The following is a 41,478-nucleotide window of genomic DNA, read 5'->3' on the forward strand; positions in this document are numbered from 1 at the left end:
CGGCTCCACCGGCGGAGGCACCCGTACCGCCGACGACGTCCACCGCCAGATCAAGGGTTTCGCCTCGACCGGCGCCGCGGCCCCCGGTGAGGCGACTCACCTCAGCGGCGCGCCACACCCTCCGCGCGTGCCGCCGCGGCAACCGCGGCCGTCACCGCGGGAGCAACCCGCTCGTCGAACGGCGAGGGAATCACGTAGTCCGCCGCCAGTTCGTCCCCCACCACATCCGCCAGCGCGGTCGCCGCGGCGATCTTCATGCCCTCGGTGATGCGGGACGCCCGCACCTGCAGCGCACCGGCGAAGATGCCGGGGAAGGCCAGCACGTTGTTGATCTGGTTCGGGTAGTCCGACCGGCCCGTCGCCACGACCGCCGCGTACTTGTGCGCGATGTCGGGGTGGACCTCCGGGTCCGGGTTGGCCATGGCGAAGACGAACGCACCGGGCGCCATCGACGCGACCGCCGCCTCCGGCACCGTACCGCCGGAGACGCCGATGAAGACGTCCGCGCCGACCAGTGCCGTCTCCAGCGAACCGGAGATGCCTGCCTTGTTGGTGATCTCCGCGAGCTCACGCTTGACGTCGGTCAGGTCCTCGCGGTCCCGGCTGACGATCCCCTTGCGGTCGGCGACGGCGACGTCACCGAGCCCCGCCTCCAGCAGGAACTTGGCGATGGCCACCCCTGCCGCCCCCGCGCCGGAAATGACGCCGCGCAGGTCACCGAGGGTCCGCCCGGACAGCTTCGCGGCGTTGCGCAGCGCTGCCAGGGTCACCACGGCCGTACCGTGCTGGTCGTCGTGGAAGACCGGAATATCAAGCCGCTCCTGCAGCCTGCGCTCGATCTCGAAGCAGCGGGGCGCCGAGATGTCCTCCAGATTCACCCCTCCGAACGACGGTGCGAGCCGGACGACCGTCTCCACGATCTCGTCCACATCGGTCGTCGCGAGCGCGATCGGCACCGCGTCGACCCCGCCGAACTGCTTGAAGAGGATCGCCTTGCCTTCCATCACGGGCAAGGACGCCTCCGGTCCGATGTCTCCCAGCCCGAGCACCGCGGTGCCGTCCGTCACGACGGCGACGACCTGCGACTTCCAGGTGTAGTCGTGAACCAGCTCGGGATTCTCCGCGATGGCGCTGCACACCTTGGCAACGCCTGGCGTGTACGCGAGGGACAAATCATCCTTGTCACGCAGCGGGACGGTGGCCTGCACGGCCATCTTCCCGCCGCGGTGGAGCGCGAAGGCCGCGTCGAACGGCTCATCGGTGGCGCTCCCGGTATTGCTGTCAGTCGTGCTGTCGCTGCGAGGATTGACGATCTCCGCTGCCATGGTGATGACCCCTTAAGTCTTCTTTGTCTGAGGGTGGCCACTCCTGGTTGAGGAGGGGTGGGCGGGCACCACGTCCGTTCCCTGCGCAGAGCGGTTGGCCCGCTCCGGCAGGGGGAGGTACGTACGCGCGGGCGCGCCGCACACGCGCCCTGAGCCCCGGATGAGGGGTGTAGGTCTTTCATACCGGACAGACCGCATCCTGGACGAGTTCACATCGACGCGGTGACGTGCCTCATAGTCGAATACCTGGACAAGTCGACTAATCAACCAGATATCTGTCCACCAGTCGAGACGCGCCGAAAATTCTCCGGCCGGAAGAAGAAAACCCCATAGAAGGTCCGGCCTTGATGTACCGGCCTGCTGAGGTTCGGGGATCGCCCGTTACCCGATTTTGACATGACTGGCCCCCTGTTTGGGCTAGTCCGAATGGCAAGATGCCGTAACCATACGAGGCAGCGACATCCGACGATGTGCGCCATACCGCCTGGCAACTGCACCCTCACCTGCCGGAGGAACCCGATCATGACCGCTCGCACCACCCGTCGTACGACCGCAAAGTCCCGGATTGCTGCGGTCTGCGCCATCGCGGTCGCCGGCACCATGCTGCTGACCGCCTGTGGCGACCAGACCAAGCCGTCCGCGTCGCCGAAGAGCTCCTCCGGGGCGTCCTCCCCCGCCGACCTCCTGCCGCAGGACATCAAGGCCCAGGGTGTCATCAAGGTCGGCTCGGACATCGCGTACCCGCCGGTCGAGTTCAAGGACAAGTCCGGCAACGTCGTCGGCATCGACCCCGACCTCGGTGCCGCGCTGGGCAAGGAGCTCGGTGTGCGCTTCGAGTTCGAGAACGGCACGTTCGACACGCTGATCTCCGGCCTGCGCGCCAAGCGCTACCAGCTGGCGATGTCGGCCATGACCGACACCAAGGACCGCCAGGAAGGCATCGACTCCGAGACGAAGAAGAAGGTCGGCGAGGGCGTCGACTTCGTCGACTACTTCTCCGCCGGTGTCTCGATCTACACCAAGAAGGGTGACGACAAGGGCATCAAGACCTGGTCCGACCTCTGCGGCAAGAAGATCGCCGTGCAGCGCGGCACCGTCTCGCACGACCTCGCCAAGGCCGAGTCCAAGAAGTGCACGGGCGGCAAGACGATCGCGATCGAGTCGTTCGACACGGACCTGGAGGCCCAGACCCGGCTGCGCAGCGGTGGCGTCGACGCCGTCTCCTCCGACTTCCCGGTGGCCGCGTACGCGGTGAAGACCTCGGGTGGCGGCAAGGACTTCCAGATCGTCGGTGAGCAGGTCGAAGCCGCTCCGTACGGCATCGCCATCGCCAAGGGCAACGACCAGCTCACCAAGGCCGTCCAGGCGGCCCTGGACGCGCTGATCAAGAACGGCGAGTACGGAAAGATCATCGCGAAGTGGGGCGTGGAGGCCGGAGCGGTCACCGAGGCCAAGATCAACGGCGGATCCTGACCGGGCCCCGTACTGAAAGGCTTCACCTGTGACTGACATCGAGAAGACGGGCCCGGCCGGTGAGCCGCCCGTCTCCCCCACTCCGCCGGCCGGACCGGAGGCGATCAAGGCCATCCCGGTCCGGCACTACGGCCGGTACGTCTCGGCGGCCATCGCCATCGCCGCGCTTGTCGCGATCATCTACGCCTTCTCGCAGGGCAAGATCAACTGGGGCGCCGTCCCCGACTACTTCTTCGACGACCGGATCATCAGGGGCGTCGGCCAGACCCTGCTGCTGACCGCGCTGTCGATGGTCATCGGCATCGTCGGGGGCATCCTGCTCGCGGTGATGCGGCTGTCCAAGAACCCGGTGACCTCGTCCATCGCGTGGTTCTACATCTGGTTCTTCCGCGGCACCCCGGTCCTGGTCCAGTTGTTCGTCTGGTTCAACCTGGGTCTGGTCTTCGAGTACATCAACCTCGGGCCGATCTACAAGGACTACTGGTCGAGCTTCATGACGCCGCTGCTGACGGCGCTGCTCGGCCTGGGCCTCAACGAGGCCGCCTACATGGCGGAGATCTGCCGTGCCGGTCTGCTCTCGGTCGACGAGGGCCAGACGGAGGCGTCGCACGCGCTGGGCATGAGCCACGGCAAGACGCTGCGGCGCGTCGTGATCCCGCAGGCGATGCGGGTGATCGTGCCGCCGACGGGCAACGAAGTCATCAACATGCTGAAGACGACGTCGCTCGTGTCCGCGGTGCAGTTCACCGAACTGTTCCGGTACGCCCAGGACATCGGATCGTCGTCCGGAGCCCCGGTGGAGATGTACTTCCTCGCCGCGGCCTGGTACCTGATCATGACGTCGGTGCTGACCGTGGGCCAGTTCTACCTGGAGCGGTACTACGCGCGGGGTTCGAGCCGCAGCCTGCCGCCGACCCCCACACAGAAGATCCGGGCCAACCTGCTGTCCCTGGGCCGTCCGTCGGGAGGTATGGCATGACCGCCATGGTGAAGGCCGAGGGCGTCCACAAGTCCTTCGGCGCCGCACACATCCTCAAGGGCATCGACCTGGAGGTCGCCCCGCGGGAGGTCTTCTGCCTGATCGGCCCGTCCGGTTCCGGCAAGTCGACGTTCCTGCGGTGCATCAACCACCTGGAGCAGATCAACGCCGGCCGGCTCTACGTCGACGGCGATCTGGTGGGCTACCGCCAGAAGGGCGACAAGCTCTACGAGCTCAAGGACACCGAGGTCGCCCTGAAGCGCCGGGACATCGGCATGGTCTTCCAGCGGTTCAACCTCTTCCCGCACATGACGGCCATCGAGAACGTCATGGAGGCCCCGGTACAGGTCAAGGGCGAGGCGAAGGCCGTCGCCCGAGCCCGCGCGGAGCGGTTGCTGGACCGGGTCGGCCTGGCCGACAAGGCGAAGAACTACCCGTCGCAGCTCTCCGGCGGCCAGCAGCAGCGGGTGGCGATCGCCCGCGCACTGGCCATGGAGCCGAAGCTGATGCTCTTCGACGAGCCGACGTCTGCGCTCGACCCGGAGCTGGTGGGCGACGTCCTGGACGTCATGCGCGGGCTCGCGGAGGACGGCATGACGATGGTCGTCGTGACCCATGAGATGGGCTTCGCCCGGGAGGTCGGCGATGCGCTGGTCTTCATGGACGACGGGGTGGTGGTCGAGTCGGGCCACCCCCGCGACGTACTGACGAACCCGCAGCACGACCGGACGAAGTCGTTCCTGTCGAAGGTGCTGTAGCGGCACGGGGATGCCGCGAGGGCGGTACGGACTCCGGTCCGTACCGCCCTCTCCCGTATCCGGACCCGGACTACTTCTTCGGCAGCAGCTCCGGGCTCAGCATCAGCGTGCGCAGTTGGGCACGCGTGAGCGGGGTGTTCTTGAGCAGCGGCCCCTGCGAGGTGTCGGCCCGGAAGCCGGTGCTGTCCCGGACGGCCAGCAGCCCACCGTCCTTCAGCGTGAGCCGGCCGACGAGCTCGAAGCCCCACTTCGGCGTACCGCCGTAGTTCATCGAGTCGCTCCAGATGGTCAGCACCCGGCCGTCCGGCAGTTCCTCGCGAACGCAGTCGGTCGGACGCCGCTCCCCGTTGGTCGGCTTGCAGAGGTCGTCGGCGGGAGCGGATCCGTCGAACTTCTTGCGGACCTGCTCGCCGCTCATGGCACCGATGACGAGGTAGCCGACGCCCCCATTCCTGCGGACGGCGTACTGCCCGTCCAGCGGCCCCACCGGATGCTCCTTGGCCTGCTGCGGAGTCGCGTGCTTCATGATCACGGCGAGTGAGACCTGCTCGACCGAGCCCACCCCCTTGGGCAACAGCTCGACGAGCTTCTTCGCCCGGCCGCTGTCGCCGGCCGGTTCGGCGGGCGCAGCCACCGAGGCCTGCTCCTCCTGCGGCTGCTCGGCCAGCCCCGGGACCGCGACCGCTCCGGCCGTGCCCACGGCGAACGCGGCCGCCGCGACCGTCGCCCGGCGCCGCCACCGCACCCGGGCGGCCTTCGCGTACACCCCTTCGGTGCTGATGACCGGCTGCCCCGCGTGCTCGGCGGCCCGCCCCAGCAGCTCCCTGACGTCGCTCATACGTATTCCTCCGCCATCTCGGCGCGCAGCGCCACCAACCCCCGAGCCGCGTGGCTCTTGACCGTGTTCTCCCGCATCCCGAGCATGTCGGCCGTGGCCTCGACGCTCAGGTCCTCCCAGTACCGCAGCACCAGAACGGCCCGCTGTTTGGCCGTGAGCCGGGCGAGGGCCGCCCGCACCGCAAGGCCGGTGTCCGGGTCGGGCGACCGGCCCGCGCGGTCGGGCAGTTCGCCGTACGCCTCCTCGCGCCGCCAGAACCGGCGGCGGGCGGCGATGAAGGTGTTGACCAGCGTCTTGCGCGCGTACGCCTCGATGTTGTCCAGCCGCCCGTGCCGCCGCCCGCCGAGCACGACCTTCACGAGGGTCGACTGGACCAGGTCCTCGGCCTCGTGCCGGTCACCGCAGAGCAGATAGGCGCTGCGGAACAGTGCCGTACGTCTGCCCTCGACGAAGGCGTGCAGCGCGGCTTCGTCATCGATCCGCATCGTCGGCGCCCCTTCCCGGGTCCGCGGGTGCGGACCGTCTCACCCTTCCAGTGCGCCGGGGTGCGCGGCGGGTTGCAGCAGGGGCGGAAAAGTTCGGGGCGGTACGGACCGGAGTCCGTACCGCCCCATGTGACGCATGGTGCAGCCCTTAGAGGGCGCGCGGATGGGTGGGGTGGAGGAAGGAGCGGGGCGAGGGGCAAGCCTGGCAAGGCGGAGAAGGGAGGCGACGCGGAGGGGGCCCCTCCCATGCCTTTCGGGCCATGGGGGAGTCGTCGACCGACGACAACGCCGCCAGGCGCCGCCCATCGGCACGCGACGCCGCCCCACCTATGTGCGCGCCCTCTTACTTCACGGCGAGCACCAGGGCGTCCGACGGGGAGGCCCAGACGGCCCGTGCCTCGCCGAAGCCCGCTGCGCGCAGGGTGTCCGCGTGCCACCGCACGGACGGCATGTCGCCGTCGGCGTGCTCGCCGTAGATCTCGTACCGCTCGGCGGTCGGTCCGGCGAGGACCGGGTCCTTGGCCGCGAGGGCCCACCAGTCCGCCCAGTCGAGGGCTCCTGCGGCCTTGGCCCGGTCCATCCCGGCGTGACGGTGGGCGCGTTCGGCCGCGTTGATACGGGGGGTGTCGGTGTCGATCATGTGATCGGCGTTCATGAACACCCCGCCGTCCCTGACGACTCCGCTGAGCTGCCCGTAGAGCGTGGCGAGCGGTTCGCTGTGCAGCCAGTGCAGGGCGGTGGCGGTGAGGACGGCGTCGTAGGTGTCGTACGGCAGCCGGTCGGCCCAGGCGCGGTCCTTGAGATCGGCCGTGACGAAGGTGACGCGCTCGTCGCCGGCGAAGGAGCCGCGGGCGATGGCGAGCAGCGCCGGGTCGAGGTCGACGCCGGTACTGGTGGCCTCGGGGAACCGCTTGAGGAGCCGGTCCGTAATACTTCCCGTACCGCACGCGAGGTCGAGCACCCTCGGCCGGGGCCCGACGAAGGCCTCGACCATGTCCAGCATCACCCGGAACCGTTCCTCGCGGTCGGGCATGTACCACTCCTGCTGGCGGTCCCAGCTCTGCTGCCAGGCCTGCCAGTCAGTGCCCGTCGATGTCTCCGTCACCCGAACCCCTCCACTGCGTAATACCCTCGAAGCAGAATCGACCGTTACATCGGTCACCGCGTCCAGACCTTAGACCGACCCCGTAAGGACTACAAGTGGAACTGGCCTATTACTCGGACTATGCGGTGCGCCTGGTCAACACCGAGGAGCCGGCCCGCAACAAGGACGTCCTCACCTCCGTCGAGGCGGTCCGCGATCTGTTCGGCGCCAACGGACAGGCGGCGAGGCGAGCCACCGACGCGGACGTGACCCGCTTCCGGTCGGTACGGGCACGGCTGCGCGCCGTTTTCGAGGCGGCCGACATCGGCGACGAGACGCTCGCCGTCGACCTGTTGAACTCGCTGCTGCTGGAGTTCCCGGTCAGCCCGCAGATCTCCGGCCACAACACCCGCGACGCGGACGGAAAACCGGACTGGCACATGCACCTGGCCGACCACCCCTCGAACGCGACGGCCGGCTACGCCGCCATCGCGGCGATGGGTCTCGCCTTCCACCTCACGTCGTACGGGGTGGACCGGCTCGGGCTCTGCGAGGCCGCGCCCTGCCGTAACGCGTACCTCGACACCTCGACCAACCGGTCCCGGCGCTACTGCTCGGACCGCTGCGCGACCCGCGCCAATGTGGCCGCCTACCGGGCCCGCAAGCGCCTGGAGACGGAGCGCGCCGCCGACACCGGCCGCAGCGCGGAGACCGCCCAGGCCAGCACCGCACGGGCCGAACGCTGATCCTTCCTCAGCGGCCGGTAGCGGGCCCGGACCCGGGCCAGCACCAGATCTTCGGGCACCGTCCCGTAGTCCGTGCTGTCCCCGCCCGCGAACGTGTTGTCGGCCAGCACCCACCAGCCGCCCGCGCGGCGCTCGGTGGCCCGCTTGACGACCAACAAGTCCTGTTGGAACGGGTGGCGCAGGACGACCACGTCACCGGGGCGCACCGGCGCCCCGTACTGCACGAGCAGCCAGTCCCCTTGATAGAGCGTGGGCACCATCGACGGCCCCGTCACCTCCACCACCTGGAACGGCAGCCGCCCCGCCATGCCCCGCACGGGCTCCTGCGCCAACTCCGGCACCTCCGGCATCTCCGGCACCTCCCCGGTCCGTTCCGTGCATTCGACTACTGGTCCCATACTCGCCCTGGACTTTTGGCCTAAGCCCATGGGGGCACCCACGAAAACACGTCCCTCACGGAGTAATGTCCCACCTGAGAAGACGATCACGAGGAAGGACAGCTCAATGCTTTCCCGCCTGTTTGCCCCCAAGGTGAAGGTCAGCGCCCACTGCGACCTGCCCTGCGGCGTGTACGACCCGGCCCAGGCCCGCATCGAGGCGGAGTCCGTCAAGGCCGTCCAGGAGAAGTACCAGGCCAACGAGGACCCGCACTTCCGGGCCCGCGCGGTGGTCATCAAGGAGCAGCGCGCCGAGCTTGCGAAGCACCACATCTCGGTGCTGTGGAGCGACTACTTCAAGCCCCCGCACTTCGAGAAGTACCCGGAGCTGCACCAGCTGGTCAACGACGCCCTCAAGGCGCTGTCGGCCGCGAAGGCCTCCACGGACCCGGCGACAGGCCAGAAGGCGCTGGACTACATCGCCGAGATCGACAAGATCTTCTGGGAGACCAAGAAGGCTTGATCTTCGATCATGCCGCTTGACCTGCGATTTCCTTGGTCGCCTGGTCATCCTGTCCGCACCCGGTCCGCAGGCCGCCAAGAACGGCGTCCATCACGGACCGGGTGCGGTCTTCTTCGCCCGGCCACAGATGCGCGTAGATCCGCAGCGTGATGACAGCGGACGCATGGCCGAGGACCAGCTGCACCTGTTTGACGCTCGCCCCGCCGCCGACGAGTGCGGAGGCGTAGAAGTGCCGCAGGTCGTGGGTCACCATGTGCGGCAGCGTGAAGGGCTTACGGCCCTCGCTCCCCGCCGCCTCGTCCTCCAGCGCCTGGAGTGCCTTCCGGGCGCAGTTCCATTCGGTCTTCCAGCGACGGTAGTTGAGCGGCTCGCCCTCCCCCATCGTGAACAACCACTCCCTCGACGGCCGCGCGGCGAGATGCCCAAGGAGCGCGTCGGTGGCGATCTCGCCGACGGGGACCGTGCGCCGCGACTTCGCAGTCTTCCGCGGACCGATCTTCCCAGACCGGAGACGCTGCCGGTCGACGCGGATGGTGTCGGCCTTGAAGTCGACGTCCGACACCATCAGGCCGAGCAACTCGCCTATTCGCAAGCCTGATCCGGCGAGTGTGACGATGGCCGCGCGGATGTACGGCGGCATCACCCGCGCCATCGCCTCGACCTGCTCAGCGAGACCCTGTGCAGAGCGAGGGACGCGATGACCGCCCGCCCCGTGGGGCCGACCTCGGCCAGCTCCGCGGACGTTACTTCAACTTCGGACATCTCCCCTGTCCTTACCAAGCGAACGACCGGGCGCCGGTGAGGCACCCCCTCGGATTCTTACGGAACCTGTTGAGGATCACAGTCCTCCAGCGAGTCCCCACAAGGCGGGCAGCGGCCACGGTGTCGCTGAACGGGCGAACGGCCCGGCAGCTCCCCCGATTCGGTGGGTCGGCACGGCTGGTCACCGGCCGGCGGCTCCCGCGCGCCGCCGGGTTCCCAGGAACGCGCCGGCCAGCAGCGAACCCGTCAGCGCCAGTGCGGAGTTGACCAGGATCGCGACCGTGACTCCGGAGAGGACACCGGTGGGGCCGGCGTCGCCGAGCGAGGTCATCCGGGCTGCGGCGACGGCACTCATGACCGGGATGCCCATGGTGATGCCGACCTGCTGGGTCATCGTGGCGAGGCCGGTGGCCAGGCCCTGTTCGGTGTCGGGAAGGCCGGAGGTGGCGGTGACCATGAAGCCGACGATCATCAGCATGTTGCCGATGCCGCCGATGAAGGTAGCGGCGAGGAGGAGCCAGATCCAGGCACCGGAGGTGCCGAGGGTGACCAGGGTGAGCGTGGCGGCGGCCTGGACGATGCCGCCGCCGACGATGGTGGCCCGGGCCCCGTGGCGGCCGACGGCGCGGCCGCCGAGGGTGCCGCCGATGACGGTGCCCAGGCCCAGGACCCCGAAGGCGAATCCGGTGGCGAGGGGCGAGTAGCCGAGGACTTCCTGCAGGTAGAGGGTGAGGAGGAAGACGAGGGAGGTCTCGGTGGCGAAGGCGATCAGTCCCGCCGCGTTGCCCCAGATGACGCTGCGTCGCCTCAGGATCCGTACCGGTACGAGGGGCGTCGCGGCCCGCTTCTCGACGAACCAGAAGGTGACGAGAAAGGCGACGCCTGCGAGGAGTGCGGCCAGGGTGGCGGGGGTGGTCCAGCCGGTCTCACCGGCCTGGGTGAGTCCGTAGACGAGGGCGAGGAGTCCGCCGGTGACGGTCACGGCGCCGGGGATGTCGAGCCTGGGCCGCTCGGTGGGGCGCGAGTCGGTGATGACGGACGGAGCGAGAACGAGGACGACCAGGGCGACGAGGGCGTTGATGAAGAACGCCCAGCGCCAGGAGAGCAGGTCGGTGAGGAGTCCGCCGAGAATGGCTCCCGCGGTGAACCCGGCCGACATCAGGGCGCCGTTGAGACCGAGGGCGCGCTCGCGCAGCGGGCCCTCCTTGAAGGCCGTCGTCAGCAGGGCGAGCCCGGCCGGAGTGACGGCCGCGGTGGCCAGACCCTGCAGCACGCGCGCGGAGAGCAGAACTTCGGGCGAGGCGGCGAGTCCGCCGAGGAGGGAGGAGGCGCCGAGGACGGCCATCCCGCCGAGGAACAGCTGCTTGCGCCCCACGATGTCCGCGACGCGCCCGAAGAGGAGCGTGAAGCCGGCGGCGGCGAGTGCGAAGGCGGTCGCGATCCACTGGAGGCCGGCGAGGGAGAAGCCGAGCCCCTTGCCGACGACCGGCAGTGCGACGTTCAGGATCGAGAAGTCCACGGCGATCATGAACTGGGCGCCGAGAAGAAGGGTGAGGACGAGCTTCTGCCGCCCGGTCATGCGGATCCCGGGCTGTGCGGAGGCGGCGGCTTCGACCGTCGGTGACGGGGTTGTGCTGGGTGCGGGCATGAGTGCCTTCCTCAGGCAGGAGTTTTAACGGTTCCACGGTTCCGTTAAGGTGGGGTCACCGTAGCAGGAGAAGCCCGTCTAATGGAACTGGAGACCCGTTATGACTTCTGAGGGTGTGGAGCCAGGCACCGTCCGGCCCGGTGGACGTACCGCCCGGGTCCGGGAATCCGTCCTGCGGGCGGCGGGCGACGCCCTGGTCGAGCACGGCTTCGACGGCCTCGACCTCGCCGATGTCGCCCGCCGTGCGGGGGTCGGCAAGACCACCGTCTACCGGCGCTGGTCCACCCCCACCGGTCTCATCGCCGATCTGCTCGACGACATGGCCGAGCAGTCCTCTCCCCGGACGGACACGGGTTCACTGATCGAGGACCTCAGGGCCAATGCGCTGCTCGTGGTGAAGACCCTGACCGACCCGCGCCAGGGCCCGCTCTTCACGTCGGTGATCGCCGCGGCGACGTGCGACCCGCGCACCGCCGAGTCCCTGCACCGCTTCTACGCGATCCGCGTCGAGGAGTGGGCGGGCTGCGTCACCGCGGCCCTGGAACGCGGCGAGCTGCCCGCGGGCACGGACCCCGACGAGGTGATCCGCGCGGTCTCGGCCCCGCTCTACTACCGGCTGCTGGCCAGCGGCGCTCCCCTCGACGCGGCGGCCGCCGATCTCGCCGCCGAGGCCGCGGCAGCCGCGGCACGGGCGGGCGTGTACGTGAGGTGACGCGGTGCGCGCCGGGCGGGCGCTGCGCCGCGCTTCCTCACCACTGACTGCGCAGCCTCACCGCGCACGAGTGGCCGGCGCCGTGCGCCAGGGTGATGGTCTCGGTCGCCAGGCGCGTTGGCCGGCGCTCGGGATCGGCAGAGCGGTCGCGAAGTCCTGGTCGTCCTTGGGACGCCGGGACTTCACCTTGTGCAGCAGCTGCACCTGCAGGACACCGGTCCGGTCCGGCCGGCGTCCCGGCCGGACCGCCCGGAGTTCAGTCGGTCCTGAGCAGGTGCCGGTAGCTGTCCGGATGCTCCCGGAGGTACGTGGCCAGGTTCTGCGCCGGACGGCCGGTCAGACGCGGTACGGCGTCCGAGACGGTGGCCATCTCGCCGGCCGCGATCGCCTCGTACGACGTCACCCAGCCGGCGACCTCCCAGTCCGCCGCGCCGTACTGCGCCCGTGACGCGTATGCCTCCTCCCGGGTCTCCGGGTGGTAGGTGATGGTCCGTCCGGTGGCCCGGCTCAGTTCCACGGCGGCTTCGGCGAGGGTGAATGCCTCCGGTCCGGTGAGGTCGTACGTCACCCCGTCGTGGCGGGTGTCCGCGCTCTCGGTGCCGGCCAGCAGGACGGCCGTCGCCGCGTCCGCGATGTCCTCGTGCGCCACCGCCGCGACCCGGCCGTCGCCGCCCGGGCCGCGCAGCACTCCGTCCGACCCGGTCATCGCCGGGATCCCGGCGAGGTACCAGCTGTCACGGAGGAAGGTGTAGCGCACCTCGGAGACACGGATGTGCGCCTCGGTGTGCCAGTGATCGCGACCGAAGGTGAACGTGGCGTCGGGTGCGGCACCGAGGAAGGACAGGTACACGATGCGTTCGACACCGGCGGCGACCGCCGCGTCCACGGCGGTGGTGTGTTCGCGTACCCGGTCGGGGCTCTCGTGCGCGGAGACGAGGAACAGGGTGTGCGCCCCGGCGAGCGCCCGGCGCATGGCCGCCCCGTCGCCATAGGAAGCGGGTGGAGCGGCGGCCGCGCCGGGCAGGTCCGGCAGCCGGGACGGGTCACGGCCCAGCAGCCGCACGGGGACGCCGGCGCGCACGAGCCGCTGGGCGACGTGGCCGCCGACTGCGCCGCTCGCTCCGGTGACCGCGATGATCGGGGCATCGGTGGCGGGTGTGGTGTTCATGCGGGGCTGCCTTCCTCGCGCGGCCAGGGACGCACCTCCACGACCGCGTCCACCGGGACGGGGCCGTAGATGTGCGGAAACTCCTCGCCGCCGGGCTCGAACGACTCGTACCGCACGGGCACGGAGAGCCGCGCGGGGTCGATGACGAGCACCACCAGGTCGGCCGGGGTCTCGGCATCGGCCGGGGCCCCGGCGCCGTACAGCATCTCGGCCACGCCGGGGAGCTGGTGGGGCAGCGAGCAGTGGATGAAGCCCTCTTCGTGCAGGGTGCGGCCGCGGGTGGACATCTCGTACGTCCCGATCCCGCGGGCCGCCTCCCACAGAGGGCCTTCGGTGAGGTGCAGAAGGAGTTCGGCCATGGGGCCAAACTAAGGGGTGTCCCGTGATCCCTGGCGCAGCAGCGCGCGGCGTCACATGCGGTACATCGCAAGGCGGAGGGGCGTCCGCATACTCCGCCGGGGCCGGGCGGCGAACAGCCGCCTTGCCACGCCGGGACGGTGGACGCCTCTGCGACCGCCCGGCCGTGCCGACGGCGGCTCAGTCCGTCAGCAGCTTCGCCTCGGTCTCCGGGTCCAGTCCCACCGCGGGCCGGTCCGGCCGCTGCGGCGCCGCGCCGCCCAGCCCGCACAGCCAGTCCCAGGTGTCCGTGACCGTCTCCTCGACCGGCCGGCAGCGCAGCCCGGCCGTGAGCGCCCGGCTGACGTCGCCCTGGTGCACGGCGTCGTACAGCTCGCCCGGCGGCAGCCAGATCGGCAGCTCGCTCCATGGCTCGACGCCCGCCGCGAGGATCTTCTCGGCGGCCGTCCAGCGCAGTTCGGCGCCGGAGCCGGTGGCGCGGACACAGGCGTCCAGCAGCTCACCCATGGTCGTGTGCCCCGGGCGGCTGACCACGTTGTACGGTCCGTGCAGTCCGCGTTCTGCCGCGTCCAGCAGCCAGTTGGCGAGGTCGCGGGCATCGATGTACTGGAGCGGGGTGTCCGGTGCCCCCGGGGCCAGTACCGGTCCGCCGCGGGCGATCCGCTGCAGCCACCACGGCAGCCTGCCGATGTTCTCCCACGGCCCGAGGATCAGTCCCGCCCTGGCCAGCAGGGCGCGGTCGCCGAACGCGTCGAGTGCGGCCAGTTCACCGCCGCGTTTGGCCAGCGCGTACGGGACGTCCGCCCCGGCGTCCGGCGAGGCCCCTCCCACCAGCGGGCCGTCCTCGGGGAGTCCGGCCGGGGCGGGGTGGTCGTACACCGAACGGCTGGAGACATAGGCGTACTGCCCGGCACGGCCGGCGAGCAGCCGGGCCGTGTCCCGTACGGCCGAGGGGGCGCCGCTCCAGGTGTCGACGACCAGGTCCCAGGTGTGCGCCCCTCCCTCGCTCTCCCCCGCGGCGGCGGCGAGCGCCACGAGTCCGTCGGCGCCGGTGCGGTCGCCGAACAGCTCTGTGACGCCCGCCGGGGGTGCGTGACGGCCGCGATGGAACACGGTGACCTGCCAGCCCCGTGCGAGCGCCGCCTCGGTGACGGCGCGCCCGACGAATTCCGTACCGCCCAGGATCAAGAGCCTCATGGGACCGACTCTGCCCGCAGCCGGGGCAGTTGGGAACAACTCCTCGCTCTGGGCGGAATCGGCGGGGTCCGGGCGGGGCGTCAGAGCACCCGCGCGAGCGGGCCCCGTGCGGCATGCGGGAAGGGGGACGGAACGGGTGAACGGGTGCCCCCGCTTGATGCGCCGACAGCGAACGGTCCCGGCGGGGCCGAGCCCCCTGATGGATGCTGGGCCCAGCGGTCCGCGAGGGTCGGGCCCCCATGGAGGTACCCGCGTGAGCGAGCGTCCGGAAACGCTGTACAAGGCCGTCGGCGGTATCGGCGTACTGCGCCGGCTGAGCAACACCTTCTACGACGAGGCGCTGGCCGACCCGCTGCTCGCCCCTGTCTTCGCGGGCTTCACCCCGACGCACATCGAGCATGTCGCCGTGTGGCTGGCCGAGATCTTCGACGGCCCCGCCGACTACACGGCGAGGCTCGGCGGCCACCAGGCCCTGTTGCGCACCCACCTCGGACTGTCGATCACCGAGCCACAGCGGCTGCGCTGGATGGAGCTGATGACGGCGGCGGTCGACAAGGAGCTGCCGGACGACGAGCTGCTGCGCCGCCGCGTCGTCGAGTACTTCGACTGGGGCACGAAGATCGCACGCGATGTCTCGGCGTCCCCGGCCGGCGAAGACCTCGGCGATCCCGGGCCGACACCGCGCTGGGGATGGGACGGCCTGCGCTGACTCTGCCCGCAACGTCCTTTATGTGCGGTCGAGTTCGGTACGGATCAGGGCCAGCAGTTCGTCCTCCGTCATGCCCAGCTCGCGTGCGTCCGCGACCACCTTGCGTACGTGTTCCAGCAGCCGGGCGCGGTGCGGCGAGGCGCCGCCGGTGACGACCGCACCCCGGCCCCGGCGCAGCTCGAGCAGCCCTTCCTCGCGGAGCTGCTGGTAGCCGCGGAGCACCGTATGGACGTTGACACCGAGGGACTCGGCAAGGACCCGGGCGGCGGGGAGCCGCTCGCCCGAGACCGCTGCCCCGTCGGCGACGGCCCGGCGGACGCAGGCCGCGATCTGGTCGCCGAGCGGCACGGTGGAGGTGGGATCGACCCGGAAGAGCATGGTCAGTGCTCCGCCCGGCGCCGGTCGATCAGGGTGTTGAGGAGCGCGGCACCGGTCGCGGAGTCGTCGACGGTCACCGCGAATTCCCGCCCGTCCACCAGCCTCGCCACCATCCCCTCGCCTGAGCGGATCATGACCCCAGTCCGTCCGGGCCGGATGCGGTAGCCCCAGCCGCCGTACTCCGCAAGGGCGTTGATGTCCCGGCTGGTCGCCGCCTCGATCCGCTCGAGCGGCACCCGGATGCGCGGCCAGGGCAACATCCCGGAGACGGTGATGCCCCGCCGGTCCACGCTCACGTACGGCCGGGCGAAGCTTGCCGGCACCATGCCGACGATCAGCAGCAGAACAGCGACGGACCAGTTGCCGACGAAGAAGAGGACGACTCCGAGGACGAGGAGTCCGAGCGCGACGAGCGGCAGCCACCAACTGTCGGCGCTGCGCGCCCATCCGGCGACCTCCCCGTCGGCGAGCACGATGCGTTCTCCGTCCATGGCCTCCGCGGAGCGGTCCGGCTGCTGCGGTACGGGGCCCAGTGCGGCCAGCACGAATCCGAGACCGGCGGCGAGTGCGCCGGCACCGAGGGCGGCGGCCAGCTGCCACATCGGGAACGACACACCCGGCGCACCTTCGCCGGCATCCAGGTTCACGATCAGCACGGCGGCCATCAGATAGCCGAAGAATCCGGCGAAGGCGTATCCCCCGGCGACCAGCAGGCGGTAGGCCCGGCGGGAGAAGTTCTCCTTCACCATCATGGTGGCCCACAAGGCGGCGGTCACCACGAGCAGGACGACGGTGACGAGGACGTACGACGTCCGGCCCGCATGGCCGTTCGCCTGCCCGCCGGCCTCGAAGTGGCTGGCCAACTGTCCGGGCAGCCGGTCGCGGAACGCGGCCAAGAGGGCCAGGTCGACGATGAGCGCGAGCAGGAACGGCAAGGCGACCAGGATCGCGCAGCGGGCATTCTTACGGTTCATGAAAACCTCCTTGTTCGCATGCTAGTAGAACAATGAGGTGCCGGTAAAGCGCTGTGCCCCGCACCGGGAAGGTTCATCCGGTACAGGGCACAGCGCGTCGGCCGGCATGCCGTCGGGCGAGAGAGTGGTCAGGCGTGTTCGAGGGGGAACGCGCCGCGGTGTCCGGTGCCCGAACCCTCCGCCGGGCGCGCCTCGAACTCACGGCAGCTCCAGATCTCCTGGACGAATCCGGTCCGCCGGTCCCACAGACCGATGACGTCGTCCTCGCCCGCCGCCCCCCGGTACGCGTCCTTGGCACCCCGGAAACAGGCGAGGCCACCGGACAGTCCACGGCCGGGCGCCGGGAAGTAGTCCGAGAACGCACAGGCGATGCAGGTCTGCAGACGGACTCCGGGCGGCAGGATGCGCTGGATCGTGGCGAGCGCGGTGGCGAAGTCGCACTCGGCTCGGCGCGAACCGTAGACCGCGCCGCCGAAGTGCAGCTCCAGATGGAGATCGGCGTCGGGGCGGCGCAGCGACAGCAGGCAGCTGAGGGTGGCCTGATGGACCATGCCGTCCGAGATCACCGGCAGTGGCAGGTCCCACTCCAGCACGCAGTCGGTGAGCGCGCCGTCCGCCAGGGCGAACATGCCGCTCTCCGGCTGCGTTCCGGGGACCGGTCCGAGGTCGTCGAAGCTCTCGCCCTCGAAATCGACGCCCCGGATCCGGATGCGGAGTTGCTGTCCGTCGGTGGTGAGGATGATGGCGTCGGAACCCTGGCGGTCCCGATACCAGCCTGCCCATGACTCGTCTGTCATGGGCAGGGACTGTAGCCCGTGCCCGTCGGCGTCCCCCTGCCGCCCTCCGCTTGCGTGCCGATGGGGGCTCAGCCCGCCTGCGGTTCCCGCCACATGGGCCACATTGCCGGGCCGTCCGGAAGGTCCACGGTCGTGCCCATGAAGATGAACCCGAGCCGTTCGTAGAGTCGGCGGCTGCGCGCGCTGCTCGCCTCCAGATAGGCGGGAACGCCGTCGCGGTCGCAGCGCTCGGACCTGCTCCCGGTCCGCCGCGTCCGCCTGCCGCATCCGTACACCCATGCCCGGCTCCCGCCCTCACACGCCCATGAACTCGCGCGACCTCAACCGAAGAGACCGACCGGCACAGAATCTCAGAGTTGGAGCCATACGGGTCCGGTGGGAGCCCGGCCGGTCCCCGCCGCCCTCCTCCCTCCGGTCAGTGCGTCCGACGGGTGACGAACTCCGCCAGGGCCAGCAGGTCACCCGCCGCGGTCAAGTCGGGAACCGCCCGGGACAGATGGTGGACGGCGCGGGCCATTCGGTCCCCCGCGCAGGCCTGTGCCCAGTCCCGGCCGCCGGCCCGGTCGACGGCATCGGCGGCGCGGCTCACCTCGTCGGGCGTGTTCATGGAGCCCCGGTAGAGCCCGGCGAGTTCGGCCGCGGCCGGGGTGTGGGAGGTCAGTGCGGCGACCACCGGCAGAGACTTCTTGTGGGCGGCGAGATCCGCCCCGACCGGCTTCCCGGTCTGCATCGGGTCCCCCAGATGCCGATCAGGTCGTCGATGAGCTGGAAGGCGAGACCCGCCTCCCGGCCGAAGCCGTCCATCGCGCCGACCGCCCGCTCCCCCACCCCCGCGTACAGCGCGCCGAGCGCGCAGGCGCAGCCGAGCAGGGCGCCGGTCTTGGCTGTGGCCATGGCAAGGCACTCGTCCAGCGATACCTCGTCGGGGCCGCGTTTTTCGAAGGAGCAGTCCGCCTGCTGACCCGCACAGAGTTCGATGACGCAGCCGGCGAGCCGGGCCGAGGCGCGCGCCGACACCGGGCGGGAGTCCTCGGCGAGCAGCCGGTGAGCGAGGGCGAGCATGGCGTCGCCCGCGATGACGGCGGCCGGGATACCGAAGACCGTCCAGGCCGTGGGACGGTGTCTGCGGGTCCGGTCCTCGTCGATGACATCGTCGTGCAGGAGGCTGAAGTTGTGGACCAGTTCCACGGCCACGGCTGCCCGCACCGCCCGCTCGGGGTCGCCGCCCAACGCCCTGGTCGCGGCGAGGACGAGCGCGGGTCTGATCGCCTTGCCGGCCTGCCCGCCGGCCGCGGAGCCGTCGGCGTGCTCCCAGCCGAAGTGGTACATCGCCACGCGCCGGATGGATCCGGGCAACGATTCGACCGCGGCCCGCAGTTGTGGGTCTACGAGGTTCCGGGCACATTCCAGGAGCGCCGCGGCCTCGTTGCCCTCGGTGGCGGCGTCCGTACTGATCATGGTCACAGGCTCCCCCTGGGGCACCCTCTGACCGGGGTGCGCCGGCTCGGGGCACCCCGGTCAGGCGCACCCCCGGACCGGGGGTGTGGGTGGTTTCGGTGAGCACCCGGGTCCGGAGCAATCCGGACCCGGGGCATGGATGGACTCGGTGAGCGGGTGGTTTCCACGCGGTCATTGCGGTGGGGCACCCTGGTCGGGCGCACCCCGGGCCGAGGCCGTCACGGGCGCGGAACCGGATCCTGGCGGTCCGGTCCGGGCCCTCTGACCGTCAGCGCCAGCGGCTGACCTCGACGTTCTCCAGGACGCCCAGGGCGTCCGGCACCAGGACGGCCGCCGAGTAGTACGCCGTCACCAGGTACGAGATGATCGCCTGCTCGTCGATACCCATGAACCGGACCGAGAGGCTCGGCTCGATCTCGTCCGGGATGCCGGTCTGCTGCAGTCCGATGACCCCCTGCTCCGCCTCGCCCGTTCGCATGCAGATGATCGACGTGGTGCGGGCGTCGGTGACCGGGATCTTGTTGGACGGGAAGATGGGCACCCCGCGCCAGGCGGGCACATGGTGTCCGCCGATCTCCACACTCTCCGGCACCAGTCCACGCTTGCTGCACTCGCGGCCGAAGGCGGCGATGGCCCGCGGATGCGCGAGGAAGAGCTTCGATCCGCGGCGGCGCGAGAGCAGTTCGTCCATGTCGTCGGGGCTGGGCACCCCGTCGTGCGGCTGGAGGCGCTGCCCGTAGTCGCAGTTGTTGAGCAGCCCGAACTCGCGGTTGTTGATCAGCTCGTGCTCCTGGCGCTCGCGGAGCGCCTCGACCGTGAGCCGCAACTGCTGCTCGGTCTGGTTCATAGGCTGGTTGTAGAGGTCGGCGACCCGGCTGTGGACCTTCAGCACGGTCTGGGCGACGCTCAACTCGTACTCACGAGGGGCAGATTCGTAGTCCACGAACGTGTGCGGCACGACGGCCTCACCGACATGGCCCGCGGAGAGGTCGATCTCCGCCTCGCCGTACTTGTTGGTGCGCTGGTGGGGGATGTTGAGCAGCCCGGTGAGATGCGCGCGGAGCGACTCCGCCCGCTCGGCGAGGTTGAGCACGTCCGCCCGCCTGAGCGTGAGCACCGTGCACGCTGTGACGGCACGTGCGGTGTACTCCCAGACGGCGTCGCCCTCGATCAGCGAGTGGTCGCCGAAATAGGCCCCGTCGGCGTGCACCCCGAGCACGGTCTCGTCGCCGTAGGGGCCGGTGCCTACCTTCTCGACCTTGCCGTGCGCCAGCAGGAAGACCCGGTCCGCCGATTCCCCGGACGCGGCGATCACCTGACCTGCGGCGATCTCGCGCTGTTCGCACCGGCGGGCCAGCTCGGCAAGCACCTCCTCGTCGGCGAAGTCCCGCAGGACGGGCAGCTCGCCGAGTTCCGCGGGGATCACCGTGACCTGGTCACCGGTCTGCACGAAGGTCACCCTGCCGTCTCCGACCGAGTAGCTCAGCCGGCGGTTCACCCGGTATGTGCCGCCCTGCACCTGCACCCAGGGGAGCATGCGCAGCAGCCACCGCGAGGTGATCTCCTGCATCTGCGGAGCGGACTTGGTGGTCGTCGCGAGGTTCCGCGCGGCCGCCGTGCCCAGACTCTGCTGCGGCGATACCTGCGCGTTCTGAACCTCTTCACCAACGGACATCTGACGTCCTCTCGATCATCGGCTGACCTGCGTGAAAAGCCTTTCAGTACGGGGACTCGGCACGCCATTACACAAAAGAGTGTGACTAATCGGGCTTTGGGCTGGGCACGACGCTCCGCGATGTCTCCGGGGGCGATTAACTTGCATCCTCGATGCAAGTTATCTAACGTGACGGCCATGCGGCTGACGAGATTCACGGACGTGGCGCTGCGCGTACTGATGCGCCTCGCCGTCGTGGAGAACGAGGAACCGCCGACCACCCGGGAGGTGGCGGCGACCATGCAGGTGCCGTACACCCACACCGCGAAGGTGGTCGCCCGGCTCCAGCACCTCGGCCTGATCGAGGCGCGACGCGGCCGCGGCGGCGGGCTCACCCTCACCGGAGCCGGTCGGTCCGCATCGATCGGCGGACTCGTCCGCCGGCTCGAAGGGCCCGGCGATGTGGTCGATTGCGAGGGCAGCACCCCCTGCCCGCTGCGCTCGGCCTGCCGGCTGCGCGGCGCCCTGCGCCTGGCGGAGGAGGCCTTCTATGCCTCGCTCGACCCGATCACCGTCGCCGAACTCGTCACTTCCCCCACCGGCCCCCTGCTGATCGGCATCAGCAGCAGCCGTCCCGCCGACTGACCCCCCGCCCGGCACAGCCCGGGCTCGCCTCTGCCCAAAATAAGAATCTGAAATACCAATTCAAAACCCTGAGGAGTCCGCCCGATGCTCTCCGAGTCGTCGACCGCCACCGTCCGTGCCACCCTCCCCGCCGTCGGCGCAGCCATCGGGGACATCGCCGATCTCTTCTACCGCAAACTCTTCGACGCCCACCCCGAGCTGCTGCGCGACCTCTTCAACCGCGGCCACCAGGCCTCCGGCGCCCAGCGCCAGGCCCTCGCCGGGTCCATCGCCGCGTTCGCGACCCAGCTGGTCGAGCACCCGGACACCCGTCCCGACGTGATGCTCAGCCGCATCGCCCACAAGCACGCCTCGCTCGGCGTGACCGCCGCACAGTACGAGGTGGTGCACACCCATCTCTTCGCCGCCATCGCCGAGGTGCTCGGTGACGCGGTCACGCCGGAGGTCGCGGCCGCCTGGGACGAGGTCTACTGGCTGATGGCCAACGCCTTGATCGCCATCGAGGACCGGCTCTACGCCCAGCGGGGCCTCGTCGCCGGTGACGTCTGGCGTGAATGGGAGGTGGTCGCGAGGATCGAGGAGAACGACGACGTCGCCACCTTCCAGCTTCGCCCGGCCGACGGCGCGCCCGCCCCCGCCTTCCGGCCCGGTCAGTACGTCTCCGTGCAGGTGGAACTGCCCGACGGAGCCCGGCAGATTCGGCAGTACAGCCTTACCTGCGGTCCCGGGTCCCAGCTGCACTCGATCACCGTCAAGCGGGTGCACGGCGGCGGTTCGCCCGACGGCGAGGTCTCGGCGCACCTGCACGCCACCACCCGGGCCGGTGACCGGCTGCGCGTCTCCGCCCCGTACGGCGATCTGGTCATCGACGCCGTCGACGCCCCGCTGCTGCTCGCCTCCGCGGGCATCGGCTGCACCCCGATACTGTCGATGCTGGAGCACCTCGCGGCGACCGGCCACCGGGCCCCGGTCACCGTCGTGCACGGCGACCGCTCCCCGGCCGACCACGCCCTGCGCGCCGACCATGCGCAGCTCACCGCCAAGCTGCCGGACGCCGCAGCACACTTCTGGTACGAGAACCCGGAGCCCGGCCACCCGGCCGACCGCACCGACCTGGTCGACCTGGGCAGCATTCCGGTCCTGCCCGGCACGCACGCGTACCTCTGCGGACCGCTGCCCTTCATGCGGGCCGTGCGCACCCAGCTGCTGGCCAAGGGTGTCCCGGCGTCCGACATCCACTACGAGGTGTTCGGCCCCGACCTGTGGCTCGCCCAGGACTGAACCGCCGTGGGTGCTCGCGGACTTGACCGGATCGGCTCGCACGCCGCCCGAACAGAGGGCCCGGGAATGGCCCGGAGTCCGGCACTCCGGTACAAGCGCTGTAAGGATTCGCTCCCCACGCGCACCAAGGAGACGGCCATGTCCTCACCCATGTCCGCGAGCACCTTCCTCGAAGCCCTGATGAACGAAGGGCTCACCGTCGTCCGGGTCGACGACTGGCGTACGCACAACCGCAACCACAGGATGGGCACCGGGAGTGGCAGCCCCGCAAGGTCGATCCGCGCGGCTTCACGACGGACTGCCTGCGCGCCCGGATCCACGACCCGCTGACGTAGCCGCACGCCCCCGCCCGAGGTCACCGGGGTGCCGGGCGACAATGGGCTCATGCCCTTGGACCCGCCCGCCCTCTCCCGGCTGCGGCCGGTGCTCCCGTCACCCCTGCAACCGGCCGAGGACGAGCGCTTCGCCCGGCACGGCGTCCGGCTCCTGCTCAAACGCGACGATCTGATCCACCCCGATCTGCCGGGCAACAAGTGGCGCAAACTCTCCCCCAACCTGGCGGCCGCCGCCGGGCGCACCGTGCTGACCTTCGGCGGTGCGTACTCCAACCATCTGCGTGCCACCGCTGCCGCAGGCCGACTGCTCGGCTTCCCGACCGTCGGTGTCGTGCGCGGCGACGAGCTGGCCGGCCGCCCGCTCAACCCGTCGCTGGCGCAGTGCGCGGCGGACGGCATGCGTCTGCGCTTCGTGGACCGTGCGACGTACCGCGCGAAGACCGATCCAGCGGTCCTGGCGGGGCTGCTGAGCGACTGCGGGGAGTGCGTCGTCGTCCCGGAGGGCGGCAGCAACACCCTGGCCGCACAGGGCTGCACAGCGCTGGGGCGAGAGCTGCGCGGCCGGGCCGATGTGGTCGCGGTCGCGTGCGGCACCGGTGGCACCCTCGCCGGTCTCGCCGCGGGCCTCGCACCCGGTCAGCACGCACTCGGTATCCCGGTGCTGCGCGGCGGCTTCCTCGGGGACGCGGTACGGGAGCTGCAGCGGGAGGCGTTCGGCGGCCCGGCCGGGGCGTGGTCGCTGGACGAGCGCTTCACCTTCGGCGGCTATGCCCGGACGACACCGGAGCTGCACGCCTTCGCCGACGACTTCGAAGACCGGCACGGGCTGCCCGTCGAGCGTCTCTATGTCGCCAAATTGCTCTATGGACTGACGACACTCGCCCAGGAGGGCGCGTTCGCTCCGGGCACCACGGTCGCCGCTGTCGTCACGGGTCAGCCCTGGGGAGCGTCGGACTCCTCCCGGTAGGCCGCCGCCTCCTCCAGGTCCAGCCGCCGCAGCAGGTTCCGCAGCATCTCGTCGTCGATCCGGCGCTCGTCCCGCAGCCTGACGAAGACGGTGCGCTCGGCCTCGATCATTTCGCCGGCCAGCCTCCGGTAGGTGTCGTCCGCCGACTCCCCGGTCAGCGGATTGGAGGCGCCGAGCCTCTCCCACACGGCGTTGCGGCGGCGCTCCAGGACGGCGCGGAGCCGGTCGGTGAGCGGTCCGGGCAGGCAGTTGCGCGGGTCCTGGAGGAGCTCTTCCAGGCGCGCCCCGGCGGCCGCGGACGCCTCGCTCTGGGCCTGTGCCTCGGCGAGGGTCTCGGCCTGCGCGTCGCGCCCGGGGAGCTTCAGGACGCGCACCAGGAGCGGCAGGGTGAGCCCCTGGATGACCAGCGTGCCGATGACGGTCGTGAAGGTCAGGAAGAGCACCAGGTTGCGGGCCGGGAAGGGGGCCCCTGCGGTCGTCACCACCGGAATGGAGAAGGCGATGGCGAGCGAGACGACGCCGCGCATCCCGGCCCAGCCGACGATCAGGGGCGAGGTCCAGTTGGTCTCCGGTTCGCCTTCCCTGATCCGGCGCGAGAGCCAGCGGGGCAGGTACGCGGCCGGGTACACCCAGACGAAGCGGACCACGACGACGGCGAGGAACACGGCAACCGCGTACCAGAGCGCCTCCGCGACGGCATACGTACCGAGCCCCTTCAGCACGAAGGGCAACTGCAGTCCGATCAGCGCGAAAACCGCCGACTCCAGGATGAAGGCGACCATCTTCCACACGGCCGCCTCCTGGAGCCGGGTCGCGAAGTCGACCTGCCAGGAGCGGTGCCCCAGGTAGAGCGCGACGACCACCACGGCGAGCACTCCGGAGGCATGCACCCGTTCCGCCGCCGCGTACGCCACGAAGGGGATCAGCAGCGACAGGGTGTTCTGCAGCAGGGGTTCCCTGAGATGGGTACGGAGCCAGTGCAGCGGCACCATCAGCACGAGGCCGACCCCGACACCGCCGACCGCCGCCAGGAAGAACTCGCCGATCCCGGCTCCCCAGCTCATGCCCTCGCCGACGGCTGCGGCCAGCACCACCTTGAAGGCGGTGATCGCGGTCGCGTCGTTCACCAGGGACTCGCCCTGCAGGATCGTCGTGACCCGGGCGGGCAGCCCCACCCGACGGGCGATGGCGGCCGCCGTGACGGCGTCCGGCGGCGCGATGACGGCGCCCAGCACCAGCGCGGCGGTCAGCGGCAGGTCGGGCACGAGCCAGTACGCCAGCCAGCCGACCGCGAAGGTCGCAAAGAGGACGTAGCCGACGGAGAGCAGGGCGATCGGCCTGATGTTGGCCCGCAGATCGAGATACGAGCTGTCGACCGCAGCCGTGTAGAGCAGCGGCGGCAGCAGCAGCGGCAGCACGATGTGCGCGTCCAGGGTGTACGTCGGCACCCCGGGCAGGTAGGAGGCGAGCAGCCCCGCGGTCACCAGCAGCAGCGGGGCCGGCACCGGGGTGCGCCTCGCCGCGCCCGCGATCGCGGCACTGGCCGCGACCAGTGCCACCAGGGGCAATGCGTCCATCTCACGGTCCTCGCATCCGTCGTAACCTGACAATCATGAGTGAGTGCCTGCACGTTCTCGAACTGCCGAGCCCCGAGCCTGTCCCGCTCGATGCCACATGTCCCGAATGTCTTGCCGCGGGCACCCACCCCGTGCAACTGCGGCTCTGCCTGGTCTGTGGCCATGTCGGCTGCTGCGACTCGTCGCCCCTGCAGCACGCGACGGGACACTTCAAGGAGACCGGCCATCCGGTCATGCGGAGCTTCGAGCCGGGAGAGAGCTGGCGCTGGTGCTTCGAGGACGGTTCGATCGTCTGACGCCTGGGTACGTCAAACCGGCGCCGGTTCTTCGTAATTGACCGTCGCAGACCTCTAGCCACTGTGCGTACTCATGGGTTTACCATGAGTGACAGTTGTTGGGGTGGGGTCCCGGCGACACGGCATCATGGATCGCGATAGCGTCGCCGGGCCAAGAACCGAAGACGTACCGCATGGCTCCGGGGCACCCTCCCGGAACCTCGAATGAGTTTGTGCCACCTTGGAGGTGAGGGTGTCCCAGATCGCAGGCGAGCCCGGGAATCAGGACTTCGTGGAAGTCCGGCTGCCCGCTGCGGGTGCCTATCTGTCGGTGCTGCGTACGGCCACGGCCGGTCTCGCAGCGCGCTTGGACTTCACTCTCGACGAGATCGAGGATCTTCGCATCGCGGTCGACGAAGCCTGCGCGATCCTGCTTCAGCAGGCCGTGCCGGGCTCTGTCCTCAGCTGCGTGTTCCGGCTCGTCGACGATTCCCTTGAGGTGACCGTGGCCGCCCCGACGACGGACGGCCGGGCCCCGGAGCGCGACACCTTCGCCTGGACGGTGCTCTCCGCGCTGGCCGGCAAGGTCGACTCCACGGTCGCCGATGACCGTACGGTCAGCATCAGCCTGTACAAACAGCGCGGCGCGGGACCCGGGCCGGCGTGAGCAACGGGAACGGGGACGGTCCGGTGCGGGACGAGACGATCCGACCAGGGGTGGTGCGAGCAGCAGGCATCCCGGAGCAGCAGGCCCTGCCCCATCCGGTGGACGGGGCGGACGGGCCGGTGGTCCGTACGGTCGCGGTGGAGCAGTCGCAGGCGGAGCGGGCAGGCCAGATGAGCGAGCACGGGCACCACGATCCACATGACCGCAGCGGGGCGCGGGCGCTCTTCTACGAGCTGCGGGAACTCCCCGACGGCTCACCGGAGAAGGCCGAGCTGCGCAACCGGCTGGTGCGGATGCATCTGCCGCTCGTGGAGCATCTGGCCCGCCGGTTCCGCAACCGCGGCGAGCCGCTCGACGATCTGACCCAGGTCGCCACCATCGGCCTGATCAAGTCGGTGGACCGGTTCGACCCGGACCGGGGCGTCGAGTTCTCGACGTACGCCACGCCGACCGTCGTCGGCGAGATCAAGCGCCACTTCCGCGACAAGGGCTGGGCGGTCCGGGTGCCGCGCCGGCTGCAGGAGCTGCGCCTCTCGCTCACCACGGCCACCGCCGAGCTCTCCCAGCAGCACGGCCGGTCGCCCACGGTGCACGAGCTGGCGGAGCGGCTGAGCATCTCCGAGGAAGAGGTCCTGGAGGGCCTGGAATCGGCCAATGCGTACAGCACACTGTCGCTCGACGTGCCGGACACGGACGACGAGTCCCCGGCGGTGGCGGACACGCTGGGCTCGGAGGACGAGGCGCTGGAGGGCGTCGAGTACCGGGAGTCACTGAAGCCGCTGCTGGAGGACCTGCCGCCCCGGGAGAAGCGCATCCTGCTGCTCCGGTTCTTCGGCAACATGACCCAGTCGCAGATCGCGCAGGAGGTCGGCATCTCGCAGATGCATGTCTCGCGTCTGCTGGCGCGCACGCTGGCGCAGCTGCGCGAGCGGCTGCTCGTCGAGGAGTAGCCGGACGGGCTGCGGGTGCTGTGGTTCAGCAGTCGCACGGGTGCGCCTCCGCGCCTAGTGCCCCTCCCGGCAAGCTTTGCCCCGTCGCATCGTGGGGCGCACATTGCCGGTCACGGCACCGGGACGTGTTTCGAAAGTAGCGTCGTCCCCCGTAGGGCTGGCCAGGCGGGACTTTCGAAACACGCCCTGGCTGCGGACGAGCCGTGCTGCGGGGTCACGCCTCCGGCGTCGCGCCCGGTCCCCGGATGCCGAGCGCTTCCCGGGTCGCCGGCCTGGCCAGCTGGAAAAGCGCCGTCAGCGAAACCGCGGCGAGGACGATCCCGGCCGGGATCAGCGCGCCGTGCGACCGCAGCAGCGTCCAGGCCACCGGCAGCGCGATGATCTGTGTGATGAGCGCCGGGCCACGGCTCCAGCTGCGCCGCCGCATCAGTCCGCGGGACGCGATGAGCGGGATCAGGCCCAGGACGATCAGAGTGAGCCCGCCCGTCTCCGCCTGCTGCGGGCTCTCGGGCTGGCCGAGCAGCCCCATGACCAGCATGTAGATCCCGCCGAGGGCGAGCGCCGCCCCTTCGAGGACATTGAGCCCGGCCACGAGAGTGATCCTGGCCGGCTTCGTCGGCTCGGCCATGGGCGACGAGGACGGCGTGTTCTGCTGAGTACTCACCCTTGCAGGTTGACATCCCGTCCCGGTGAAAGCGAAGCCGGGGTCCGGGCCGGGGTGCCGCGCCCGAGCTCCTCGCAGCCGGGCCGTCACCGAACGTGAAGGGCAGGGGGCGGGACTTCAGACCGGTACCGCACGGTAGGTAGTCTGGCGGTCATGCGTGCACTCCTCGTGGTCAATCCAGCTGCTACCACCACCAGTGCGCGCACCCGTGAGGTGCTCATTCACGCGCTCGCCAGCGAGATGAAGCTGGAGGCGGTGACCACGGAGTACCGAGGGCATGCCCGGGACCTGGGACGGCGGGCCGCGGACTCGGACGACATCGACCTCGTCGTCGCCCTCGGCGGCGACGGCACGGTCAACGAGGTCGTGAACGGCCTGCTGCACCGCGGTCCCGACATGGACAGCCTGCCGAGCCTGGCCGTGGTCCCCGGTGGCTCCACCAATGTCTTCGCGCGCGCCCTCGGCCTGCCGAACGACGCGGTGGAGGCGACCGGCGCCATCCTGGACGCGCTCGCCAACCGGACCGAACGCACGGTCGGCCTGGGACTTGCGGCCGGCACGCCGGGCACCGAGGACGAGTCGGTCCCCGAACGCTGGTTCACGTTCTGTGCCGGTCTCGGATTCGACGCGGGCGTGGTCGGCCGCGTCGAACAGAAGCGCGAACTCGGGAAGCGGTCCACGCATGCGCTGTACGTGCGCCAGGTGGTCCGGCAGTTCCTGGAGGAGCCGCACCGGCGGCACGGGGTGATCACGCTGGACATCCCCGGCCAGGACCCGGTCACCGATCTCGCGCTCTCCATAATTTCGAACACCGCCCCCTGGACCTACCTGGGGAATCGCCCGATGTACGCATCCCCGAAGGCGTCGTTCGACACCGCCCTGGACATCCTCGGGCTGAAGCGCCTCTCCACTCCGGCGGTCGCCCGGTACGGCACCCAGCTGCTCACCTCGACCCCCGAGAGGGGCCCGCACGGCAAGCACGCGGTTTCACTCCATGACCTCACGGACTTCACCTTGCATTCAAAGGCCCCGCTGCCCTTCCAGATGGACGGTGACCACCTGGGCCTGCGTACGAGTGTGACGTTCACAGGCGTACGCCGTGCACTGCGTGTGATTGTGTGAGCGGAAGGGCCCAAAGTCCTTTAACTCGAACGTTTGGACTGGCTTCCACCCCATGGAAGTACGGCTGTGACCTAGCCGACACCGAGGAATCAAAAAAAAGTTTCCAGAAGGGGTTGTATCCGCCGCCGAGGTTTGCGAATCTCTACATGGCGATCGGGACGGCCCGCAACAACAGCCTCCACTGAGAGCCAGAACCCCTCCTCACTTGCACAGGACCACAACCAGTTCATCTGGGCGTCGGCCCATCACCTGCGGGGGGATTCGTGAAAGCGTTCACATTCACAAGCAACGTGTATGTAATACCAAGGAGAGGTAGCAGCCATGGACTGGCGTCACAACGCCGTTTGTCGTGAGGAAGACCCCGAGCTGTTCTTCCCCATCGGCAACACCGGTCCTGCGCTGCTGCAGATCGAGGAAGCCAAGGCCGTCTGCCGTCGCTGCCCCGTCATGGAGCAGTGCCTGCAGTGGGCGCTCGAGTCCGGCCAGGACTCCGGCGTCTGGGGTGGCCTCAGCGAGGACGAGCGCCGCGCAATGAAGCGCCGTGCCGCTCGCAACCGGGCGCGTAACGCCAGCGCCTGATTCGACGCCACCGCTACGAGCCTCAGTCAGGCGGCGCGTACAGAGCGTACGCACGAACCCGCCCCCCGAGTCGCAGCGCGCAGCACCCCAAAAGCGCACGCATGAAGCAGTGGGCCCGGACCGTGATCAACGGTCCGGGCCCACTGCTTTGCGCGTTCCCGTATCCGCCGTCCGCCGGGTGCGCCCCGGCGGCGGCCGGTCACTTCTCCGCGCGGACCGGAATGTCGAGGACCACCCGGGTGCCGCGCTCGGGGGCCGGGACCATGCCGAACGATCCGCTCAACTCGCCCTCCACCAGCGTCCGTACGATCTGCAGCCCCAGGTTGCCGGCCCGCTGCGGGTCGAACCCCTCGGGCAGCCCGCACCCGTCGTCCTGGACGGTGATCAGCAATCGCGCCTCGGCCGACAAGCCGCCGCGCACCGCCGAGACCTCAACCGTGCCGGTCTGGCCGACGGTGAACGCGTGTTCCAGGGCGTTCTGCAGCACCTCGGTGAGCACCATGGCGAGCGGAGTGGCCACTTCCGCATCGAGGATGCCGAAGCGACCATTACGCCGGCAGACGACCCGGCCCGGGGAGATCTCGGAGACCATCGCGATGACCCGGTCGGCGATCTCGTCGAACTCGACCCGCTCGTCCAGATTCTGGGACAGCGTCTCGTGGACGATGGCGATCGAACCGACGCGCCGTACCGCCTCGTTGAGGGCTTCACGGCCCTGCGTGGACTCCATCCGCCGGGCCTGCAGACGCAACAGGGCAGCCACCGTCTGGAGGTTGTTCTTCACCCGGTGATGGATCTCCCGGATGGTGGCGTCCTTCGTGATCAACTCGCGCTCGCGGCGACGCAGTTCGGTGACGTCACGGAGGAGGACCAGGGAGCCGATCCGGACTCCCTTGGGCTTGAGCGGGATCGCCCGCAGTTGGATCACGCCGCCCGCGCATTCCACCTCGAACTCGCGGGGTGCGTAACCGCTCGCCAGTTTGACCAGGGCTTCGTCCACCGGGCCGCGGGAGGGAGCGAGTTCGGCAGTGGTCCGGCCGAGGTGGTGTCCGACGAGGTCGGAGGCAAGACCCAGGCGGTGGTACGCGGAAAGGCCGTTGGGGCTGGCGTACTGGACGACGCCGTCGGCATCGAGCCTGATCAGGCCGTCACCGACGCGCGGCGAGGCATCCATGTCGACCTGCTGGCCCGGGAACGGGAAGGCCCCCGCGGCGATCATCTGGGCCAGGTCGGAGGCCGACTGCAGATAGGTGAGCTCCAGCCGTGAAGGCGTGCGGACGGTCAGGAGGTTCGTGTTGCGGGCGATGACGGCCAGAACCCGGCCCTCGCGGCGTACGGGGATCGACTCGACCCGAACCGGCACCTCCTCGCGCCACTCCGGGTCGCCCTCGCGCACGATCCGGCCCTCGTCGAGCGCCGCGTCCAGCAGCGGACGGCGGCCGCGCGGCACCAGATGGCCGACCATGTCGTCCTGGTACGAAGTGGGTCCCGTGTTGGGCCGCATCTGGGCGACGGACACATAGCGGGTCCCGTCGCGGGTGGGCACCCACAGGACGAGGTCGGCGAAGGACAGGTCGGAGAGCAGCTGCCACTCCGAGACCAGCAGATGCAGCCACTCGAGGTCGGTGTCGCCGAGGGCTGTGTGCTGGCGGACGAGGTCGTTCATGGAGGGCACGTGTGCGAGCGTACCTGTGGATACGCGATGGTTCCGAACCGAACGACCTGCTTGTGCGTGCAAGGGGAGAGGGGCCGGAAATTGGCGTGCTCCGATGGATGGACAGACGAGAATGGTCTAGTCCACAATGCTCAAGTCAGAGCTTCCGCTCTCCCCGCACAGGAGAGTGGATCGAGGTACCCGCGCTCTCTGCCCTGACTGCGCCGGCACCTCCCCGGCCGGAGGCACCGCACACCGCCGGCCGAGCAACTCCGGGCTGCGGTGCCGGACGGGCTGAGGGTCCCGTCCTGGCGCCGCGGCCCGCGGGTGTTTCTGCGGGCCTCCCGCCGGAGACCGGCACGGGTCAGCAGGTCTCGGTGACCGCCGCCAGGGCACGGGGCGCGTCCGGGTCCTGGCCACGGGGAGATCGTCACCTCGTACGCAGGCATCTGCAGCGGCAGGATCTCCAGGATCGGCTGGACCTCCTCGGCGACCCCGGCCGCCGGCCGTACGAATCCCGCGGACGCCGCCTCCACCTGGGCCTGGGGGCCGACCATGGAGAGGTCCGCGCCGCAGCCGCACGACCGGTCCAGGACCGACCGGAGGGCCTTGCCGCCGCGGCCGTCCGTGATGACGGCGATCACCCGGGAGATGTTGTCGACCATGGCGAGCGGGCCGTGCAGCAGATCGGCGCCGGAGCAGAAGAGAGCGGCGATGCAGCTCCTCCCCGTCCGACCACGGGGTACAGGAGATCCCGCAGGGCGAAGGGAACCCGGAGGTCGCCTGCGGGTTGCCAGGCTCTGCTAGATTGGCCTTAGATTGGTCTATACCACATAGAGACTCTTCAGATCGGCAGGCCCCGCGTGGAAGTTGTCATCGTCCCGGACGCCAAGGCAGGCGGCGAACTCATCGCGGGAGCCATCGGCGCCCTGCTGAGCCGCAAGCCCGACGCCCTTCTCGGCGTTGCCACCGGCTCGACCCCGCTGCCCATCTACCAGGCCCTGGCGGCCAAGGTGCGCTCCGGCGAGGTGGACGCCTCGCGTGCGCGCATCTGCCAGCTCGACGAGTACGTCGGGCTGCCGTCGGGCCACCCCGAGTCGTACCGTTCGGTGGTGCTGCGCGAGGTCGTCGAGCCGCTCGGACTGTCCGAGGAGTCCTTCATGGGCCCGGACGGCTCCGCCGAGGACGTCCAGGCCGCCTGCGAGGCCTACGACAAGGCGCTCGCCGCGGCGGGCGGAGTGGACCTTCAGCTGCTCGGGATCGGCACGGACGGGCACATCGGCTTCAACGAGCCGTGCTCCTCGCTGGCGTCCCGTACCCGGATCAAGACGCTGACCGAGCAGACCCGGGTCGACAACGCGCGCTTCTTCGACAACGACATCAGCCAGGTGCCGCACCACGTCATCACGCAGGGCATCGGCACGATCCTGGAGTCCCGCCACCCGATCCTGCTGGCGACGGGCGAGGGCAAGGCCGAGGCGGTGGCGCTGACAGTGGAGGGGCCGGTAGCGTCGTTCGTACCGGCGTCGGCCCTGCAACTGCATCCGCACGCGACGGTGGTCGTGGACGAGGCCGCAGCGTCGAAGCTGAAGCTGGCGGACTACTTCCGGGCCACGTATGCGGCGAAGCCGCGGTGGCAGGGGATCTAAGAGCTCGAAAGGGCCGGGGCACCGTGCGGGGTGTCCCGGCCCTTTCGTGTGCCGGAGTGTGCCGGATGCACGACCGGCTTGCGCGTCGTCCTCGAACGCCGGACCGGGGTCGGAACCGTTCCTGGAGACTGAGCAGGAGTGAGTCCATTCAGCCGCACGCCCCGAACGGTCTTGGGCGCACTGGTCCCCGGCGTACTCAACCCCGGGGCGGCGACACGCATCCCGTGCGTGGTCCGATCCCGGGAGGCCAGTTCCCTGCGCGACCTGGCCAGGTGGGTACGGCCAATGGCGGCAGGGAAGCTCCGAGCCATCACTCCGGTGGAACGGGGGCCCTGCACACTGACGCCGTACCCGGCGTCCCAGATCGCAGGATCACGTTAAGAGGGCGCGCGGATAGGTGGGGTGGAGGAAGGAGCGGGGCGAGGGGCAAGCCTGGCAAGGCGGAGGAGGGAGGCGACGCGGAGGGGGCCCCTCCCACTGCCTTTCGGGCTATGGGGGAGTCGTCGACCGACGACAACGCCGCCAGGCGCCGCCCATCGGCACGCGACGCCGCCCCACCTATCCGCGCGCCCTCTAACCCGGTCGGCCCAGCGTGCCGCAAGCCATCGGGCAAACCAGCACACGATCGAGCTGACCCAACCTCCTGCACACTCACCGGCGAGCAGTGACCAACCCCTGACGGGCGTGTGGACCGTTCCCGGGTCAGGCTCCGGACGGGCCGGACAATCCCGTGATGGCCTCTGCGGCTGCCTGGCCGCAGACTCGGGCTGCGCCGTGGGTGGCTACGTACAGGGCGCCTCTCGGCGACTCCTGGGGGACACCCATTTCGACGACCACCGTGTCGGGACGCTCGGCAATCAGGTTGTCCACGGCGTCCGTCATCCACGGGTGGCGGTGGGCATCGCGGACGACCGCGACGATGCGGCGGTCCCCCGCGGCGTCCAGGACCGCTGTCACGGGCGCCTCGGTCTCACTGTTGCAGGTGTCGGTGCCGGTGCCCGGCAGGATTTGGGCCAGTTCGGCCGCGATGCCCCACGGGGTCTCGTCGCCGACCGCGATGTTCGCGACCGGGGTGAACGCGGCGACGTACGCCGGCTCGGTCAGTGGTTCGGCCGTGCCGGTCACCCGCACCGCACGACGGGCGGCCACCAGGCCGATGTCGGAGGCGATACCGGTGCCGGGAGCGGTCCCTTCCTGCGTCGCCGCGTCCGGCTCCGGGACGGCACCCCGCGCCCGCTGCGTCCAGGACGCGAGGGCACGTACCCGTGCCGCCGCGTCGGCCAGCCGCTCCTCGGGCAGTTCGCCGGTCCGTACCGCCGCGACCAGCGCGTCGCGCAGCCGCAGCACGGTGGCCTCGTCGTCCAGCCCGCCGCCGACACAGATCGCGTCGGCACCCGCGGCGATCGCGAGGACGGAACCGCGCTCGATCCCGTACGTCGAGGAGATGGCCTGCATCTCCATGCCGTCGGTGACGATCAACCCGTCGTAACCCAGTTCCTCGCGCAGCAGACCGGTGAGGATCTGCGGGCTCAGCGTCGCCGGGCGGTCGGGGTCGAGCGCGGGAAGCAGAATATGCGCGCTCATCACCGATTTGGAACCCGCTGCGATCGCCGCCCGGAAAGGCACCAGCTCACGGGCGTGCAGGGTGTCGAGGTCCACATCGATGCGGGGCAGCGCGTGGTGCGAGTCGACCGCGGTGTCGCCGTGCCCCGGGAAGTGCTTGGTGCAGGCGGCGACCCCGGCGGCCTGGAGTCCGTCCACGTACGCGGCGGTGTGCCGGGCGACCAGGTGCGGGTCGGCTCCGAAGGACCGTACGCCGATGACCGGGTTGCCCGGGTTCGAGTTGACGTCGGCGGACGGCGCCCAGTTGAGGTTGACGCCGCACTCGGCGAGCCGGCGGCCGAGCTCCCGAGCGACCGCACGGGTCAGCCCCAGGTCGTCGACGGCGCCGAGCGCGAGGTTGCCGGGGAAGGACGACCCGTGACGCACCTCGAGCCGGGTGACGTCACCGCCCTCCTCGTCGATCGCGACGAGTACGTCGTCCCGCTCGACCCGGAGTTGGGCGGTGAGCGCGGAGAGCTGCTCCGGCGTCTCGATGTTGCGGCCGAACAGACCGACGGAGGAAAGTCCCTCGCCGACTCGGCGCAGCAGCCAGTCCGGCGCGGTGGTGCCGGCGAACCCCGGCTGCAGGACGGCGAGGGCGTCGCGCGTGACGGTGTCCGTGGTGGAGGTAAGTGTGGTCATGACGCGGCGTTATCCCTTCACGGCGCCGTCGGTAAGACCGCTGACGGCCTTGCGCTGCAAGTAGATGAAGAGGATCAGGATCGGGATCGCGAAGAGCGAGGAGGCAGCCATGGTCGCCCCCCAGTCGTCACCGAACGCGGTCTGGAACTGCGAGAGCCAGAGCGGCAGGGTCTGGGACTCGATGTCCTTGTTGAGGATGAGGACGAGCGGGAACTCGTTCCAGGCGGTGATGAATCCGAAGAGCGAGGTTGCCATCAGACCGGGGCCGAGCAGCGGCAGGATCACCTTCCTGAACGCCTGTGGGCGGGTACAGCCGTCGACCATGGCGGACTCCTCCAGCTCCTTGGGCACCGCGGCGACATAGCCACGCAGCGTCAGTACGGTGAAGGGCAGGACCATCATCATGTAGAAGACCGTCAGCGGGACCAGGCTGTTCAGCATGTCCGCGTCGCGGACCAGCATGTAGATCGCGATGACCATGACTTCCCACGGCGCCATCTGCGCGATCATGAACGTCAGCAGGATGCCGCGGCGTCCCTTGAAGCGCATGCGCGCCATCGCGAAGGACGCCAGCAGCGCGATCACCAGCGAGGCGGCCACGGAGAGGATCGTCACCGTGAACGAGTTGCCGACCAGGGTCCAGAAGTGGTCGGCCGCGACGGCCTTCTTGAAGTGCCCGAGGGTGATGTCGGTGGGGAACCACACCGGGGTGTCGGTGATGATGTCGCCGGTCGGCTTGAACGCCGTGCTGAACATCCAGTAGACGGGGAAGGCGAAGCCTATGAAGAGGACGACAGCCGTCAGGTTGGGCCAGATGCGGCCGAACAGTGAGCGCCTCACAGTTCGTCCTCCTCTTGCTTGAGTACGGTGCGCAGGTAGTAACCGGTCATCGCCAGCAGAACGATGATCGTCAGGAACGAGATGGCCGCGCCCATGCCGAAGTGCTGGTTGCCGACGCCTTCGACGAACGCGTAGACGGGCAGGGTCTCGGTGAGCCGGTCCGGGCCGCCGCCGTTGATCGCGAAGAGCTGGGCGAAGGACTTGAAGACCCAGATGACTTCGAGGAACGTCGTGGCCAGCAGGAACGGCTTGAGGAACGGGAGCGTCACCGAGGTGAAGCTCTTCCAGGATCCGGCGCCGTCGAGCGAGGCGGCCTCGTACAGCTCCTTGGGGATCGTCGTCGACGCGGCGTACAGGTTGATCGCCACGAACGGGATGGACTGCCAGACGATCACCAGGGTGACCAGCGAGAAGGTGGAGAACTGACTGCTCGTCCAGTTGAAGTCGGCCATCGAGTGCCAGCCGAGGCTGTCGAGGACGTAGTTGACGACACCGAACCGCTGGGCGAACAGCCACTGGTAGACCGTGGTCGCCGCGATCATCGGCATGGCCCAGGCGAGCACCAGGCCCAGCATGAGCAGCAGTCGCATCTTCTTGCCCAGCCGCGCGAGCAGCAGGCCGACCAGCATCCCCAGCAGCATGATCAGGACGACATTGGCGGCGGTGAAGAGGACCGACCGCTCGACAACCTTCCAGAAGTCCGAGCTGCCGAGGATCTCCTTGTAGTTGTCGACGCCGTTCCACTCGGTCAGGTGGAGGATCAGCTGGCGCGGGTTGAGGTTCTGGAACGACAGCATGCCGTTCTTGACCAGCGGGTAGCCCAGGAGCACCACTGTGGCGAGCAGTGCGGGCAGGAGGAGGAGGTAGGGGGCGGATCCGCCGGCCCGCTCCCTGCTCGATGCGGCAGGGCCGCCCGGAGGGGCGTCATCCTTGCGGACGCCGGCTGCCGGGACCGAGTCCACTGTTTCGGTCTGCACTGACATGCTCGCCATCTCTTCTTGGGCCGTACGGTCGAGTCACGCGGGAGCGCCGGGGGACGGCAGATGCCTGCCCCCGGCGCGCGCGGTCAGCTCTTCTGCGAGAGACGCTTGTTGATCTCCGCCTCGACCGCCTTGGCGGCGTCGGCCGGGGACCTACCGTTCAGGACCGCGGTCATGTAGCTCTTGATCGGGTTCGGCGCGTTCTCGACAGCGGCCCACTCGGGGATGAGCGGGGTGGTGCCACCGCCGGCGGCGGCCGGGGCCGCGGCCTCGGCGGCGCCGTTGCCGGTCAGGTTGGAGTTGAGCGACTCCTTGTTCGGGATGACGCCGTTCTCCTTGGCCAGCTGGCCCTCGAACTGGTCGGACAGGGCGAGCTTCAGAAACTCCTTGGCGAGGTCCTGCTTCTTGCTGCCCGCGGCTACCGCGAAGTTGGAGCCACCGAGGAAGACGCCCTCGGGCTTGTCGGCGGTCTCACCCGGGATGGTGAAGTAGCCGATGTCGCTCTCGATCTTCTTGTTGGCCGCGATGGCCGTGCCGGCCTCCCAGCCCATGCCGATGAAGGCACCGACCTTGCCCTTGGCGAAGACCTCGGCCTGCTGCGGGGTGGCCTCGTCCTTGTCCTTGGGGGCCTTGGAGTAGGACTGGTACTTCTTGTAGAGCTCCATGGCCGCGGCGACCTTGGGGTCGGAGAGGTTGGAGACGTACGTGTTGCCTTCCTTCTTCACGAGGTCCGCGCCCTGGCCGATGGTCAGGCCGTCGAAGAAGTACCAGTTCTGGCCGGGCATGTAGATCGGCTCGGCCTTGCCCTTCTCCTTGATGGCGTCGAGGTCCTTGAAGAACTCGTCGCGCGTCTTCGGGGTGTCCGTGATGCCGGCGTCGGCCCAGACCTTCTTGTTGTAGATGACGACGCGGTTGGCGAAGTACCACGGGGCGGCGTACTGCTTGCCGTCGAAGACGGAGGACTTGTTGAGCGCGTCGACCCAGTCGCCGCCGATCTCCTGCTTGAGGTCGCTCAGGTCGGCGAGGCCACCGGTGGCCGCGTAGGCCGGGGTCTGGGTGTTGCCGACCTCGATGACGTCCGGCGGGGTCGACTCGGAGAGAGCCGTTGTGATCTTCTGCTGAATGCCGTCCCACTTCTGGGTCTGGAACTTCAGCGTGGCGCCGGTCTTCTTCTTGAAGGCGGCGGTGAGGTCCTTGGTCCAGCCGGGAGGCGTGGAGCCGTCCATGGCCCAGACAGTCAGCGTCTGGCCCTTGTAGCTGTCGGGCCCGGACTTCTTGCCGCTGTCGGTCTTGTCGTCCGAGCCACAGGCAGTGGCACCGGCCAAGAGAGCCACCACACCGATGGCCGCGATGAGTCCGCGCTTCACGACACCCTCCTCAGGGATGCAAGAGAATTCCCCCCACCACCCGAGATCGCCGTCCGTCGCACAATTGCATACGACGGGTACTGCCCGTGGGGCTGGGACCTGGTCTTTAATGGTTTAGACCAGCACTCGGAGCTTGGCCTAGACCTTTAGGGGTGTCAAGGGTGTATAAGAAGTGCACTCGCGTCCGTTATGGGACCGACACCTGAGGGAGGGCGACGAGCCGTGACCGGACCGTGCCACCATGTGAGCCGCAACAGACGGAGGAGCAGGTGACGGCAGCAACGCAGCAGTCGGGAAGGCGGACCATGAGTGCCGACGGGGGCAGTACGGAGAACGAGACGGGCGCGGGCACGCGCACCGCGCGGGTCCCGAAGTACTACCGGCTGAAGCGCCACCTCCTCGACATGACGGACACCATGCCGCCCGGCACCCCGGTGCCACCGGAGCGGACCCTGGCCGCCGAGTTCGACACCTCGCGCACCACCGTGCGCCAGGCGCTCCAGGAGCTGGTCGTGGAGGGCCGGCTGGAGCGCATCCAGGGCAAGGGCACATTCGTGGCCAAGCCGAAGGTCTCGCAGGCCCTGCAGCTCACCTCGTACACCGAGGACATGCGCGCCCAGGGTCTGGAACCGACCTCTCAACTCCTGGACATCGGATATGTCACGGCCGACGACACCCTCGCCGGGCTGCTGGACATCACAACCGGCGGACGGGTGCTGCGGATCGAGCGACTCCGCCTGGCCAGCGGGGAACCGATGGCCATCGAGACCACACACCTTTCGGCCAAACGTTTTCCCGCGTTGCGTCGTTCGCTGGTGAAGTACGCCTCGCTCTACACGGCGCTGGCCGAGGTGTACGACGTACGGCTCGCCGAGGCCGAGGAGACGATCGAGACTTCGCTCGCCACCCCGCGCGAAGCCGGTCTGCTCGGTACGGACGTGGGCCTGCCGATGCTCATGCTGTCCCGTCACTCCCTGGACGGACGCGGCGAACCGGTCGAATGGGTGCGGTCGGTGTACCGAGGCGACCGTTACAAGTTCGTGGCGCGTCTGAAGCGGCCGACCGACTGAGAGCGCGGACCGGCTCCTGACCGGACAACTGTCCGACCCCGGACAGAGCATCAGGAGCCGGTCCGCCGGGCAGAATCCCTTCCAGCGGCTCCGTCACACTTTTGCCGGGCAGGGGGTGACGGTGGCCGGAGGACTCCCCTAGATTTCCTGCGCATGACGACAGGTGATCAGCGAGGGGACGGAGGCACCACATGCCCGAGAAAACAGACGCGAAGCCACCGACAGTCACACCGGTGAGAGTTCTCATCGCCCTCTGTCTCGCCGCCCCGTTCGTGGCGATGCTCTGGGTGGGTTCGTACGCGAAGGTAAACCCCACCTTCATCGGCATCCCGTTCTTCTACTGGTACCAGATGGTCTGGGTGCTGATCTCCACGGCGCTCACGATGGTCGCGTACAAGCTCTGGCAGCGTGACCAGCGCGCCCGCAAGGGGGGTGCGTCGGTATGAAGGACGGCGTGAACGGCGTCGCGCTCGGCGTCTTCATCTTCTTCTTCCTGGCCGTCACGGTCATCGGCTTCATGGCCGCGCGCTGGCGCAAGGCCGAGAACGAGGCCAGTCTGGACGAATGGGGCCTGGGTGGCAGGTCGTTCGGCACCTGGGTCACCTGGTTCCTCCTCGGCGGCGACCTGTACACCGCGTACACCTTCGTCGCCGTACCCGCCGCGATCTACGCAGCGGGAGCGGCCGGTTTCTTCGCGGTCCCGTACACCATCCTGGTGTACCCGCTGATCTTCACCTTCCTGCCGCGCCTGTGGTCGGTCTCGCACAAGCACGGGTACGTCACCACCTCGGACTTCGTCCGAGGTCGCTTCGGATCGAAGGGTCTGTCGCTGGCGGTCGCCGTCACCGGCATCCTCGCCACGATGCCGTACATCGCTCTCCAGCTCGTCGGCATCCAGGCGGTGCTGGACGTGATGGGCGTCGGCGGCGGCGAGAACACCAACTGGTTCGTCAAGGACCTGCCGTTGCTGATCGCGTTCGCGGTGCTCGCCGCGTACACGTACTCCTCCGGGCTGCGTGCGCCCGCGCTGATCGCGTTCGTCAAGGACGGGCTGATCTACCTGGTCATCGCGGTGGCGATCATCTACATCCCGATCAAGCTGGGCGGCTTCGACGACATCTTCGCCAAGGCGGGCGACGCGTTCTCGCAGACCAACCCCGCAACCGGCAAACCGCGCGGCGCCCTCGCGCCGGCCGATCCCGGCCAATGGGGTTACGCGACCCTGGCCCTGGGGTCGGCGCTCGCCCTCTTCATGTACCCGCACTCGATCACGGCGACGCTCTCCAGCCGCAGCCGTGAGGTGATCCGGCGGAATACCACGATTCTGCCGCTGTACTCGCTGATGCTGGGCCTGCTGGCGCTGCTCGGCTTCATGGCGATCGCCGCCGGAGTCACGGTGGAGAACGGACAGTTGGCGATCCCGCAGCTGTTCGAGAACATGTTCCCCGACTGGTTCGCCGGCGTGGCGTTCGCCGCGATCGGCATCGGCGCGCTGGTCCCCGCCGCGATCATGTCGATCGCCGCGGCGAACCTCTTCACCCGGAACATCTACAAGGACTTCCTGAAGCCCGACGCGACCCCGGCCCAGGAGACGAAGATCTCCAAGCTGGTGTCGCTGCTGGTGAAGGTCGGTGCGCTCGTCTTCGTCCTCACCATGGACAAGACGGTCGCGATCAACTTCCAGCTGCTCGGCGGGATCTGGATCCTGCAGACGTTCCCGGCGCTGGTCGGCGGCCTGTTCACCCGGTGGTTCCACCGCTGGGCGCTGCTCGCGGGCTGGGCGGTCGGCATGGTGTACGGCACGCTCGCCGCATACGGAGTGGCGAGCCCGACCCAGGCGCACTTCGGCGGCTCCTCGAAGGAGATCCCGGGGATCGGCGAGATCGGCTACATCGGTCTGACGGCGTTCGTGCTGAACGCCGTGGTGACCACGGTGCTGACCTTCGTCCTGAACGCGGTGAAGGCCCCGGCGGGCGTCGACGAGACTTCCCCGGCGGACTACACGGCGGACGCGGGCGACCCGGGCGTCCAGGTGGAACTCCCCTCGGCCAGGCCCGAGTCGAGTCCGTCACCCGACGCGAGCCCGTCCGCCGGCTAGGGAGTGTTTCGAAAGTGACGTCGTCCGCCCGTAGGGCGGGCCGGGCGGCGTCTGGTGCGTGCGATCGCAAGGCGGAGGGTCGCCCCGATACTGGCACCTAGGCGTCGCGGAT

Annotated in this window: 39 protein-coding genes and 5 pseudogenes; 20 read left to right on the forward strand and 24 right to left on the reverse strand. The window is 69.6% G+C overall.

Annotation, left to right across the window (positions count from 1 at the left end; all coding sequences use genetic code 11):
- Window positions 1-101 precede the first annotated feature (101 nt).
- The gene (locus tag AB0N06_RS28545; RefSeq protein ID WP_366137555.1) at window positions 102-1,325 is read right to left on the reverse strand and encodes an NADP-dependent malic enzyme; all 1,224 of its coding nucleotides are present in this window, start codon (window positions 1,323-1,325) and stop codon (window positions 102-104) included.
- Between the two features lie 522 nt (window positions 1,326-1,847).
- On the opposite strand from AB0N06_RS28545, the gene AB0N06_RS28550 reads away from it, so the two are divergent.
- The 3 genes from AB0N06_RS28550 to AB0N06_RS28560 are packed head-to-tail and all read left to right on the forward strand — an operon-like array spanning window position 1,848 to window position 4,535.
- On the forward strand, window positions 1,848-2,798 hold the full coding sequence (locus AB0N06_RS28550) for an ABC transporter substrate-binding protein (protein ID WP_366137556.1): 951 nt from the start codon (window positions 1,848-1,850) through the stop codon (window positions 2,796-2,798).
- 28 nt (window positions 2,799-2,826) lie between these two features.
- Window positions 2,827-3,777: an amino acid ABC transporter permease gene (locus AB0N06_RS28555; protein WP_366137557.1), complete on the forward strand. Its 951-nt coding sequence runs from the start codon at window positions 2,827-2,829 to the stop codon at window positions 3,775-3,777.
- The gene (locus tag AB0N06_RS28560) at window positions 3,774-4,535 is read left to right on the forward strand and encodes an amino acid ABC transporter ATP-binding protein (protein WP_366137558.1); all 762 of its coding nucleotides are present in this window, start codon (window positions 3,774-3,776) and stop codon (window positions 4,533-4,535) included. The genes AB0N06_RS28555 and AB0N06_RS28560 overlap by 4 nt, the downstream gene beginning before the upstream one ends.
- 70 nt (window positions 4,536-4,605) lie before the next feature.
- Here the strand turns inward: AB0N06_RS28560 and AB0N06_RS28565 are convergent, their stop codons facing one another.
- The 3 genes from AB0N06_RS28565 to AB0N06_RS28575 all read right to left on the reverse strand — a co-directional run bounded on the left by AB0N06_RS28565 (window position 4,606) and on the right by AB0N06_RS28575 (window position 6,963).
- Complete coding sequence (locus tag AB0N06_RS28565; RefSeq protein WP_366137559.1) at window positions 4,606-5,373, reverse strand: hypothetical protein; 768 nt, start codon at window positions 5,371-5,373, stop codon at window positions 4,606-4,608.
- A complete protein-coding gene (locus AB0N06_RS28570) occupies window positions 5,370-5,858 on the reverse strand; it encodes a SigE family RNA polymerase sigma factor (protein ID WP_366137560.1) in 489 nt (162 codons plus the stop codon). The genes AB0N06_RS28565 and AB0N06_RS28570 overlap by 4 nt, the downstream gene beginning before the upstream one ends.
- Window positions 5,859-6,201: 343 nt before the next feature.
- Window positions 6,202-6,963, reverse strand: a complete 762-nt coding sequence (locus AB0N06_RS28575) for a class I SAM-dependent methyltransferase (RefSeq protein WP_366137561.1) — start codon at window positions 6,961-6,963, stop codon at window positions 6,202-6,204.
- A gap of 95 nt (window positions 6,964-7,058) precedes the next feature.
- Between AB0N06_RS28575 and AB0N06_RS28580 the strand changes: the two genes are divergently transcribed.
- On the forward strand, window positions 7,059-7,688 hold the full coding sequence (locus AB0N06_RS28580) for a CGNR zinc finger domain-containing protein (protein WP_366137562.1): 630 nt from the start codon (window positions 7,059-7,061) through the stop codon (window positions 7,686-7,688).
- On the opposite strand, the gene sodX is transcribed toward AB0N06_RS28580, so the two are convergent.
- Window positions 7,592-7,996: a nickel-type superoxide dismutase maturation protease gene (gene sodX / locus AB0N06_RS28585; RefSeq protein WP_366137588.1), complete on the reverse strand. Its 405-nt coding sequence runs from the start codon at window positions 7,994-7,996 to the stop codon at window positions 7,592-7,594. The genes AB0N06_RS28580 and sodX overlap by 97 nt on opposite strands.
- Window positions 7,997-8,192: 196 nt before the next feature.
- Between sodX and sodN the strand changes: the two genes are divergently transcribed.
- The gene (sodN, locus tag AB0N06_RS28590) at window positions 8,193-8,588 is read left to right on the forward strand and encodes a superoxide dismutase, Ni (protein ID WP_266981604.1); all 396 of its coding nucleotides are present in this window, start codon (window positions 8,193-8,195) and stop codon (window positions 8,586-8,588) included.
- A 7-nt stretch (window positions 8,589-8,595) separates the two neighbouring features.
- Here the strand turns inward: sodN and AB0N06_RS28595 are convergent.
- Both AB0N06_RS28595 and AB0N06_RS28600 read right to left on the reverse strand, forming a co-directional pair.
- Window positions 8,596-9,252 (reverse strand): annotated as a pseudogene (locus AB0N06_RS28595) (site-specific integrase); the annotation flags it as partial.
- Between the two features lie 279 nt (window positions 9,253-9,531).
- Window positions 9,532-10,998: an MFS transporter gene (locus AB0N06_RS28600; RefSeq protein WP_366137563.1), complete on the reverse strand. Its 1,467-nt coding sequence runs from the start codon at window positions 10,996-10,998 to the stop codon at window positions 9,532-9,534.
- 100 nt (window positions 10,999-11,098) lie between these two features.
- On the opposite strand from AB0N06_RS28600, the gene AB0N06_RS28605 reads away from it, so the two are divergent.
- Window positions 11,099-11,710, forward strand: a complete 612-nt coding sequence (locus AB0N06_RS28605) for a TetR/AcrR family transcriptional regulator (protein WP_358859758.1) — start codon at window positions 11,099-11,101, stop codon at window positions 11,708-11,710.
- Window positions 11,711-11,966: 256 nt separating this feature from the next.
- Here AB0N06_RS28605 and AB0N06_RS28610 read toward each other — a convergent pair whose 3' ends face one another.
- The 3 genes from AB0N06_RS28610 to AB0N06_RS28620 all read right to left on the reverse strand — a co-directional run bounded on the left by AB0N06_RS28610 (window position 11,967) and on the right by AB0N06_RS28620 (window position 14,432).
- A complete protein-coding gene (locus tag AB0N06_RS28610) occupies window positions 11,967-12,878 on the reverse strand; it encodes an NAD(P)H-binding protein (RefSeq protein WP_366137564.1) in 912 nt (303 codons plus the stop codon).
- Window positions 12,875-13,237 carry a DUF952 domain-containing protein gene (locus tag AB0N06_RS28615; RefSeq protein WP_366137565.1) on the reverse strand — a complete coding sequence of 121 codons (363 nt, stop codon included), beginning with the start codon at window positions 13,235-13,237 and terminating at the stop codon, window positions 12,875-12,877. The genes AB0N06_RS28610 and AB0N06_RS28615 overlap by 4 nt, the downstream gene beginning before the upstream one ends.
- Before the next feature lie 178 nt (window positions 13,238-13,415).
- Entirely contained in the window at window positions 13,416-14,432 is a 1,017-nt protein-coding gene (locus AB0N06_RS28620) for an NAD-dependent epimerase/dehydratase family protein (protein ID WP_366137566.1), read from the reverse strand.
- A gap of 253 nt (window positions 14,433-14,685) precedes the next feature.
- Here AB0N06_RS28620 and AB0N06_RS28625 point away from each other — a divergent pair, with 253 nt between their 5' ends.
- Window positions 14,686-15,141: a group II truncated hemoglobin gene (locus AB0N06_RS28625; RefSeq protein WP_366137567.1), complete on the forward strand. Its 456-nt coding sequence runs from the start codon at window positions 14,686-14,688 to the stop codon at window positions 15,139-15,141.
- An 18-nt stretch (window positions 15,142-15,159) separates the two neighbouring features.
- Here the strand turns inward: AB0N06_RS28625 and AB0N06_RS28630 are convergent, their stop codons facing one another.
- The 6 genes and pseudogenes from AB0N06_RS28630 to AB0N06_RS28655 all read right to left on the reverse strand — a co-directional run bounded on the left by AB0N06_RS28630 (window position 15,160) and on the right by AB0N06_RS28655 (window position 20,423).
- On the reverse strand, window positions 15,160-15,519 hold the full coding sequence (locus tag AB0N06_RS28630; protein WP_366137568.1) for a GntR family transcriptional regulator: 360 nt from the start codon (window positions 15,517-15,519) through the stop codon (window positions 15,160-15,162).
- 2 nt (window positions 15,520-15,521) lie between these two features.
- Window positions 15,522-16,493 (reverse strand): DUF1648 domain-containing protein, encoded by a 972-nt coding sequence (locus tag AB0N06_RS28635; protein ID WP_366137569.1) that lies wholly within the window; start codon window positions 16,491-16,493, stop codon window positions 15,522-15,524.
- Between the two features lie 128 nt (window positions 16,494-16,621).
- Window positions 16,622-17,290, reverse strand: a complete 669-nt coding sequence (locus tag AB0N06_RS28640; protein WP_366137570.1) for a DUF6304 family protein — start codon at window positions 17,288-17,290, stop codon at window positions 16,622-16,624.
- A 68-nt stretch (window positions 17,291-17,358) separates the two neighbouring features.
- Window positions 17,359-17,520: pseudogene (locus AB0N06_RS28645) on the reverse strand (GNAT family N-acetyltransferase); the annotation flags it as partial.
- A gap of 185 nt (window positions 17,521-17,705) precedes the next feature.
- Window positions 17,706-18,748: pseudogene (locus AB0N06_RS28650) on the reverse strand (family 2 encapsulin nanocompartment cargo protein polyprenyl transferase).
- A 268-nt stretch (window positions 18,749-19,016) separates the two neighbouring features.
- Entirely contained in the window at window positions 19,017-20,423 is a 1,407-nt protein-coding gene (locus AB0N06_RS28655) for a family 2B encapsulin nanocompartment shell protein (protein WP_366137571.1), read from the reverse strand.
- 177 nt (window positions 20,424-20,600) lie between these two features.
- Between AB0N06_RS28655 and AB0N06_RS28660 the strand changes: the two genes are divergently transcribed.
- The 4 genes and pseudogenes from AB0N06_RS28660 to AB0N06_RS28675 all read left to right on the forward strand — a co-directional run bounded on the left by AB0N06_RS28660 (window position 20,601) and on the right by AB0N06_RS28675 (window position 23,630).
- Window positions 20,601-21,047 carry an Rrf2 family transcriptional regulator gene (locus AB0N06_RS28660; protein ID WP_366137572.1) on the forward strand — a complete coding sequence of 149 codons (447 nt, stop codon included), beginning with the start codon at window positions 20,601-20,603 and terminating at the stop codon, window positions 21,045-21,047.
- A gap of 84 nt (window positions 21,048-21,131) precedes the next feature.
- On the forward strand, window positions 21,132-22,328 hold the full coding sequence (locus tag AB0N06_RS28665) for a globin domain-containing protein (RefSeq protein WP_366137573.1): 1,197 nt from the start codon (window positions 21,132-21,134) through the stop codon (window positions 22,326-22,328).
- A gap of 138 nt (window positions 22,329-22,466) precedes the next feature.
- Window positions 22,467-22,571, forward strand: a pseudogene (locus AB0N06_RS28670) (N-acetylmuramoyl-L-alanine amidase); the annotation flags it as partial.
- 141 nt (window positions 22,572-22,712) lie between these two features.
- Window positions 22,713-23,630: a pyridoxal-phosphate dependent enzyme gene (locus AB0N06_RS28675; RefSeq protein WP_366137574.1), complete on the forward strand. Its 918-nt coding sequence runs from the start codon at window positions 22,713-22,715 to the stop codon at window positions 23,628-23,630.
- Here AB0N06_RS28675 and AB0N06_RS28680 read toward each other — a convergent pair.
- Entirely contained in the window at window positions 23,597-25,207 is a 1,611-nt protein-coding gene (locus AB0N06_RS28680; protein WP_366137575.1) for a Na+/H+ antiporter, read from the reverse strand. The two genes, AB0N06_RS28675 and AB0N06_RS28680, sit on opposite strands and share 34 nt — an antisense overlap.
- Window positions 25,208-25,242: 35 nt before the next feature.
- On the opposite strand from AB0N06_RS28680, the gene AB0N06_RS28685 reads away from it, so the two are divergent.
- The 3 genes from AB0N06_RS28685 to AB0N06_RS28695 all read left to right on the forward strand — a co-directional run bounded on the left by AB0N06_RS28685 (window position 25,243) and on the right by AB0N06_RS28695 (window position 27,099).
- Window positions 25,243-25,503: a UBP-type zinc finger domain-containing protein gene (locus AB0N06_RS28685; RefSeq protein WP_366137576.1), complete on the forward strand. Its 261-nt coding sequence runs from the start codon at window positions 25,243-25,245 to the stop codon at window positions 25,501-25,503.
- 232 nt (window positions 25,504-25,735) lie between these two features.
- On the forward strand, window positions 25,736-26,149 hold the full coding sequence (locus tag AB0N06_RS28690; protein ID WP_030915678.1) for an anti-sigma regulatory factor: 414 nt from the start codon (window positions 25,736-25,738) through the stop codon (window positions 26,147-26,149).
- A gap of 23 nt (window positions 26,150-26,172) precedes the next feature.
- Complete coding sequence (locus tag AB0N06_RS28695) at window positions 26,173-27,099, forward strand: RNA polymerase sigma factor SigF (protein WP_366137589.1); 927 nt, start codon at window positions 26,173-26,175, stop codon at window positions 27,097-27,099.
- A gap of 214 nt (window positions 27,100-27,313) precedes the next feature.
- On the opposite strand, the gene AB0N06_RS28700 is transcribed toward AB0N06_RS28695, so the two are convergent.
- Complete coding sequence (locus tag AB0N06_RS28700; protein ID WP_366137577.1) at window positions 27,314-27,763, reverse strand: hypothetical protein; 450 nt, start codon at window positions 27,761-27,763, stop codon at window positions 27,314-27,316.
- A 153-nt stretch (window positions 27,764-27,916) separates the two neighbouring features.
- Between AB0N06_RS28700 and AB0N06_RS28705 the strand changes: the two genes are divergently transcribed.
- Together AB0N06_RS28705 and AB0N06_RS28710 are read left to right on the forward strand one after the other, a co-directional pair.
- Entirely contained in the window at window positions 27,917-28,885 is a 969-nt protein-coding gene (locus tag AB0N06_RS28705) for a diacylglycerol kinase family protein (RefSeq protein ID WP_366137578.1), read from the forward strand.
- 321 nt (window positions 28,886-29,206) lie between these two features.
- The gene (locus tag AB0N06_RS28710) at window positions 29,207-29,464 is read left to right on the forward strand and encodes a WhiB family transcriptional regulator (RefSeq protein WP_003953983.1); all 258 of its coding nucleotides are present in this window, start codon (window positions 29,207-29,209) and stop codon (window positions 29,462-29,464) included.
- 199 nt (window positions 29,465-29,663) lie between these two features.
- On the opposite strand, the gene AB0N06_RS28715 is transcribed toward AB0N06_RS28710, so the two are convergent.
- Together AB0N06_RS28715 and AB0N06_RS28720 are read right to left on the reverse strand one after the other, a co-directional pair.
- Window positions 29,664-31,130: a PAS domain-containing sensor histidine kinase gene (locus tag AB0N06_RS28715; RefSeq protein WP_366137590.1), complete on the reverse strand. Its 1,467-nt coding sequence runs from the start codon at window positions 31,128-31,130 to the stop codon at window positions 29,664-29,666.
- Between the two features lie 352 nt (window positions 31,131-31,482).
- Window positions 31,483-31,840, reverse strand: a pseudogene (locus tag AB0N06_RS28720) (glucosamine-6-phosphate deaminase); the annotation flags it as partial.
- Between the two features lie 141 nt (window positions 31,841-31,981).
- On the opposite strand from AB0N06_RS28720, the gene nagB reads away from it, so the two are divergent.
- On the forward strand, window positions 31,982-32,767 hold the full coding sequence (gene nagB / locus AB0N06_RS28725) for a glucosamine-6-phosphate deaminase (RefSeq protein ID WP_366137579.1): 786 nt from the start codon (window positions 31,982-31,984) through the stop codon (window positions 32,765-32,767).
- Window positions 32,768-33,469: 702 nt separating this feature from the next.
- Here the strand turns inward: nagB and AB0N06_RS28730 are convergent.
- From AB0N06_RS28730 to AB0N06_RS28745, 4 genes are all read right to left on the reverse strand, one after another.
- Entirely contained in the window at window positions 33,470-35,011 is a 1,542-nt protein-coding gene (locus tag AB0N06_RS28730; protein WP_366137580.1) for a glycoside hydrolase family 3 protein, read from the reverse strand.
- Window positions 35,012-35,020: 9 nt separating this feature from the next.
- Complete coding sequence (locus tag AB0N06_RS28735) at window positions 35,021-35,851, reverse strand: carbohydrate ABC transporter permease (protein ID WP_366137581.1); 831 nt, start codon at window positions 35,849-35,851, stop codon at window positions 35,021-35,023.
- On the reverse strand, window positions 35,848-36,834 hold the full coding sequence (locus AB0N06_RS28740) for a sugar ABC transporter permease (protein ID WP_366137582.1): 987 nt from the start codon (window positions 36,832-36,834) through the stop codon (window positions 35,848-35,850). The genes AB0N06_RS28735 and AB0N06_RS28740 overlap by 4 nt, the downstream gene beginning before the upstream one ends.
- 83 nt (window positions 36,835-36,917) lie before the next feature.
- On the reverse strand, window positions 36,918-38,198 hold the full coding sequence (locus AB0N06_RS28745; RefSeq protein WP_366137583.1) for an extracellular solute-binding protein: 1,281 nt from the start codon (window positions 38,196-38,198) through the stop codon (window positions 36,918-36,920).
- A 305-nt stretch (window positions 38,199-38,503) separates the two neighbouring features.
- Between AB0N06_RS28745 and AB0N06_RS28750 the strand changes: the two genes are divergently transcribed.
- The 3 genes from AB0N06_RS28750 (at window position 38,504) to mctP (ending at window position 41,366) form a co-directional block, all read left to right on the forward strand.
- Complete coding sequence (locus AB0N06_RS28750) at window positions 38,504-39,268, forward strand: GntR family transcriptional regulator (protein WP_366137584.1); 765 nt, start codon at window positions 38,504-38,506, stop codon at window positions 39,266-39,268.
- Window positions 39,269-39,459: 191 nt separating this feature from the next.
- Window positions 39,460-39,714: a DUF3311 domain-containing protein gene (locus AB0N06_RS28755; protein ID WP_366137585.1), complete on the forward strand. Its 255-nt coding sequence runs from the start codon at window positions 39,460-39,462 to the stop codon at window positions 39,712-39,714.
- Window positions 39,711-41,366 carry a monocarboxylate uptake permease MctP gene (gene mctP / locus AB0N06_RS28760; RefSeq protein ID WP_366137586.1) on the forward strand — a complete coding sequence of 552 codons (1,656 nt, stop codon included), beginning with the start codon at window positions 39,711-39,713 and terminating at the stop codon, window positions 41,364-41,366. The genes AB0N06_RS28755 and mctP overlap by 4 nt, the downstream gene beginning before the upstream one ends.
- Window positions 41,367-41,478: the final 112 nt, after the last annotated feature.

The sequence above is a fragment of the Streptomyces sp. NPDC051020 genome, assembly GCF_040683105.1.
In the GTDB taxonomy this organism is placed as follows: Bacteria; Actinomycetota; Actinomycetes; order Streptomycetales; family Streptomycetaceae; genus Streptomyces.

Coding starts and splice junctions, on each gene's coding strand:
- AB0N06_RS28545 (WP_366137555.1), bottom strand. CDS start 1,325: ATGGCAGCGGAGATCGTCAATCCTCGCAGCGACAGCACGACTGACAGC.
- AB0N06_RS28550 (WP_366137556.1), top strand. CDS start 1,848: ATGACCGCTCGCACCACCCGTCGTACGACCGCAAAGTCCCGGATTGCT.
- AB0N06_RS28560 (WP_366137558.1), top strand. CDS start 3,774: ATGACCGCCATGGTGAAGGCCGAGGGCGTCCACAAGTCCTTCGGCGCC.
- AB0N06_RS28565 (WP_366137559.1), bottom strand. CDS start 5,373: ATGAGCGACGTCAGGGAGCTGCTGGGGCGGGCCGCCGAGCACGCGGGG.
- AB0N06_RS28570 (WP_366137560.1), bottom strand. CDS start 5,858: ATGCGGATCGATGACGAAGCCGCGCTGCACGCCTTCGTCGAGGGCAGA.
- sodX (WP_366137588.1), bottom strand. CDS start 7,996: ATGGCGGGGCGGCTGCCGTTCCAGGTGGTGGAGGTGACGGGGCCGTCG.
- sodN (WP_266981604.1), top strand. CDS start 8,193: ATGCTTTCCCGCCTGTTTGCCCCCAAGGTGAAGGTCAGCGCCCACTGC.
- AB0N06_RS28600 (WP_366137563.1), bottom strand. CDS start 10,998: ATGCCCGCACCCAGCACAACCCCGTCACCGACGGTCGAAGCCGCCGCC.
- AB0N06_RS28605 (WP_358859758.1), top strand. CDS start 11,099: ATGACTTCTGAGGGTGTGGAGCCAGGCACCGTCCGGCCCGGTGGACGT.
- AB0N06_RS28610 (WP_366137564.1), bottom strand. CDS start 12,878: ATGAACACCACACCCGCCACCGATGCCCCGATCATCGCGGTCACCGGA.
- AB0N06_RS28615 (WP_366137565.1), bottom strand. CDS start 13,237: ATGGCCGAACTCCTTCTGCACCTCACCGAAGGCCCTCTGTGGGAGGCG.
- AB0N06_RS28620 (WP_366137566.1), bottom strand. CDS start 14,432: ATGAGGCTCTTGATCCTGGGCGGTACGGAATTCGTCGGGCGCGCCGTC.
- AB0N06_RS28630 (WP_366137568.1), bottom strand. CDS start 15,519: ATGCTCTTCCGGGTCGATCCCACCTCCACCGTGCCGCTCGGCGACCAG.
- AB0N06_RS28635 (WP_366137569.1), bottom strand. CDS start 16,493: ATGAACCGTAAGAATGCCCGCTGCGCGATCCTGGTCGCCTTGCCGTTC.
- AB0N06_RS28640 (WP_366137570.1), bottom strand. CDS start 17,290: ATGACAGACGAGTCATGGGCAGGCTGGTATCGGGACCGCCAGGGTTCC.
- AB0N06_RS28655 (WP_366137571.1), bottom strand. CDS start 20,423: ATGTCCGTTGGTGAAGAGGTTCAGAACGCGCAGGTATCGCCGCAGCAG.
- AB0N06_RS28660 (WP_366137572.1), top strand. CDS start 20,601: ATGCGGCTGACGAGATTCACGGACGTGGCGCTGCGCGTACTGATGCGC.
- AB0N06_RS28665 (WP_366137573.1), top strand. CDS start 21,132: ATGCTCTCCGAGTCGTCGACCGCCACCGTCCGTGCCACCCTCCCCGCC.
- AB0N06_RS28675 (WP_366137574.1), top strand. CDS start 22,713: ATGCCCTTGGACCCGCCCGCCCTCTCCCGGCTGCGGCCGGTGCTCCCG.
- AB0N06_RS28680 (WP_366137575.1), bottom strand. CDS start 25,207: ATGGACGCATTGCCCCTGGTGGCACTGGTCGCGGCCAGTGCCGCGATC.
- AB0N06_RS28685 (WP_366137576.1), top strand. CDS start 25,243: ATGAGTGAGTGCCTGCACGTTCTCGAACTGCCGAGCCCCGAGCCTGTC.
- AB0N06_RS28705 (WP_366137578.1), top strand. CDS start 27,917: ATGCGTGCACTCCTCGTGGTCAATCCAGCTGCTACCACCACCAGTGCG.
- AB0N06_RS28710 (WP_003953983.1), top strand. CDS start 29,207: ATGGACTGGCGTCACAACGCCGTTTGTCGTGAGGAAGACCCCGAGCTG.
- AB0N06_RS28715 (WP_366137590.1), bottom strand. CDS start 31,130: ATGAACGACCTCGTCCGCCAGCACACAGCCCTCGGCGACACCGACCTC.
- AB0N06_RS28730 (WP_366137580.1), bottom strand. CDS start 35,011: ATGACCACACTTACCTCCACCACGGACACCGTCACGCGCGACGCCCTC.
- AB0N06_RS28740 (WP_366137582.1), bottom strand. CDS start 36,834: ATGTCAGTGCAGACCGAAACAGTGGACTCGGTCCCGGCAGCCGGCGTC.
- AB0N06_RS28750 (WP_366137584.1), top strand. CDS start 38,504: ATGAGTGCCGACGGGGGCAGTACGGAGAACGAGACGGGCGCGGGCACG.
- AB0N06_RS28755 (WP_366137585.1), top strand. CDS start 39,460: ATGCCCGAGAAAACAGACGCGAAGCCACCGACAGTCACACCGGTGAGA.
- mctP (WP_366137586.1), top strand. CDS start 39,711: ATGAAGGACGGCGTGAACGGCGTCGCGCTCGGCGTCTTCATCTTCTTC.